Annotated in this window: 57 protein-coding genes and 1 pseudogene (2 of these 58 cut by a window edge); 26 read left to right on the forward strand and 32 right to left on the reverse strand. The window is 45.3% G+C overall.

Going from position 1 to position 57671, the window contains the following annotated elements; genetic code table 11:
- From dnaB to argF, 3 genes are all read left to right on the forward strand, one after another.
- On the forward strand, positions 1-99 hold the end of the coding sequence (gene dnaB, locus ACZ5XY_RS00905) for a replicative DNA helicase (protein WP_464742102.1). It extends 1302 nt beyond the left edge of the window; 99 of the gene's 1401 nt are visible here — the last part of the coding sequence; its start codon lies off the left edge, out of view; it ends in the stop codon at positions 97-99.
- A 105-nt stretch (positions 100-204) separates the two neighbouring features.
- A complete protein-coding gene (gene alr, locus ACZ5XY_RS00910; protein WP_464742104.1) occupies positions 205-1323 on the forward strand; it encodes an alanine racemase in 1119 nt (372 codons plus the stop codon).
- 169 nt (positions 1324-1492) lie between these two features.
- Positions 1493-2413 carry an ornithine carbamoyltransferase gene (gene argF / locus ACZ5XY_RS00915; RefSeq protein WP_464742106.1) on the forward strand — a complete coding sequence of 307 codons (921 nt, stop codon included), beginning with the start codon at positions 1493-1495 and terminating at the stop codon, positions 2411-2413.
- An 89-nt stretch (positions 2414-2502) separates the two neighbouring features.
- Here the strand turns inward: argF and rpiA are convergent, their stop codons facing one another.
- Positions 2503-3162 (reverse strand): ribose-5-phosphate isomerase RpiA, encoded by a 660-nt coding sequence (gene rpiA, locus ACZ5XY_RS00920; protein ID WP_464742108.1) that lies wholly within the window; start codon positions 3160-3162, stop codon positions 2503-2505.
- A 248-nt stretch (positions 3163-3410) separates the two neighbouring features.
- Here rpiA and ilvA point away from each other — a divergent pair, with 248 nt between their 5' ends.
- The 8 genes from ilvA to ACZ5XY_RS00960 all read left to right on the forward strand — a co-directional run bounded on the left by ilvA (position 3411) and on the right by ACZ5XY_RS00960 (position 9763).
- On the forward strand, positions 3411-4964 hold the full coding sequence (ilvA, locus tag ACZ5XY_RS00925) for a threonine ammonia-lyase, biosynthetic (protein WP_464742110.1): 1554 nt from the start codon (positions 3411-3413) through the stop codon (positions 4962-4964).
- Positions 4965-5012: 48 nt separating this feature from the next.
- On the forward strand, positions 5013-5387 hold the full coding sequence (locus tag ACZ5XY_RS00930; RefSeq protein ID WP_464742112.1) for an excalibur calcium-binding domain-containing protein: 375 nt from the start codon (positions 5013-5015) through the stop codon (positions 5385-5387).
- Between the two features lie 91 nt (positions 5388-5478).
- Positions 5479-5904, forward strand: a complete 426-nt coding sequence (locus ACZ5XY_RS00935; RefSeq protein WP_464742114.1) for an RNA-binding S4 domain-containing protein — start codon at positions 5479-5481, stop codon at positions 5902-5904.
- A 144-nt stretch (positions 5905-6048) separates the two neighbouring features.
- Positions 6049-6543 carry a low molecular weight protein-tyrosine-phosphatase gene (locus ACZ5XY_RS00940; protein ID WP_464742116.1) on the forward strand — a complete coding sequence of 165 codons (495 nt, stop codon included), beginning with the start codon at positions 6049-6051 and terminating at the stop codon, positions 6541-6543.
- Positions 6544-6624: 81 nt separating this feature from the next.
- The gene (gene murB / locus ACZ5XY_RS00945) at positions 6625-7767 is read left to right on the forward strand and encodes a UDP-N-acetylmuramate dehydrogenase (RefSeq protein ID WP_464742118.1); all 1143 of its coding nucleotides are present in this window, start codon (positions 6625-6627) and stop codon (positions 7765-7767) included.
- Complete coding sequence (locus tag ACZ5XY_RS00950) at positions 7757-8551, forward strand: YdcF family protein (protein ID WP_464742120.1); 795 nt, start codon at positions 7757-7759, stop codon at positions 8549-8551. Before murB ends, ACZ5XY_RS00950 begins: the two co-directional genes overlap by 11 nt.
- Before the next feature lie 108 nt (positions 8552-8659).
- Positions 8660-8881, forward strand: coding sequence for a cbb3-type cytochrome oxidase assembly protein CcoS (ccoS, locus tag ACZ5XY_RS00955; protein ID WP_464742122.1), 222 nt, complete (start codon positions 8660-8662; stop codon positions 8879-8881).
- 54 nt (positions 8882-8935) lie between these two features.
- Positions 8936-9763, forward strand: a complete 828-nt coding sequence (locus tag ACZ5XY_RS00960) for a sulfite exporter TauE/SafE family protein (RefSeq protein ID WP_464742124.1) — start codon at positions 8936-8938, stop codon at positions 9761-9763.
- Positions 9764-9821: 58 nt separating this feature from the next.
- Here ACZ5XY_RS00960 and ACZ5XY_RS00965 read toward each other — a convergent pair whose 3' ends face one another.
- Together ACZ5XY_RS00965 and ACZ5XY_RS00970 are read right to left on the reverse strand one after the other, a co-directional pair.
- Positions 9822-10973, reverse strand: a complete 1152-nt coding sequence (locus ACZ5XY_RS00965; RefSeq protein WP_464742126.1) for a DEAD/DEAH box helicase — start codon at positions 10971-10973, stop codon at positions 9822-9824.
- A 205-nt stretch (positions 10974-11178) separates the two neighbouring features.
- Complete coding sequence (locus ACZ5XY_RS00970) at positions 11179-11394, reverse strand: cold-shock protein (protein WP_464742128.1); 216 nt, start codon at positions 11392-11394, stop codon at positions 11179-11181.
- A 417-nt stretch (positions 11395-11811) separates the two neighbouring features.
- Between ACZ5XY_RS00970 and aroQ the strand changes: the two genes are divergently transcribed.
- On the forward strand, positions 11812-12321 hold the full coding sequence (gene aroQ, locus ACZ5XY_RS00975; RefSeq protein WP_464742130.1) for a type II 3-dehydroquinate dehydratase: 510 nt from the start codon (positions 11812-11814) through the stop codon (positions 12319-12321).
- 194 nt (positions 12322-12515) lie between these two features.
- The gene (locus ACZ5XY_RS00980) at positions 12516-13829 is read left to right on the forward strand and encodes an ABC1 kinase family protein (RefSeq protein ID WP_464742132.1); all 1314 of its coding nucleotides are present in this window, start codon (positions 12516-12518) and stop codon (positions 13827-13829) included.
- Here ACZ5XY_RS00980 and ACZ5XY_RS00985 read toward each other — a convergent pair.
- Entirely contained in the window at positions 13826-14656 is an 831-nt protein-coding gene (locus ACZ5XY_RS00985; RefSeq protein ID WP_464742134.1) for an ion transporter, read from the reverse strand. The genes ACZ5XY_RS00980 and ACZ5XY_RS00985 overlap by 4 nt on opposite strands.
- 262 nt (positions 14657-14918) lie before the next feature.
- Between ACZ5XY_RS00985 and ACZ5XY_RS00990 the strand changes: the two genes are divergently transcribed.
- Complete coding sequence (locus ACZ5XY_RS00990; RefSeq protein ID WP_464742136.1) at positions 14919-15668, forward strand: YebC/PmpR family DNA-binding transcriptional regulator; 750 nt, start codon at positions 14919-14921, stop codon at positions 15666-15668.
- A gap of 50 nt (positions 15669-15718) precedes the next feature.
- Here the strand turns inward: ACZ5XY_RS00990 and ACZ5XY_RS00995 are convergent, their stop codons facing one another.
- Both ACZ5XY_RS00995 and ftsY read right to left on the reverse strand, forming a co-directional pair.
- Positions 15719-16312, reverse strand: a complete 594-nt coding sequence (locus ACZ5XY_RS00995) for a methylated-DNA--[protein]-cysteine S-methyltransferase (protein ID WP_464742138.1) — start codon at positions 16310-16312, stop codon at positions 15719-15721.
- An 8-nt stretch (positions 16313-16320) separates the two neighbouring features.
- Positions 16321-17673 (reverse strand): signal recognition particle-docking protein FtsY, encoded by a 1353-nt coding sequence (gene ftsY / locus ACZ5XY_RS01000; RefSeq protein ID WP_464742140.1) that lies wholly within the window; start codon positions 17671-17673, stop codon positions 16321-16323.
- 311 nt (positions 17674-17984) lie between these two features.
- On the opposite strand from ftsY, the gene ACZ5XY_RS01005 reads away from it, so the two are divergent.
- From ACZ5XY_RS01005 to ACZ5XY_RS01015, 3 genes are all read left to right on the forward strand, one after another.
- Positions 17985-18116, forward strand: a complete 132-nt coding sequence (locus ACZ5XY_RS01005; protein WP_464742142.1) for a hypothetical protein — start codon at positions 17985-17987, stop codon at positions 18114-18116.
- Between the two features lie 76 nt (positions 18117-18192).
- Entirely contained in the window at positions 18193-19650 is a 1458-nt protein-coding gene (locus tag ACZ5XY_RS01010) for a M16 family metallopeptidase (protein WP_464742144.1), read from the forward strand.
- A gap of 50 nt (positions 19651-19700) precedes the next feature.
- A complete protein-coding gene (locus tag ACZ5XY_RS01015; protein ID WP_464742146.1) occupies positions 19701-21200 on the forward strand; it encodes a M16 family metallopeptidase in 1500 nt (499 codons plus the stop codon).
- A gap of 43 nt (positions 21201-21243) precedes the next feature.
- On the opposite strand, the gene ACZ5XY_RS01020 is transcribed toward ACZ5XY_RS01015, so the two are convergent.
- On the reverse strand, positions 21244-21729 hold the full coding sequence (locus ACZ5XY_RS01020) for a hypothetical protein (RefSeq protein WP_464742148.1): 486 nt from the start codon (positions 21727-21729) through the stop codon (positions 21244-21246).
- Positions 21730-21938: 209 nt separating this feature from the next.
- Positions 21939-22898, reverse strand: coding sequence for a D-Ala-D-Ala carboxypeptidase family metallohydrolase (locus tag ACZ5XY_RS01025; RefSeq protein WP_464742150.1), 960 nt, complete (start codon positions 22896-22898; stop codon positions 21939-21941).
- Positions 22899-23796: 898 nt separating this feature from the next.
- On the opposite strand from ACZ5XY_RS01025, the gene ACZ5XY_RS01030 reads away from it, so the two are divergent.
- Positions 23797-24393 carry a septal ring lytic transglycosylase RlpA family protein gene (locus ACZ5XY_RS01030; protein ID WP_464742152.1) on the forward strand — a complete coding sequence of 199 codons (597 nt, stop codon included), beginning with the start codon at positions 23797-23799 and terminating at the stop codon, positions 24391-24393.
- A gap of 91 nt (positions 24394-24484) precedes the next feature.
- Here ACZ5XY_RS01030 and radA read toward each other — a convergent pair whose 3' ends face one another.
- The 14 genes from radA to ACZ5XY_RS01100 form a co-directional block, all read right to left on the reverse strand.
- Positions 24485-25909, reverse strand: a complete 1425-nt coding sequence (gene radA, locus ACZ5XY_RS01035; protein WP_464742154.1) for a DNA repair protein RadA — start codon at positions 25907-25909, stop codon at positions 24485-24487.
- A 171-nt stretch (positions 25910-26080) separates the two neighbouring features.
- Entirely contained in the window at positions 26081-26824 is a 744-nt protein-coding gene (gene lptB, locus ACZ5XY_RS01040) for an LPS export ABC transporter ATP-binding protein (RefSeq protein WP_464743661.1), read from the reverse strand.
- Between the two features lie 84 nt (positions 26825-26908).
- Complete coding sequence (gene lptA / locus ACZ5XY_RS01045; RefSeq protein WP_464743663.1) at positions 26909-27433, reverse strand: lipopolysaccharide transport periplasmic protein LptA; 525 nt, start codon at positions 27431-27433, stop codon at positions 26909-26911.
- Positions 27434-27537: 104 nt separating this feature from the next.
- Positions 27538-28125 carry an LPS export ABC transporter periplasmic protein LptC gene (gene lptC, locus ACZ5XY_RS01050; RefSeq protein WP_464742156.1) on the reverse strand — a complete coding sequence of 196 codons (588 nt, stop codon included), beginning with the start codon at positions 28123-28125 and terminating at the stop codon, positions 27538-27540.
- Positions 28126-28136: 11 nt separating this feature from the next.
- Positions 28137-28673 (reverse strand): KdsC family phosphatase, encoded by a 537-nt coding sequence (locus ACZ5XY_RS01055; RefSeq protein ID WP_464742158.1) that lies wholly within the window; start codon positions 28671-28673, stop codon positions 28137-28139.
- A gap of 59 nt (positions 28674-28732) precedes the next feature.
- Positions 28733-29842, reverse strand: coding sequence for an RNA-guided endonuclease InsQ/TnpB family protein (locus ACZ5XY_RS01060; protein ID WP_464742160.1), 1110 nt, complete (start codon positions 29840-29842; stop codon positions 28733-28735).
- A 141-nt stretch (positions 29843-29983) separates the two neighbouring features.
- Positions 29984-30976 carry a KpsF/GutQ family sugar-phosphate isomerase gene (locus ACZ5XY_RS01065; protein WP_464742162.1) on the reverse strand — a complete coding sequence of 331 codons (993 nt, stop codon included), beginning with the start codon at positions 30974-30976 and terminating at the stop codon, positions 29984-29986.
- A gap of 198 nt (positions 30977-31174) precedes the next feature.
- On the reverse strand, positions 31175-31702 hold the full coding sequence (gene hfq / locus ACZ5XY_RS01070; protein ID WP_464742164.1) for an RNA chaperone Hfq: 528 nt from the start codon (positions 31700-31702) through the stop codon (positions 31175-31177).
- A 301-nt stretch (positions 31703-32003) separates the two neighbouring features.
- The gene (gene miaA / locus ACZ5XY_RS01075; protein ID WP_464742166.1) at positions 32004-33155 is read right to left on the reverse strand and encodes a tRNA (adenosine(37)-N6)-dimethylallyltransferase MiaA; all 1152 of its coding nucleotides are present in this window, start codon (positions 33153-33155) and stop codon (positions 32004-32006) included.
- 23 nt (positions 33156-33178) lie between these two features.
- The gene (gene mutL / locus ACZ5XY_RS01080; RefSeq protein ID WP_464742168.1) at positions 33179-34771 is read right to left on the reverse strand and encodes a DNA mismatch repair endonuclease MutL; all 1593 of its coding nucleotides are present in this window, start codon (positions 34769-34771) and stop codon (positions 33179-33181) included.
- Between the two features lie 18 nt (positions 34772-34789).
- On the reverse strand, positions 34790-35317 hold the full coding sequence (gene tsaE / locus ACZ5XY_RS01085) for a tRNA (adenosine(37)-N6)-threonylcarbamoyltransferase complex ATPase subunit type 1 TsaE (protein ID WP_464742170.1): 528 nt from the start codon (positions 35315-35317) through the stop codon (positions 34790-34792).
- The gene (locus ACZ5XY_RS01090) at positions 35307-35951 is read right to left on the reverse strand and encodes a 6-pyruvoyl trahydropterin synthase family protein (RefSeq protein WP_464742172.1); all 645 of its coding nucleotides are present in this window, start codon (positions 35949-35951) and stop codon (positions 35307-35309) included. Before ACZ5XY_RS01090 ends, tsaE begins: the two co-directional genes overlap by 11 nt.
- A 122-nt stretch (positions 35952-36073) precedes the next feature.
- Positions 36074-36406 carry a YnfA family protein gene (locus ACZ5XY_RS01095; RefSeq protein ID WP_464742174.1) on the reverse strand — a complete coding sequence of 111 codons (333 nt, stop codon included), beginning with the start codon at positions 36404-36406 and terminating at the stop codon, positions 36074-36076.
- Between the two features lie 11 nt (positions 36407-36417).
- Positions 36418-37242: a PhzF family phenazine biosynthesis protein gene (locus ACZ5XY_RS01100; RefSeq protein WP_464742176.1), complete on the reverse strand. Its 825-nt coding sequence runs from the start codon at positions 37240-37242 to the stop codon at positions 36418-36420.
- A gap of 258 nt (positions 37243-37500) precedes the next feature.
- Between ACZ5XY_RS01100 and ACZ5XY_RS01105 the strand changes: the two genes are divergently transcribed.
- On the forward strand, positions 37501-37932 hold the full coding sequence (locus tag ACZ5XY_RS01105; protein WP_464742178.1) for a DMT family transporter: 432 nt from the start codon (positions 37501-37503) through the stop codon (positions 37930-37932).
- A gap of 26 nt (positions 37933-37958) precedes the next feature.
- Positions 37959-38426, forward strand: coding sequence for a DMT family transporter (locus ACZ5XY_RS01110; RefSeq protein WP_464742180.1), 468 nt, complete (start codon positions 37959-37961; stop codon positions 38424-38426).
- Positions 38427-38440: 14 nt separating this feature from the next.
- On the opposite strand, the gene ACZ5XY_RS01115 is transcribed toward ACZ5XY_RS01110, so the two are convergent.
- From ACZ5XY_RS01115 to ACZ5XY_RS01135, 5 genes and pseudogenes are all read right to left on the reverse strand, one after another.
- Complete coding sequence (locus ACZ5XY_RS01115; protein WP_464742182.1) at positions 38441-39565, reverse strand: BCCT family transporter; 1125 nt, start codon at positions 39563-39565, stop codon at positions 38441-38443.
- Positions 39543-40521, reverse strand: a pseudogene (locus ACZ5XY_RS01120) (BCCT family transporter). Before ACZ5XY_RS01120 ends, ACZ5XY_RS01115 begins: the two are co-directional and overlap by 23 nt.
- A gap of 150 nt (positions 40522-40671) precedes the next feature.
- A complete protein-coding gene (locus ACZ5XY_RS01125) occupies positions 40672-41310 on the reverse strand; it encodes a hypothetical protein (protein ID WP_464742184.1) in 639 nt (212 codons plus the stop codon).
- Between the two features lie 111 nt (positions 41311-41421).
- Positions 41422-42696, reverse strand: coding sequence for a saccharopine dehydrogenase family protein (locus ACZ5XY_RS01130; RefSeq protein ID WP_464742186.1), 1275 nt, complete (start codon positions 42694-42696; stop codon positions 41422-41424).
- Between the two features lie 233 nt (positions 42697-42929).
- A complete protein-coding gene (locus ACZ5XY_RS01135) occupies positions 42930-44153 on the reverse strand; it encodes a carboxynorspermidine decarboxylase (protein ID WP_464742188.1) in 1224 nt (407 codons plus the stop codon).
- 110 nt (positions 44154-44263) lie between these two features.
- On the opposite strand from ACZ5XY_RS01135, the gene ACZ5XY_RS01140 reads away from it, so the two are divergent.
- Together ACZ5XY_RS01140 and ACZ5XY_RS01145 are read left to right on the forward strand one after the other, a co-directional pair.
- On the forward strand, positions 44264-44905 hold the full coding sequence (locus ACZ5XY_RS01140) for a DUF924 family protein (protein WP_464742190.1): 642 nt from the start codon (positions 44264-44266) through the stop codon (positions 44903-44905).
- Positions 44906-44964: 59 nt separating this feature from the next.
- Entirely contained in the window at positions 44965-46341 is a 1377-nt protein-coding gene (locus tag ACZ5XY_RS01145) for a M1 family metallopeptidase (RefSeq protein ID WP_464742192.1), read from the forward strand.
- Positions 46342-46392: 51 nt separating this feature from the next.
- On the opposite strand, the gene ACZ5XY_RS01150 is transcribed toward ACZ5XY_RS01145, so the two are convergent.
- Positions 46393-47187 (reverse strand): ribonuclease HII, encoded by a 795-nt coding sequence (locus tag ACZ5XY_RS01150; protein ID WP_464742194.1) that lies wholly within the window; start codon positions 47185-47187, stop codon positions 46393-46395.
- A gap of 12 nt (positions 47188-47199) precedes the next feature.
- Positions 47200-48444 (reverse strand): lipid-A-disaccharide synthase, encoded by a 1245-nt coding sequence (lpxB, locus tag ACZ5XY_RS01155; protein WP_464742196.1) that lies wholly within the window; start codon positions 48442-48444, stop codon positions 47200-47202.
- Between the two features lie 230 nt (positions 48445-48674).
- Between lpxB and ACZ5XY_RS01160 the strand changes: the two genes are divergently transcribed.
- Positions 48675-49757, forward strand: coding sequence for a 3-deoxy-7-phosphoheptulonate synthase (locus ACZ5XY_RS01160; RefSeq protein WP_464742198.1), 1083 nt, complete (start codon positions 48675-48677; stop codon positions 49755-49757).
- Between the two features lie 86 nt (positions 49758-49843).
- On the opposite strand, the gene pepN is transcribed toward ACZ5XY_RS01160, so the two are convergent.
- Positions 49844-52441: an aminopeptidase N gene (gene pepN / locus ACZ5XY_RS01165; RefSeq protein WP_464743665.1), complete on the reverse strand. Its 2598-nt coding sequence runs from the start codon at positions 52439-52441 to the stop codon at positions 49844-49846.
- 352 nt (positions 52442-52793) lie between these two features.
- On the opposite strand from pepN, the gene pal reads away from it, so the two are divergent.
- Entirely contained in the window at positions 52794-53333 is a 540-nt protein-coding gene (gene pal / locus ACZ5XY_RS01170; RefSeq protein WP_464742200.1) for a peptidoglycan-associated lipoprotein Pal, read from the forward strand.
- A 106-nt stretch (positions 53334-53439) separates the two neighbouring features.
- Entirely contained in the window at positions 53440-54102 is a 663-nt protein-coding gene (locus tag ACZ5XY_RS01175) for a 4'-phosphopantetheinyl transferase family protein (protein ID WP_464742202.1), read from the forward strand.
- A gap of 68 nt (positions 54103-54170) precedes the next feature.
- Here ACZ5XY_RS01175 and ACZ5XY_RS01180 read toward each other — a convergent pair whose 3' ends face one another.
- Positions 54171-55046 (reverse strand): hypothetical protein, encoded by an 876-nt coding sequence (locus ACZ5XY_RS01180; RefSeq protein ID WP_464742204.1) that lies wholly within the window; start codon positions 55044-55046, stop codon positions 54171-54173.
- A 725-nt stretch (positions 55047-55771) separates the two neighbouring features.
- Between ACZ5XY_RS01180 and ACZ5XY_RS01185 the strand changes: the two genes are divergently transcribed.
- Positions 55772-56530, forward strand: a complete 759-nt coding sequence (locus ACZ5XY_RS01185) for an IclR family transcriptional regulator (protein ID WP_464742206.1) — start codon at positions 55772-55774, stop codon at positions 56528-56530.
- 16 nt (positions 56531-56546) lie between these two features.
- Here the strand turns inward: ACZ5XY_RS01185 and ACZ5XY_RS01190 are convergent, their stop codons facing one another.
- A protein-coding gene (locus tag ACZ5XY_RS01190) for an enoyl-CoA hydratase/isomerase family protein (RefSeq protein ID WP_464742208.1) crosses the window boundary here: on the reverse strand, positions 56547-57671 show its 3' portion. The gene runs 66 nt beyond the window's last position; only the last 1125 of its 1191 coding nucleotides appear in the window; its start codon lies beyond the right edge, outside the window — the gene reads right to left on this strand; the stop codon is at positions 56547-56549.

The following is a 57671-nucleotide window of genomic DNA, read 5'->3' on the forward strand; positions in this document are numbered from 1 at the left end:
CCTATCGGAACGGTTCGCTTAGCCTTTGAGGGTCAATTTACCCGCTTTACCAACTTAACCCCTGATTATTATCAAGGGGCAAGCTTTGATGATGAGTAAATTATTACCTTTTTACCAAATTCCTATTCACCCCTAAGCAGGATTGTAAATTGCGCGGATATTTCAGCCTTTGACTCCTGATTGCCAATCGATAAGAAGTAAACTATGCGTACTGCAACCATCACCATTGACCCTGCGGCGATTTCCCATAATTTAGGCGAAGTCAAAAAACTGGCGCCAACGTCGCGTATTTTAGCGATGGTCAAAGCCAATGCTTACGGTCACGGCGTTGCAGCGGCGCTGCCGGCGTTACAAGATGCTGATGGTATCGGGGTTGCCACATTTGCCGAAGCACTTGAGGCGAGGCAGCTTGGCTGGTCAAAAATCATCACGCTAATTGAAGGGGTATTTTGTGTTAACGAGTGGCAACAAGCTATAGATGAGGATTGCTGCTGCGTCATTCATCATCAAGCTCAGCTTGATTGGGCGCTTGATTGTCGCCCAAGACCAGAAAGTGCGTCACGAACGGTTTGGCTTAAATTTAACACCGGAATGAACCGGTTAGGCTTTAATGAAGCTGACATTATTAAGGCGGCAACTCAGCTTCACGAAGCCGGTTATGATTTGGTATTGACCACCCATTTTGCCAATGCCGACAGCGTTCAAAATCATCTTAATTCTCAGCAGCTCAAACGCTTTTGCAAAATACTTAACCATTTAAAAAACAATATCAGTACCAAAATTCAAGGCTCGCTTTGCAATTCTGCGGGGATTATCAACTTTGCGCCGTATCATTTTGATTGGGTTCGCCCCGGAATTATGCTTTATGGCGGCTCACCGGTCACCGACCAAAGCGCAGCTGAGTTGAACTTAAAACCGGCGATGGAATTTAGCGCCAAAATCATGGCATTACGAACCATCCATCAAGGCGAAGGTATCGGCTATGGCGGTCATTTTATCGCCCAAAAAGACACTGAGGTGGCACTGGTCAGCATCGGTTACGGTGACGGCTATCCACGCGGCGTGAGCGATTTGGCGGTGGTTTGTTTGCACAATCATAGCGACAATCAGCGCTATTTTTGTCCGATTGTTGGTCGCGTTGCCATGGACATGATGGTGATTGATGTCAGTCATATTCAATCAGCCATTGCGCTTGACAGCAGGGTGGTACTTTGGGGACAAGCGCCGCACATTGATGAGGTAGCAAGGTTTGCTGATACCATCAGCTATGAGCTGCTTTGTAGGCTTAGCTTGCGACCAACGCGGCAGGCGGTCAGTGCTTAACTTATTGCTTAACTTAGTGCTTAAAAGCCGCAACTGGCTTTTACTAAAATTGGGCGTTTACATTATGATGATTTACGCTATACTAAAAGTTTGTCGTCAACTTTCAAAAGCCTGTGATTAACGCGGTTAGGAGGTGACGTTTTAACAAAGCTTAATTGCTAGGACTGCTATGAGTTTGCGCCACTTTTTAACCTTATCCGATTTATCCAAAACTGAACTGCAAGAGTTAATTAAAAGAGCTTGCGAGCTGCGTAAAATGCAGCACGACGGCGTGATTTATCAGCCGTTTGTTGGTCGAACGCTTGGCATGATTTTTGAAAAATCATCAACCCGAACGCGGATTTCTTTTGAAACGGGCATGGGGCAATTTGGCGGTCATGCGATTTTTTTATCGCCAAAAGATACCCAACTTGGTCGCGGTGAGCCGCTTGAGGATTCCGCGCGGGTGATTTCAAGCATGGTTGACATCATCATGATTCGCACCTTTGAGCATGAAAAAGTCGAAACCTTTGCTAAATACTCAAGCGTTCCTATTATTAACGCCTTAACGGACGACTTTCACCCCTGCCAATTGCTTGCCGATATGCAGACCTTTTATGAGCATCGCGGCAGTATCGAAAATAAAATCGTCACTTGGGTGGGCGATGGCAATAATATGTGCGCCTCCTACATGAATGCAGCAAACTTATTTGGCTTTGAGCTGCGCGTGGCAGCCCCCTACGGCTTTGAGCCTGACCCTGAACTTATGAAGCGCTTTTCGCATTGCGTGAGCTGGGTTGAAAATGTTCAAGACGCGGCAAAGGACTCTAACCTTATCGTTACCGACGTTTGGGCAAGCATGGGTCAAGAGTCTGAGCAGTTGACAAGGGCGCGCCGCTTTGCGCCGTATCAAGTGACGCCGTCCTTACTTGATAAAGCTGCTCCTGACGCGCTATTTATGCACTGCTTGCCAGCCCACCGCGGCGAGGAAATCTCCTTTGATATGCTCGATGACCCACGCTCGGTGGTTTGGGATGAGGCTGAAAACCGCCTGCATGCGCAAAAGGCGCTCATGGAATTTTTATTAAAAGATAAGATTAAGTTGGCTTAGAATTATCATTTATCAACATGATTTCCAATAAAAAAAGCAGCGTTTTAATCCGCTGCTTTTTTGTGTTTAATTTTTTTAGTTAAACAAAACTAGCGTAAAATCGTCTCAACCCCTGCCGCGCTTGCTTTTAACAATACATCAGCTTGATTGGCGGCAAAAATGCCATTACAAACTACGCCAACGATGTTATTTAATTTTGCCTCAAGGGCGATTGGGTCACTAACATCCAAATCATACGTATCCAAAATCAAATTGCCATAATCGGTGACGAAGCCTTCACGGTAAACTGGTTCGCCGCCAAGCTCAACCAACTGCCGAGCGACATACGAGCGCGCTTGCGGCAACACTTCAATGGGCACAGGAAAAGCACGACCAAGCACCTCAACGGATTTACTTTCATCCACCATGCAAACAAATTTTCTTGAGGCAGCGGCGACGATTTTTTCACGGGTCAGCGCCCCGCCGCCACCTTTAATCAGCTGCAAATTATCGTTCACTTCATCGGCGCCATCGATGTACAAATCAAGCGTTCCGGCAAAGTTTAAATCAACAATATCAATCCCAAGCGCTCGCAATTTTTCCTCAGTGACTTTGGAGCTTGCCACCGCGCCTTTAAGTTTTACCTTTGGCAATAACTCAATCAAGCAGTTGACCGTGCTTCCTGTGCCGACCCCTAAAATCATATCGTCTTCGATATAGCTTAAGGCAGCTTCGGCAGCGGCTTGTTTTTGAGCGTGCTGATTACTCATCATTTATCCTTAGCCAGTTTGCGATAAACGGCGTTTGCAAAGTCACAAACCGCCTATTTTATAACTGATGATGTCTGATTGCCAATGCTAATTGTGCAAAAATAAGATTCGTTAACTTGAAAAGTTGCCTAAAAACTGGTAGCAACTTAGAAAAATCCATAACCTAGGGTAAAAACTGCAATTGCGCCTTGCAAGATAACAAAAATGAGCATAGGCTAATCTTTTTGCTTTGATAATGAGGAGCCGATATGTTGTCGCACTGGGTTCGGGCTATTTTGCAAGCCACCGTTTATGATGTTGCCATTCAAACCCCCCTTGACCGCGCGCCAAAACTGACCCAGCGCTTTGGTAACGACATTCGCTTCAAACGTGAAGACTTGCAGCCGGTGTTTTCCTTTAAACTTCGCGGCGCTTACAACCGAATCAGCCAATTAAGCGACGAGCAAAAAGCGCGCGGCGTGATTTGCGCCTCCGCCGGCAACCATGCTCAAGGCGTTGCCTACTCTGCTCGTAAGCTTAATTTGAACAACATCATCGTCATGCCCACCACCACCCCAGATATTAAGGTGAACGCGGTAAAAGCGCTTGGCGGTCACGTGGATTTATTTGGCGACAGCTTTGATGATGCCAACCGCTACGCCATGCAGCGCGCCGAAAACGAAGGCTTAACCTTTATCCCGCCTTACGATGACGAGCTTGTCATTGCCGGTCAAGGGACGATTGCGCTTGAGTTAACCCAGCAGTGGCGCGACATGGATTATGTGTTTGTTGCCGTTGGCGGCGGCGGCTTGATTTCAGGAGTCGCGGCATTTTTGGGCGAAGTTGCCCCGCACGTCAAAGTCATTGCCGTTGAAGCTTCTGAAGCTGCAAGTTTAAAGGCGGCGCTTGAAGCGGACGAACGCGTTCGTTTGCCGCAAGTGGGCTTATTTGCTGATGGCGTGGCGGTGGCACAAATTGGCAAACTGCCATTTGATGTCGTTCGGATGCAAAAAAGCGACGGCTCAGGAACGGTGGTTGACCCTGAAGTGGTCACTTGTACTAACGATGAAGTTTGTGCGGCGGTCAAAGACGTTTTTGAAGAAAATCGCAGCATCGTCGAGCCGGCAGGAGCGCTTGCCATTGCCGGAATGAAAAAATATATCCAAACGCATCATTTAAAAGATAAAAACTGCGTGGGCATCATTTGCGGCGCAAACATGAACTTCGACCGCTTGCGCTATATCGCTGAGCGCACCGAAATTGGCGAGAAAAAAGAAGCCATTTTTGCGGTCACCATTCCCGAAAAAACCGGCGCGTTTTTGAATTTTTGCCGAAGTTTGCAGGGTCGAAACATCACCGAATTTAACTACCGCGCGGACAATAACCTATCGCCTGATTCCATGGAACCTGCCGCCATTTTTGTTGGTATTGCGCTAAAAGACGGTGAAAACGAGCGCCAAACCATCAGCAATCAGCTTGCCACTGACGGCTACACCGCTTATGACTTGACCGATGATGACATCGCCAAATCGCACATCCGCCACTTAATCGGCGGTCATGCCCACGTTGACAATGAGCAACTGCTTAAAATCACGTTCCCTGAACGCCCCGGAGCGCTGCTCAGCTTTTTAGAAAAACTGGGCAATGACTTCAACATCACTTTATTTCACTACCGCAATCACGGCGCAGCAGAAGGTCGAGTGTTAGTTGGCTTGCAAGCCTCGCCTAGCAACTCAAGGCAGCTTCAAGACGCGCTTCTTGATATCGGCTATCAATGCACCGTCATCAGCGACAATATCGGCTATCAGTTGTTTTTAAAGTAGTATAATAAGCAGTTTGTTAGCCGTATCGAGTGATGCTGTTGAGGAAATATGAAAAATATTTTAATGATTGTTGTGGTGTTAGCGGTTGCAATTTTTGGTTATCAAAAATTTCGCAACAAAACCGAAGTTCATACTACCCCTGCTGACGTTTCAAGCACCCCTCAATTGTCAGAAATGATGCTTGAGGAAGTTGATAATATTCCGCACAGCTATAATGACAACAGCACCGCTGAAAACGCCGCAATTAATACCAAAGCGGCATCGGCTAACTCAGCAACCTCCCAATTTAGCTGCGATGGTCGCAAACACTGCTCGCAAATGACCTCTTGCGCGGAGGCGACCTATTTTTTACAGCATTGCCCAAACACGCAAATGGATGGCAACGGCGACGGTGTTCCTTGTGAAAAGCAGTGGTGTAAATAACCTTTTTAATGCCTTTTAGCCTTAGGCGCTCTTTTAATTTGCAAATAAAACCTCATTATTATTCAAGATGATTTTTAATACTGAGGTTTAAATGACCAATCAGCGCCATAAAAATAGTGACACCCTACCTGCCAAAGTTCGTTTGGACAAATGGCTTTGGGCAGCGCGCTTTTTTCGAACCCGAACCCTTGCTAAAGAAGCCATTGACAGCGGTCGCGTTCATTTTGGCGGCAGTCGCGTTAAAAGCAGCAAAGAGATTGCCGTTGGTGATGAGTTAACCATTCGTCAAGGTTCGGCCACCGCGATGACTGAAAAAGTGGTCATCGTTGAGGCATTATCTGTTCAGCGCGGCAATGCCACCGCCGCCCAAGTGCTGTATTCTGAAACCGAAGAAAGCATCGAGCGGCGCGCCTATTACAGCGAGCAGCGCAAACTTGCCAACCTTGCCCGCCCTGACAACCGCCCAAATAAAAAACAGCGCCGAGACTTGCAGCGCTTTAAAGACAGCCACGATTAAGTCGAAATTATGGCAATAATTCAGAAGAAACTTGCCATTTTTTGGATTAATCGGTAGGCTAATAGCCCAACGATAGCATGCAAAGCGGTTGATATTTTTTAACCTATTTTTGCATGTTTTTTTATTAAAAAATTTAGGTGAGTTATGCCCATTAAGACCTCAACGCCCTCCTCCGTCCTTTTGGTTTGCCTTGGTAATATCTGCAGGTCGCCGACTGCCGAAGAGGTGCTGCGACAACAAGCGGCAATTGCAGGGATTAACTTAAAAGTGGATTCCGCAGGGACTGGCGATTGGCACATTGGTCATGCCCCCGATGAGCGCTCGCAGCGCCATGCCAAAGCTCACGGTTACAACTTAAGTAAACTGGTGGCAAGGCAGGTCACGCCCAATGATTTTTATGACTTTGATTTGATTTTGGCGATGGATGAGCAAAATTTAAAAGACTTGCAAGCGATTAAAGATACCCTGAGCGAGGACAAACCGCTTGCTAAACTGGCAATGTTTAGCGAAGAAGACCCAACCTTTGGCGGCGCTGACGTTCCTGACCCGTATCACGGCGATGGCGACGACTTTGAAGCGGTCATTGAGCGCGTTGAGTCTGGCGCTAAAGCTTGGATTGACAGCTGGCTGATTCATTAGTTTTTCAGCCCAGTGGTTAAAGATAGTAGTTATAAAGCAAAACAGCGTTTATGATTTGATAGTGGTTTTATAGGTCGGTTTATGACTCAAGCTTTGTGTTCTCATGACAGTATTTCCCCCACTTTTTGCGCCTCTGTTCTGAGCGCTCAGCAAAAAACGGCGGCAACTGAAAACGATTTATCTAAGCTCAATACCATGGCGCTGTCTTGTCAAGCGGCGCAAGTAGTCACGCTTACTTCTGAAGCCGCACTTGCAGATTTTTTTGCGACTTTTGATGACAAAACGCCGCTGTTTGTCTTATCTGGCGGCAGCAATGTGTTGTTGCCAAACTACCTTGACGCGGTAGTTTTGCGACCTTTAATAAAGGGGATTAATACCCTTAGCCAATCAGCTAAGACTATAGAAATCGAAGTCATGGCGGGTGAAAACTGGCATGAGTTGGTAAAATTTACCGTTAACCAAGGTTGGTTTGGTCTTGAAAATCTGGCGCTCATTCCAGGGCTTACAGGGGCAGCTCCGGTGCAAAATATTGGCGCTTATGGCGTTCAGCTTGAGGACTGCCTAACCCACGTTCACGCCTTTCACCTGCCAAGCCGCTCTTGGAAAACCTTGTCAAAAGCTGATTGCCAATTTGGCTACCGTGATAGCATTTTTAAACGCGAGCCAAACACGTGGATTATCACCAAAGTTGGCTTTAAGCTGCATAAAGACCCAAGCCAAGTGCTGACCAATTATGGCGATGTGGCGACAGTTGCCCAAAGTTTGGCAGAAAAAAACGACAGAAATGCTCCTACGCCTATTGATGTGATGAACGCCATCATTGATATTCGCCAGCAAAAACTTCCTGACCCCAAAGTTTTGGCAAATTGTGGCAGTTTTTTTCAAAATCCGGTGATTCCGCAAGCGCAATTTGACAAGTTAACCGTCCAATTTCCAAACTTGCCGTCGTACCCGATGCCAAACCATCAAGTTAAGATTGCAGCAGGTTGGCTGATTGAGCAATCAGGGCTTAAAGGCAGCGGTATTGCGCCGATTTTAACCCATGCAAAACAGGCGCTGGTGCTGACCAATCACGCGCCATTTTGCGCAACCCAAAACGAGGTTGCCGCCGCCCAAGATTTTATTATCCGTCAAGTTTTTGATAACTTTGGCATTACGCTATCTCGTGAACCGGTTTGGGTCAATAGTGATGGCAGTTTAGGGCAACAAGGTCATGCGCTTTAATTCACAAAAACCGCAGGTTAAAGCAACGCCATTTTTATCCAAGCGGCTTTGGCGCTATTATTTGCGCTCTGCGGAACGGGCGATTAAAGTTTTTAAGATTATTCACGTGGTTTTTGTGGTGGGAACGACCAGCATTATTTTAATCATTGCAAGCTTATTTACCCCGTTATTTTCAAAATCGGTACTGTTTATTCTCAATCATTTGCCAGTCCCCAAAATGACGGGCGCTGCCATCAGTTCGCCCCCAAGCGCTTATTTGGTTCTTGGCGGTGGTTTGACCAATGACCATGCCAATCAAGTCATCCTCAATAGCTTTACCTTAAATCGCGCCCGAACCGCCGCCGCAGCTTATCATAAGTTACCGCTCCCTGTGGTCATTAGTGGTGCTGAAGCGCCTTGGATTGAAAAATGGCTGCTAGAAAATGGGGTGACGGGAATTATCAGCGAAAATGCCAGTATGAACACTTGCGAAAACGCCCGATTTACTGCCAAACGCATTCCTTTGCATCATATTTACCTCATTACTGACGCTTATCATATGGCACGGGCTCGAAGGCAATTTGCCCTAAATAATATTAACATCACACCAATGGTCGCCCCCTTGCCAAATGCCCTTGATTGGCGCGAGCCTGCCCAAAATTTAAGCCACTCGCGGCGCGCCGTTTATGAGCTTGCCGCCTACCTTCGCGATGTCTTAAAACCGCAAGCAGACTGCCGCAGCGCTGATGAGGTGAGCTTCAATGAGCTTAAAACCCCGCGAACTCAAGGCGTCAAAACTTTTTAATTGTTCTGCAATTGCCCAACTAAGACGGTCACGTCAACTTCAGGATAATTCTGATTTTCCTATTAAATCGGCGTATAATAGGGGTAACTGCCAGTTAGGGAGTTTTGTATGCTTAGTATATTTTTATTAATTCCGCTTAGCCTGATGCTGTTTGTGGTGGCAATTTGGGCGGTGCGCTTTGCGGTAAAATCCAATCAGTTTGAGGATTTAGATAATGCCTCGCAGCGGGTCATTTTAGATGACCGCCAAGAACGTCGGCAAACCTTACAAGCCTTTGAGGCGGTTCAAGACCACACCTCAGCAAAAACTGATGACCAAAAGCCCCAATAACCTTCTTTCAATGGTGGTTACTCGCCAAGTCTGTTAACTCTTAGGAGTGTAGTGATGACGTTAGCATTAGTTTTTGCCGCGGTATTGATGGGCTTTTTTGGCTCACCGCATTGCCTTGGCATGTGCGGTGGTCTGGTGAGCGCCTTTGGGCTATCCATGCAGGGCGTATCGCCTGCCAAGCGCCGAGCGTTGGTGGCAACTTATCATTTCGGGCGACTGCTTAGCTATGCAAGCCTTGGCTTAATTGCAGGATTGGTTGGCACGACGGTATTAGCGCCATTGATTGCAGATAATAATTTGCCAAGAATTTTATTGGGATTGGTACTGGTTTTTGTTGGTTTGGTGATGCTAGGGGCGCCTTTTTTAACCAAGCTTGAGCGGTTAGGAATGAAGTTTTGGCAGCTGCTTGCGCCGATTCGCCAAAGGGTTTTCCCACTGAATACTTACCCAAGAGCGCTTGGCGCAGGACTGCTTTGGGGCTTTTTGCCTTGTGGTTTGGTTTATGGCGCGCTTTTAATTGCTGTCGTTGGTCATAGCCCATTAACCGGCGCGGCGCTTATGTTTGCCTTTGGTCTTGGCACCGTTCCAATGCTCGTGGCTACCCATGAAACGGTCGGTTGGCTTCGCGGTCACATCGGGCGCTTGCGGCTTCGGCAAATGAACGGCGCCATCATGATGCTCTCAGGCGTTGCGGTCATTGCCGTTCCAATTGCGATGAGTAATCTGCATGGCGGTCATGGGGCCCACACTGATCATTCTCAGCATTTACCCGCCATGACTTCTGATGGGGCGCCTTCTTCTCACTCAAATATGAGTGACATGGATATGAGTCATGACGACCAGAGCCATCATCACGATATGCCCATGGAACATCACCATTAAACCGATTTAAAAGAGCAGTTAATAAAAAAGCCTTCAAATATCGAAGGCTTTTTTTGGCTTACGGCTGCCACTGCTCAAGCACAAGTTTCATTTTTAAATGTGCCTCAAGCTGCGGCAAATTAAAGGCATCATCTTCGCTTACAAAGCTAATGCTTACCCCCGTTTGTCCCGCGCGACCCGTCCTGCCAATGCGGTGAACGTAATCGTCCGGCTGGTCGGGCAAGGTAAAGTTGACCACATGACTGACATCATCCACATGAATACCGCGGCCAGCAACATCGGTTGCCACCAAAATTTTGGCTTTGCCGTCTTTAAAGCGCTGCAAGTATTTTTCGCGTTTTTGCTGAATCACATCGCCTGAGAGCATCACCACGTTATGATGATTGAGCTTTTGATATAAGCGCTTTACTTGGTCTTTGCGATTGGCAAACACAATCATTTTTTGCATGCCCGAATCATTAATAATGCGCTCAAGCGCCGCCAGTTTTTGCTTTTCGGTCAATAAATAAAAGTGCTGCTCAACCAACTCACTGGTTTTATGTTCAGGCTCAATTTCAACAAATTGCGGCTCAAACAGCCAGCGATAGGCAAGGTTCATCACATCTTGATTAAAGGTTGCCGAAAACAATAAGCTTTGCCGGTCGGTATTGGGCGGCATCCGATTGACCAGTCGCTTAATATCGGGAATGAATCCCATATCAAGCATTCTATCGGCCTCATCAAGAACCAAAACCTCAACGCGGTCTAAAAACACCAATCCTTTTTGCGTTAAATCAATCAATCGACCCGGCGTTGCCACCAAAATATCCACAAAATCGCGCTCAAGCTCTTGCTGCTGAACATCATACGTCGTACCGCCCATCACGCAAACGCTATGCAGCTTGGTATATTTGGTCAACGCTTGGCAGTCTTCAAAGATTTGCAGCGCAAGCTCGCGCGTTGGTGCCATCACGACCGCTCGCGGCTCACCCAAATAGCGCGGCTCATCCGCTAGAAATGGGCGCTTTAGCAATGCTTCAATGATGGTGATTAAAAAAGTGGCGGTTTTTCCAGTTCCGGTTTGCGCCTGCCCAATCGCGTCTTGATGAGCAAGGGTAAAGGGCAAAATTTGTGCTTGAATGGGCGTAAGACGCGCAAACCCTAAGTCTGCCACCGCTTTTAATGATGGCTCAGACAGCGGCAAATCAGTAAATGTGCTAAATTGATTCAAAAAGTTATCCTTCTACGTTGACCACGCCCTAGCAATCTATACCAATCAGCTTTACAAAGTATGGTCATAAAAAAAGCCAAGTCTCACTATTTTTTAGCCTAAAAGGTTAAAAAAGTAATGGACTTGACTTAGTATAACAGCAGTTAGGACTTTTGGTTGATGACTTACGTCACCATGGGATAAAAACCCTAAATTTATTATTATTTTAGTCTTCGATTTTTCTAACCTCTTCAGCCTGCAGACCTTTTTGACCTTCAACTACGGTAAATTCAACCTTTTCGCCGTCTTTTAGTGAGCGGTAGCCGTCACCTTGGATTGCGCGAAAATGGACAAAAATGTCTTCACCGCTGTCGCGTTGGATAAATCCAAAACCTTTAGAATCATTGAACCACTTAACCGTACCTTGTTCACGAGCTGACATAATATAACTTCCTAAAAAATATGCTTAGTCCTAACTTCCTTTGCGGTTGCATGTTAGGGCGCTGAGGTCATGAAATCAGCATTTAAGACAGTGCATCTTATCTATTAAATATACGCTAAAGCCTATCTCAATACCAAAACACAAAAGCTTAAATACTCAGTGCCAGTTCACCAAAGCTGTGACCGAAAGTCGGTCAGTAACAAACTTGTGATGTTTATGGCTTAAAAAATATCATAGCATGGGAATTTAGTAACATAAAGCCTTTTCACACAATTTTTAAGCAAAAAGTCATTTTTCATCACCTTTTTAGCCATTTTTGCAACCAATTTGCTATGATATCCTTAATAAAGTTTAACTTTCATTGACCCCTTTGTTACTTTATTGTTTCTTAATTTCTTTTTTATCGTTGAGTTTTTTATGACTTCCCACCAAACTTCCGCTAACGCTAATTCACTTGTATCTCACAAACGCTTATTGTTAATCAATGGCGTTAATCTAAATCTTCTTGGTAAGCGTGAGCCGCATATTTATGGTCATACCACCCTTGCTGATATTGAAGCCGCGCTGATTGCCCGCGCCGCCCAATTTGGCGTTGAAATTATTTGCTGTCAGTCCAATCATGAGGGCACCTTGATTGATGATATTCAGCATTTTGGGCTGCTTGGCGATACTCAAGTTGATGCGGTGATTATTAACCCTGGTGCGTTTACTCATACTTCAGTCGCCCTTCGCGATGCGCTGCTTGCGACCCAAAAGCCGTTTATTGAGGTGCATTTGTCCAATGTTCACGCCCGCGAAAGCTTCCGGCATGTGTCTTATTTAAGCGATGTGGCAACTGGGGTGATTTGCGGATTGGGGCAACTTGGCTATCAGATGGCGCTTGATTACTGGTTAAGCGAGCTTTACGGTGCAGATTTAACGGCTTAATTTGTTGATACTTAACTTTTTGATATTGTAAGCTTTCTAGTCGTAATTTTTAGTATACTTCCCCCTTTATTTTAAAAATAACGATGTTTTAACCGAAGCATAATGGAATATCCAGCAGCGCTTGATTACAATAAGTGCAATTTTTGAGCTACTTTTAATTTACCAACCTTGCGCTAATTTTTAAGGTGATATGAATGGCAAAATCGTCCGGAAAACGCTTTATAAAATTGGCGGGAATGACGGCAAGCATTGCTGGCAAAGCGGCAAAAAACTCTTTAAAGCATCTGTCGAGTGATGAAGAAAAGCGCTTACAAGCGCGCTCTGAATTGCTTCAAGACGTAGGAGTGCAAATCGCCGATACGCTTGGCGAGATGAAAGGCGCAGTGATGAAAGTCGGGCAAATCGCTTCGCAATATAAAGACGTGTTTCCGGCAGAGGTGGCAACTGCGCTTGAAAAACTGCAAAAAGATGCGCCGCCGATGCCATTTTTACAAATCAAAGCCCAAGTTGAGCGTGAGCTTAGCGCGCCGCTTACCGAGCTATTTTTGGATTTTGAAGAAACGCCTTTTGCTGCCGCCTCCATCGGTCAAGTTCACAAGGCAACCTTGTTGTCCGGTCAAAAAGTGGTGGTGAAAGTTCAATACCCCAACGTGGATAAAAACTGCGACAGTGATTTAAAGCAAGTTCGCATGGCGCTTAAAATCGCCGGCGTGTTAAACATGAGTCGCGAGCTTCAAGAGCAGCTGTTTCATGAGATTCGTCAAAGCCTTGAAGATGAGCTTGACTATATTAAAGAAGCGCAAAATATTCGGGTATTTGGTGCGTTTCACTCCCGCGATGAGGGCATTATTATCCCGCGGGTGATTAGCAGCCACTCGTCCAAACGCGTTCTGACCTTAACGGAGGAGCGCGGCGAAAGCCTTGCGGTTGCCGCTACTTGGGACAATGCCATCAAACAAAAAATCGCCCGGCACTTATTTCACTTTACCGCAGGGCAGCTGTTTGGTTTATACCGCGTCCATTGTGATCCGCATCCGGGCAACTTTGCCTTTAAAGAAGACGGTAGCGTGATTGCTTATGATTTTGGCGGCATTAAAAGCTATAGTGACCGCGAGATTCAGCTGTTTTTACGCTTTGTTCGCCATGCCGTGAACCGTGATGTGACGGCGCTTGAGCAGGACTTGCGGGCGCTTGGGATTCGCCGTGAGGACGACAGCCATATTCCGGCAGAGTTTTATGACACGTGGCTGGATATTGGTATGAAGCCGCTATCCATTCCCCCTGCAGGAAGTGGTGAATTTAATTTTGCTAAAAGCCAAGTCCACCATGAGTTTATCGCTCAAATGCGTAGCGCCTTAAAATATTTTAACCAATTTCAGCCCTCACCCATGACCATGATGATGGACAGAACGGTTTCTGGACAATATTGGAACTTGGTTAATTTGGGTGTAACTATAGATTTATCGCCCCTTGTTTATGAGTATTTGAACCGTCATAAGATTGATTAAACGTGAAGCGCGTGACCACAACGGTCGCAAAATACCGCATTGACAGCGTGACCAAATTTTCCGCAGTTCGGGCACGCAATGGGGTCAAGCTGAGGTCGCATATTTCGCGCCAGCTCTGAGGTGAAAATCCCTGTGGGTACGGCAATAATGGAATAACCGGTAATCATCACCATCGTTGCAATCGCCTGCCCAATCGGGGTTTTTGGTGACATATCACCATATCCCGTCGTCGTCACGGTCACCACCGCCCAATAAATCGACACCGGAATACTGGTAAAGCCATTTTCAGGACCTTCAACAACATAAATGACCGCACCGAAAATGGTGACCAGCAGCACCAATGATAAAAAGAACACGGTGATTTTTTGTTGACTGGTTTTTAACGCTGCGGCTAAAAATCCGGCTTGCTGCATGTAGGCTTTAAGCTTAAGCACCCGAAACACGCGCAAAATCCGCAAAATCCGAACGACAAGCAGATATTGAACACCCACAAACATGAGGCTTAAGTAACTTGGCAGCACCGATAACAAATCAACGATGCCAAAAAAGCTGAACATATAGCGCAAGCGATTTGGCGCAGAAAACAGCCGAAGCACATATTCAAAGGTAAATAAAATGGTAAAAAACCATTCGGCATAAAAAAATATCGTGCCAAATTGCAGCCGCATGATGAGCACGCTATCGAGCATGACGACCGCAACACTGGCTAAGATTGCAATAAGCAATATGATATCAAACAGCTTGCCAAGCCTTGTGTCCGTACCCTCGATAATAATATGAATGCGCTTACGCAACTGGGTGATACTATCAGCCTTGGACTGCTTCATAAATGTCAATGCTTCATCAAAGATGGCGGCAGTTTGATAAAAAAAGACAACCTTAAAGATAACTTGGTTGCCTTTATTTAATCCGCCCAAAAGTGGTTTATAATATCAAGCCTTGCATTGCCTAAAGCGTTATTTGGACAATAGCAATTGGCAATTATTTAGAAAATATAGTGTAGCAAACTTCAGCTTTTAACAACACTCCTTCATTCAAAGTTGCAGCGTCGCACGTTATTTTATTTTAGTTATCGATTAAGGATAAGTTATGGCAGGTCACTCCAAATGGGCGAACATCAAACATCGCAAAGCGCGTCAAGATGCGGTTAAAGGTAAGATTTTTACCAAAATTATTCGCGAAATTGTTTCCGCTGCTAAGCAAGGTGACCCTGACCCTGATAAAAACCCGCGCCTGCGTGCCGCTGTTGAAAAAGCGCTGTCGGTCAACATGACCAAAGACACCATCAAGCGCGCCGTTGAGCGCGGTGCGGGCGGCGGTGAGAATGACAATATGGAAGAGGTCAGCTACGAAGGCTATGGTATCGGCGGCGTTGCGGTTTTGGTTGAAACCATGACCGACAACCTCAACCGAACCGTGAGCGAAGTGCGCCACGCCTTTACCAAGCATGACGGCAACCTTGGAACGTCAGGCTCAGTGGCGTATTTATTTAACAAGCGCGGTGAAATCAGCTTTAGCGATTTGTCCCTTGAAGACGAGTTGATGATGACCGCCCTTGACGCCGGCGCAACTGACATCGAAAATGACGGCGAAACGCTCACCGTCATCACTGAAGTCGATAACTTCGGTCAAGTCAAAGATGCGCTTAACGCTGCAGGGCTTATTTCTGATAATGCCGAAGTCACCATGTCACCATCAACAAGCGCCGTGATTGACAACATCGATGACGCGCAAAAAGTCATGAAGATGATTGATATGCTAGAGGACTTAGATGACGTTCAAGACGTTTATACCAACGTAACCTTTTCTGATGAGGTCATGGCGCAGCTTGAGCAATAATTAACAACCAACCAGTCAATAAAAAAGCCTGAGAATTTTTCAGGCTTTTTTTAGGTTTTACAAAAATTACCTTCAAGATTTAACAAATAGCGCTTTTTATCAACGCCGCCCGTATAACCGCCAATGCTGCCGTCATGAGCAATGACGCGGTGGCATGGAATAATAATACTGAGCGGATTTTTACCATTAGCGTTGGCGGCGGCGCGATACGCTTTGGGGTTGCCGATTAAATGGGCGAGATGAGTGTAACTTATCGTTTGCCCAAACGCAATCGATTGCAGCGCTTGCCAAACGCGCTTTTGAAATGCCGTTCCAAAGCTGATATCTATCGGTAAATCAAACGCTTGCCTGCGCCCAAAAAAATAATCCTTTAATTGCGCCGTTGCCATTAACAAGAGGTCTTGATTAGCCTCATTTTTTGTTAGCTTGTCAAAGGCTATGAAGCTTTTATCCGTATTTTGATAAGCTTTCGCCAAATTAACTTTTGTAATAGCGGTTTGCTGCGATATATTGTCCGCCCAATCGCAAATTACCAAACGACTGCTATTACTGCCCTGCTTTGCCGCCAAAATCAGCGCCGTATCAGCAAGCGGCTGATTTTTTGGGGCAAGGTTTGCCAAACTAACCGCGGTGACGGTAATCATAAGCACTGTTACTTCTCATCGGTTTCAAACAAGGCTTCAACAAATTGTTTGGGACTAAAGGCGCGCAAATCATCAATCGACTCGCCAACGCCGATAAAGCGAATCGGAATATCGGTCGTTTCAGCAATGTTAAAGACCACGCCGCCTTTTGCCGTGCCATCAAGTTTGGTGATGGTAATTCCGGTTAACGGTACGGCTTGGTTAAAGATTTCAACTTGGTTAATCGCGTTTTGACCGGTTCCGGCATCAAGAACAATCATGCCTTCGTGCGGCGCAGTCGGGTCAGCTTTTTTCATCACGCGGACGACTTTTTCAAGCTCCGCCATCAAGTAGGATTTATTTTGCAGTCGCCCTGCCGTATCGGCAATTAGTACATCGATATTTTTAGCTTTTGCCGATTGCATGGCATCAAAAATGACCGAGGCGCTGTCTGAGCCGTGACCTTGAGCAACCACCGGAATGTCATTGCGCTCGCCCCAAATTTGTAGCTGCTCGGTGGCGGCGGCGCGGAAAGTGTCCCCTGCGGCAAGCATGACCGATTTGCCTTCGCTTTGCAGCCGGCGGGCAAGCTTACCAATGGTGGTGGTTTTGCCAACGCCATTGACCCCAACCACCAAAATCACAAACGGTTTTTTACTGCTGTCAATCTCAAGGGGTGCTACTTTTGGGGTCAAAATGTCGACCAATTCACTTTGCAGCGCTTTATAAAGCGAATGCGAGTAAATCAAATCGCCGCGAGCGGTTTGCTCGGTTAAGCTTTTGATGATGCGGTTGGTGGCGCTAACCCCAATGTCCGCCACAAGCAGTTGGTCTTCGACCTCCTCAAGCAGTTCATCATCGATTTCTTTACCACCGATTAAGATATTGACCATGCCTTCAGCAAGGTTTTTTCGTGATTTGGTCAGCCCTGATTTCATGCGGTTAAACCAACTGCCGCTGTCTTTTTCTTTTTTAGCGGCAGCTTGCGACTCTTTTAACTGCTCACGAGCAGCTTCCAAGTTTTGGTTTGGCTGAGCGGCAGCTGAACCCTCTTGAGCGGGTTTTTGCGTGGTCTTTTGAGTATCACCCAGCTGAGCTTGCAATGGCATTTTTGGAATGACGGGCGCAGGTTTGGCAGGCGCGATTTGAGTTTCCGCAGCGCTATTTTCGGCGGGGGTTTGTGCGGCAACAATAGGCGTTCCTAACGCAAGCGGCTCACTGCTGTCATCTAGCCCCTCTTTTTTATCATCATTTGTTTGCTCATCAATTATCGCAACCGATTGCACCGGCAAGCTTGGTAGGGTAATATCATCGTCATCATTATCATCAAGGTTGCCATCTAAATTGATGACGACGCGATTGGGGTTGTTGACATTATTCATAAGCCTGCCCTAAAAAATAATTTTACAAAAAAAGTTATTATAAGTGTTTTGACTTGACGGTGTTATTTTGATAACTGGCGTTAAAGCTCAGCTACATTTAGGTAGTTTAGCACACATCTTTGGCGATATTTTTCAACCAACCGCTTTTTAGTGCTCATAAAATATCATTAAAGTAAGCTTTCTTTAAGATTTGGTGACAAAACAATGACCTTTATCATATAAAATTTCGTTAAAGTCATCTAGCCTTTTATTTTTTATTGGCAATTTACTTTCAAAATTTTAACCAAAGCGCTTTTTAGAGGACTTAAGTTATGCTTAAAAAATTCGTCGCTGCTCAAGCTATCTTTGTGATGTCAGCTGCCTTACTTATCACGGGTTGTAGCACCACTCAAGAATTTCGCCCGACCGCAAGCGTTATGGTTGGCGCTCACAAATCGTTATAGTTGTTAATTATTATCATTGAAAAGTCTAATACTTAAGAGCCTAATTTGTCTTTTAGTCAGCATTTAAGAGAATCATATGCCGTTATCTGTTTCATCTCGAGGGGGCGCTGTGATTAGCATCGCGCTGTTATTAAGTGCTTGCCAGACCACACCAATCGCAACGCCACCTGCGCCAACACCTTTGCCCAAGATAGAAACCGCTCATTCCAAACCCAGCGCTGAAATACCTACTAAGAAAGAAGCGGCGACCGATTTGGGGGCAGCGCTTGTTAACGACTTGTCCAACCGCCATGAGTACCAATTAGAAAACGGCTTAAAGGTCATCATTAAAGAAGACCACCGCGCCCCTGTCGTGATGACGCAAGTTTGGTATAAGGTGGGGTCAACCGATGAGCCAGTGGATAAAGGCGGCATCTCGCACCTACTTGAACATATGATGTTTAAAGGCACCAAAAATGTCTCAAGCGCAGACTTTGAGCGCTTGATTGCCAAATTTGGTGGGGTCAATAACGCTTTTACCAGTTATGACTATACCGGCTATTATGAGCTGTTTCCGGCAAATCGCTTGGGGCTAGCCTTGGAGCTTGAAGCCGACCGAATGACCAACCTATTATTTGATGCCGCAGAATTTAAAAAAGAGCACCAAGTGGTCATGGAGGAGCGCCGGCAACGCACCGATGACAACCCGCTAGCAAAAGCTTATGAAGACTTTCGCTTAAAAGCATTGCCCGACAGCCCCAAAGGCGAATCGGTCATTGGTCCTATGAAAGAGCTTGAAAGCATCACCTTAAATGAGCTTAAAGACTGGTACAAATTGTGGTATGCGCCCAATAACGCCACCATCGTTATCGTTGGTGATGTCAAACCAGAAGCCGCTTTAGCCGAGGTTAAGCGCTATTTTGGCGGCATTGTAAAGCAAGCACTGCCCAAGCGCCCAAGCGTGTTGCAGCGTGGATTTCGCGGTTATCAGCATATCGAATCCAAGCAAGCGGTCGAAGTTCCGGTGCTGCTGATGGGCTTTAACGTGCCAAGCTTTGTAACCAATAAAGACAAAAAAGAAATCCTTGCGCTATCACTTGCCCAAGACGTTCTTGATGGCGGACTGTCAGCAAGGCTTGAAAAACGCTTGGTTCGCGACCAAGGCTTACTGACTTCGGTTGGCACGTCTTATGATTTGTTCGACCGTGGCGATGGCTTATTTTTGGTTCAGGCAACGCCGCGCGAGGGGGTCAGTTTAAAACAAGCCCAAGAGGCGATTTTAAGCGAAATTGACAACTTAATTGCGGAGCCTATCCGTCCTGAGGAAATCAGCCGCGCCAAAACCAGTACGCTAACCTCACTGATTTACGCCCAAGACAGTGTTCAAGGGCAAGCGCAAATGATTGGCTCACTTCAAGCCATTGGTATTGATGACAAAATTCTTACTCGCTTACCTGCCATGCTCGATGAGGTTAGCACGCAAGATATCAAGCAAGCGGCGCAAAAATATTTGGTAGAAAACAACCTCACGGTGATGGATATTATTCCCAAATAAGCCAAAAACTTACTATTTAAGCCCCTTTTGATAAAAAAAAGACTGCTGCCATGCCAAAAATGATGAAAAAACAATTTGTTATCAAAGTAATTGCTCTAAGCTTGCTTTTAGCGGTAAGCGCTGCCGCGACTGCTGAAGATGGTCGCGGCGTTCAAAGCAGTGCGATTGATAAATCAGCCCCCATTCAGGCGCTTGACACCTTATCAAGTATCAAAAATGCTCAGCCGCTGAGTGTGACGGTGCCAAAAATTGACGAGTTTACCACCAAGTCAGGGATTAAAGTGCTGCTTGTGCAAACGCCTACCCTGCCCATTGTTGATGTGGCGCTACGCTTTAACGCCGGAAGCGCTCGTGATGGTGACATTCGCCCTAACGGCTTTGGCATTGCCGGAATGACGGCTGCCATGCTGACTCAAGGCACCAAAAGCTTAACTGAGGACGACTTTACCAAAGCTGCTGAAACGTTGGGAATTAATTTAAGCAGTATGGCATATCAAGATATGTTTATCGTGTCGCTGCGAAGCTTATCCGATGACGAGCATCTGCTTCCTGCAGCTGACTTAATGGCGCAAATGCTGACCGAGCCTAACTTTGACAGCACCATTTTAGAGCGCAACAAGTCGCGGCAACTGGTCGGGCTCAAACAGCAAAAACAAGACCCAGCTTATTTAGCGGCGATTGCCTTTAGCGACGCGCTTTATGGTGACCACCCCTACGCGCACCCAGCTGCCGGAACGCTTGAGACGGTTCCGACGATTAAGCGCGAGGACTTAACCCAATTTTGGCAGCGTTATTTGGTTGCCAATAACGCCTCAATGGCAATCACCGGCAATGTCACGCGCGCCGAGGCTGAAGCGCTTGCCAACCGCCTCACCAAAAACTTGCCCCAAGGTCAAGCCGCAAGCGCGCTTCCTGAACCAAAGCCGCTCACTGAACCTAAGCGCATTCATATCCCGTTTGACAGCACCCAAACCACCGTGCTTATGGGTCAACTGGGCAACAAACGCGCCACCAACCCCAAAGCGCAACAAGAGCAAACCAATTTTGCCGTAGGAAACGACGTTCTTGCCGGCGGCGATTTTAACGCAAGGCTGATGACCGAAGTTCGACAAAATTTAGGCTACACGTATGGCATTTCAGGCGGCATGAGTCCGATGCTCACGCGCGGACCTTATCAAATTAGCTTTTCAACCCGCAACGACAAAGCGCGAGCGGCGATTGATGCCAGCTTAAAAGTCATTAATGACACCTTAAAGGACGGCATCACCCAATCTGAGATGCAACTGACCAAAGATGGTCTTAAAAACAGCTTTCCAATGAGCTTTTCAAGCAACGCTGCGATTAACGGTCAGCTTGGTATGATGAATTTTTATCAGCTGCCAAACGACTATCTGGCGAACTTTGAGCAGCGAATTAACGCTGTGACGTTGACTTCTGTCAACCAAAGTTTAAGAAACAACCTGCAACCTGATAAATTTTTAATCGTCACGGTCGGTAAAAACAACCCTTGGGAAAATAAAACTATTCCTAAAAAGAAAAGCAAACGATAATTGTCTTTTTATCTGGATATTAATAGGCAGCTGATTATTGGCGTTAATTCTTAACGCTAATTTTGACGTCATACTGCAGCCGCTCAGGCTTATAAGTTGCGCCATTATAAGACAAGCGCAGCACGTGCTTATCGTAAGAGGTTACGTGATAAGCACCATTGGCAAAATCATAGTACTTAGGCGTCACCAAAAGTGCTTCGATTCGGTCATCGTTGACTTCAACCGTCAGCGTTTGACCGCTTTGAGGGTATAAATAATAATCGCAATAATCATCAACCATCACCTCAGCACTGCGCTTGATGCTTTGCCGACCCACTTCTTTTTCTAAAAGTTTAGGGCAAACATCATCACGCTCCGAGGCTATTCTTGCATGAGAATTATTGATATTGTCTTCAATCGCCGCAATATCTTTTTGCCGTTGTTCGTTCGTATCAAGCTCAGTATTTTTTTGGGATTTTGATAGGGGCGACTCACAAGCAATCAACAACAATATCAACACGCCAACTGCTATTGGCAAATGTTTTTTCATAACCATCACTCATAACTCTAGCGACAACGCCTATTGCAGCTTGCCGTTAACGTATAGCATTTAAAATGAATCATCTTATATCGTCATTACAACATATTTTTTGGCAAGATGCTTATCTTAAATGAAAATAGTTGGGAAATGCTCAGCAGCTTTATAAAATACCTGATAAAAGTTTATAAGAAAATCAAGATCATGTTATTAAGATCATATTAATAGCGGCAAAAGTTACTGATCGAATGCTCAAATCCCCATTTGCGATAGCCTTGGGTATCTAAATGGATAGCTCCGGTTGCGTAAAGTCCTAAACCAAAATCGTAGCTCACCCCTTGATATTGCCAAAATTGGCAAAGCTTTTCTTGCAAACTGGTTAGCTGCCACAAATCACCCTCCGATTCTGGCACCCAAATATCAATGGCGCCTGCGGTCAAATGCTTACTTCCTGCCGCCCCGCCTGCACAGCTGTTTAGCGCTGGACTGCGATACACTGAGCGAATTTCAGTGCTAGCGGGCAAGATGCCTTGCCGTTTTAAGTCAGCATACAACTTTAAGGTAGGAACCACATTTGCCCAAAGATATTCCGGCGGCAATTGAAACGGCTCATAACCGCATTTTTCCCAACTTCTTGCTGTCGTCAACAGCTGATGCAGCGGCGGTACATTATTAGCTCCCAACTGTTGCGCCAAATAGCGCTGATAACTGCCCACTTGCTGCGCTCGGTAACGATCACTATTAAGCCAACTGTTAAATTCCGCCGTTGCTTGATTGTGATGATAGCTCGTTTCATAAGATTGGCTTTTAATTACAGCAGCGCGACCTTGACTTACCGAACTTGGGACAGGCTTTGGGGAGATGCGTTTTCGCTCTTCGATGGCGATGTTTTCCTGTGAAGCATAGTCACGCTGCTTTTGTTCAATCAATGCTTGCAAACTGTCTGTACTCATCGCGGAGACTTTTGGCAGACTGCTGCGAACCTTAAGCCGCTGCTCAGAGCTGTCGCTTAAAATTACAGCTTGGGCAGGCAATATGACCCCACTTAGCCCTGCCATCATTAGCCCCAAGCCATAACGCTGCCATTTAGAAATACTTATTAAAGCGACATTTTTTGCCAGCTTAACCCCAGTTACAACCTTCAGATCAGGACAAATGCTGTTTAAAGAAAGAATACTCATCACGAATTACTGCTTAGTAAAATTGCTAGAATAGTAGCAAATTTTCTTGTCAGGAGTAGAATTATCCTAGAAAATTCGGCAAAGGCTGAGTTTTTATAACAATATTCTAAAGATCATTAATGATTTAGCAATGATCCTCAGTAAATGTTACTTAATTATAATTAAGGTTAATTTTTCCATTGTGATATTTACTATCACTAAATTGCTGATAACTACGGTTAGCTAGTCATAGCTAATGCTGATGCCCAATCGTTTTTACAACATGATCTTATAATTTCCAAATAAAGAAATTAAATAAATTTTTTAACGCAGTTTTTAAGCTAAGTTATTATTATACAAGCCTTTATTGGTAAGGCAACCGCTCAATATCCCAAAAAATTCAATTGTTTTAGCACCTAATCAAGCCAGTTTTAAGACTTGTTTTTTACAAAAAATTGCGTTAATCTCTTTTCTAAGTAATTTTAGTACACAAAATATACAGTTCTAACCCTTAACTTTTCAATTAATAATATTCAAGTCAGAACCCAATTGTATAGTGAGTTCCTAGATTTCAAAGACACAACTTAATTAACGCTTTTTTACAAAGATCTTTTAAAAAGTAATTCGTTACTCCGTTGATTAAGGCTAAAGCTTTGAAAATAACCATCTAACTTTATAGCATTTTTTTATTGGGCTTATCGCTACGAACAGAAAACTTTAAGCTGTTTTTAGCGATAATGACATGAAAAACTTAACCACACTTAAGCGTTTAGCCGAGCTTACTTTAGATCGGAATTCAAATGAAAAGCTTTAACCGTTAATAAAGCCCAGCATTTGAATAGTAGCTATGATGATCAGATTTTTTGTTTTGGTGTCATTGACTGCTTTTAAACGTTTAAGTTCAAGTGACGAGGTATTTATGAGTAAGCGTCTATCTGGATTAATGGCTCTATCGATGTGTGTTATGCTTGGCACGACTGCTAATGCTGCCGAATCAAGAATCACATTGAGCGGGTCGCAAGATAACGCCCATATCGATCGGGTCTTAAATGAATTGACCCGCCAACATGATAATGCGTCAAGTTTGGTCAAGTCGGCACGAAAACCCACATCGTTAGCCCTTAACAGCACACTTTTGGCAAGCGATACCAGTCAAGTTAGCAATGATACTGATGTTCTTGAGCGCTTAACCGCTGTGGCGTCAAACTCGGTCAGTAAGTTTAAACAAACAGGGCTTGCCTCTTGGTACGGTCGCCAATTCCACGGCCGTAAAACCGCAAGCGGCGATGTATTTGACATGAACGGCTTAACCGCTGCTCACCGCTCGCTACCTTTAAACTGCTACGTAAAAGTCACCAACAAAGACAACGGCAAAAGCGTGGTAGTCAAAGTTAATGACCGTGGTCCTTTCCATGGCAACCGCGTGATGGACTTGTCCTACGGTGCTGCCAAACAGCTTGGAATTACCAGTAAAGGGGTTGGTAACGTCTCTATCGAGCGCGTTTCAGGACCTTAATTGATCCAAAACCATTCAGAATATTAAAAAAGCGCCTAAAGTTTGGGCGCTTTTTTTGGTTTAAAGTAATTAAGTTAAATCAAATCAAATATTAACCGTCAATTTCAAACGCGCTTTGAATCGCGTCATCAAGGCGGTCAACGGCAATAATATTGATTTTGTTAAATGGCGCTGTATTTTTACTTGGGGCATTGGCTTTAGGAACAATGGCATGGGTAAAGCCATGTTTAATGGCTTCTTTAAGGCGCTCTTGACCATTGGGAACCGGTCGAATTTCCCCTGAAAGCCCAACCTCACCGAATACCGCTAAGGATGACGGTAGTGCTTTTTCTTTAATACTTGAAGCACAAGCCAGCAGTACCGCCAAATCTGAGCCGGTCTCCAATACTTTAACGCCGCCGACCACGTTGACATAAACGTCCTGACCACTGGTGTGAATACCGCCGTGACGATGCATGACCGCAAGCAGCATTGATAGCCTTTGATAATCAAGACCAAGTGCCATCCGCCGTGGCTGAGCTTGACTGTCGTCAACCAAAGCTTGAACCTCCACCAAAAGCGGTCTTGTACCCTCGCGGCTCACCATAACAATCGAGCCTGCAACCGGCTTATCATAGCGGCTTAAAAAAATCGCCGAGGGGTTGGCAACTTCTTTGAGTCCCATATCAGTCATACCAAAAATGCCCAGCTCGTTGACCGCGCCAAAGCGATTTTTGACGGCGCGGATCATTCGAAATCGTGAGTCCGATTGACCTTCAAAATAAAGCACCGTATCGACCATGTGCTCAAGGACTCGCGGTCCTGCAAGCGTGCCCTCTTTGGTCACGTGACCGACCAAAAACAGCGCCGTTCCGGTTTGTTTGGCGTAGCGGGTCAACATCGCGGCTGACTCACGAATCTGGCTGACGCCGCCGGGTGCGGATTGAATGGCATCAGTATAAATGGTTTGAATGGAATCAATGATGGCTATCGCTGGCTGCTCTTGAGTGAGCGCGGCGCAAATGGTCTCAACGTTGGTTTCTGCCAAAACGCGCAGCCTGTCAGCGGGTAAGTCCAAACGCTTAGCACGCATGGCAACTTGCGATAGCGACTCCTCACCGGTCACATAAAGCGCGCTTCCGGCTAACGAGTCGGCGCGAGCCATATTGGTTGCCGTTTGCAGTAAAATCGTCGATTTGCCGATGCCAGGGTCGCCGCCGATCAGCACCACCGACCCTGCCACCAAACCGCCGCCAAGAACACGGTCAAACTCGCTAATGCCAGTTGGCAGTCTGGTATCTAAGGTGACGCTGACGGCGTTCAGCGGCATCACCGCGCTTTGGGTTCCTGAATAGTTCTGATTGCGAGCGCCGCCTGCGGCTTTTGGTTTGCCCGCGCTTTTATTGTGATGCGGTAAGCTCACGTTTGGGGCTTCCACCAAACTGTTCCACTCGCCGCAGTCAGTACACTGACCTGACCATTTGCCAAAATGCGCCCCGCAGCTTTGACAAACGTAACTGCTCTTATTTTTTGCCATAATTTGATGCCTGATGCTATTAACTGACAAAACGCCCAAACCTTAACTCGGCTGAGCGTTTTTTCGTTGAAAAGAATACCAATATTAAGGATTGAGATGGGGGCGAAAAAGGTAAAAATCTAGCAAAAGCGTAATAAAAGCCCTGATTTAAAAACTAAAAATAACTTATTATTAAGCCTGAAAATCCTTGCCCAAATAAACGCTTTTGACCAGCTCGTTATTTAAAATATCGTCCGCTGAGCCTTCAGCAATAATGGCGCCTTCAGAAACAATATAGGCAGTCTCGCAAATATCGAGGGTTTCACGGACATTATGATCGGTGATTAACACCCCAATGCCGCGATCTTTTAAGGTCAAAATGACCTCTTTAATATCGCCCACTGAAATCGGGTCAACGCCTGCAAATGGCTCATCAAGTAAAATAAACTTAGGGTCAGCGGCTAAGGCGCGGGCAATTTCGCAGCGGCGACGCTCGCCGCCCGATACACTCATCCCAAGCGACTTTCGCACGTGGTTTAAATGAAACTCGCCGATTAATTTTTCAAGCTCGGCTTTTTGGGCGGCGACATTTAAGTCTTTTCGAGTTTGCAAAATGGCTAAAATATTATCTTCGATGCTCAGTTTTCGAAAAATTGACGCCTCTTGCGGCAAGTAGCCAATGCCCGCACGCGCCCGCTCATGCATCGCGTATTTTGACAAATCCGTTTTGCCAAGCGTCACCTGACCCTTATCCATGTTAACCAATCCGACGACCATATAAAAACTGGTGGTTTTTCCGGCGCCATTAGGTCCTAACAGCCCGACCACTTGACCTTGCTCAACGGAAAAAGAAACGTCTTTGACCACCCAACGCTTACCGTAGCGCTTACCAAGATGACGCATGGTCAGCTTTCCTGCAATCTGTGGCTCTGCCATCGATGGCACTTGAGAGGTCAAAACTTGGTCACTCATCATTTTTTTACTCTATTGTTTTTGCTTTACTGTTTTTACTCTTTTATCCTAACGGACGCCGCGCTGATTGGTGCTGTTATTGGGCGGAAAAACAAGCTCAACGCGCTGACTGTTGCCGGCGGTAGCTTCAACGTCACCGGCTTTTAAGCTGTAACGAATCACGTTGCCGGCGAAGCTTGCGCCATTTTGCACAAGGTGCGCATTTCCGGTTAGGGTGACAATGCCGGTAACCGCATTATAATCTATGCGATTGGCTTGACCTTTTGCTAAGCCTTTTTCTTGAGTAATCACCTGCTGCATGGTCGCAGGGCGACCGGTGGCAACGGCAGAATCAATGCTGCGATTTTTTGATAAGTCGACCGTGATGTTGTCGGCGGTCAATTTCAGCGTCCCTTGGGTGATGATGACGTTTCCTGAATAACTGGTGACCCCTGTGCGCTCGCTATAGGTGGCTTTATCGGCAAGCAGTTTAATCGGCTGATTGGCATCCGACGGTAACGCGTGGCTCACTACCGGCAAACTTAATATCAATACCATCGGTAACGCTTTGGTCAGTTGCAGCATAACTGGCAAGTTGCGATTGGCAAAAGTAGAATATAAGGTCATTAATGGCGTCTCAACTTAAAAATAAAGGCGAAGCATTTTGATTATCATAACAGCAAATCAGCTCAGCTGAGTTAAAATAACGCTTTATCTTTGCGATTTGGGGGTGAAAAAGTGACGGCAATATTGCCAAATTCATAATCGCCCGTTTCCAAATTGGCAGTCATGCTTGCCGCTTCAAATCGGTTCATGCCCTGCTCGACTTTGACGGGCTTATCGCTGAACACTTGGCGCGATTTGGTATTGCCTTTTAGCTCTGATCCGGTCACTTTGATTGGCTCGCTATTGCCTTGACCGGATTTGTCTTGACTGGTCAAGGTAAAGCCGCCGGACAATTTTAAATCGCCGGATTGCTGATTAATTGCTGCAGTTCCTGCCTGAATTTGGTAACGCTGAGTGGCGGAGGGCTCCCAATTCATGGTGATTCCCGACATCTCATCTTGATTGGTTTGCGGGTTGTGCGAGATAGAATCTGCATTGACTTCGTATTCCGTTTCCCCTTGCTCATTGGTTTGAACTGCTTTGATATCAGTCGCCTCATAATCGACCTCAGAGGGTTCAATATTGACCGGCGGCGCAATTTCGCCATGCTGATGGAAAAACCAGCCGGCAATTGCTGCAATAATGAGCGCCAAAATGATTAAGATTCGAGTATTATTCACAAAACGTCATCCTAAACGCGCGACTTTAAAATAAAGTTAGCAATAAATTCCTCGTAATGACCGTGACCTTTTAAAATCAAATCACAAACTTCACGAACGGCACCAAAACCGCCGGCTTTGGTCGTCACCATATCGCAGCGGTTAATCACTTCTTGATGAGCGTTTGGAACGGTGGGCGCAAAGCCAACCGATTGCATGGCTTTGATATCCGGTAAATCATCGCCCATATAAGCGCAGTCGGCTAAAGTCAAATCTAGGCTTGCCAAAAGTTCGGTTAGCGCCATAAGCTTATCGTCACGACCTTGAACGACAAAATCAATGCCAAGCTCTTCGGCGCGCTTTTTAACCATTGGGCTATGACGACCGGTAATAATGGCAGTTAAAATCCCAAACTGAGCTAATGCCTTAATCCCAACGCCATCTTGAACAAAAAAGGCTTTGGTTTCAATACCATGGCTGTCATAAATAATCTGACCATCCGCCAAAATACCATCGACATCTAAGGCAAGCAATTTTACCTTTCCGGCTTTTTTTATTAAATCTTGCATAAAACTCTCGTTATCATGAAAACTTTAGTTATCATCTTTATGTTGACTTCCTCCCCTCCCTAAAGTGAGGGGATTCCTTCTGCAAGACGGTCAAGCCCGACCGCAAGAATGTTCCTTGCCGCGTTAACATCGCGGTCATGAGTGACACCGCACCCACAAGTCCATTTTCTTATTCCAAGCGCCTGACGCCCCTTAGGGCTACTGTCACCGATTTGGTGACAGCTGGAACAGGTTTGGGTGGTGTAGCTTTCATTCACAATCTCAAAATGGCAACCTGCATGCTTGCATTTATAGTCCAATTGCCGTTTCAATTCAAACCAACTGGCATCGTAAGTTGATTTAGCAAGATTGGTTTTCTTATTTGTGAATGATTTTGATTTTACGTCACCGGCCACAATCAGCGCATTGTCTTTAACCAATTGCGTGGTGAATTTATGAATGATGTCTTTACGGGTATTTTTAATCTTGGCGTGAATGGCGGTTACGCGTTGTTTATTCTTGACACGTTGAGCCGTTGCTAATTTTGCCGCCCATTTTTGAGTTTGTTTAATGGTCAGCTTATCGCCATTTGAGGTAGTTGCCGCTTCTTTAAGCCCTAAATCAATGCCAACTTTACCGCTACCGCTTTGGATTTTGGCGTCAGCTTTGGCTTTAACCGTGATGCAAGCGTACCATCGACCTCTTGCGTCTTGAACTAATTCAAGGGTGTTTAGGTCATACAATGCTAAATTATAGCTATCCCAAAGCTCAATAATCAGCTTTTGGCCTTTGGCTAGTGATAACTGAATGGTTGATTTCAGCGCTTTCTTACCGCTTTGGCGTGTGGCGAGGTGTTTGATGGCACTCTTTTTAAACGGAATCCAACCCAAGCTTTTTTTGTCTGATTTAGGATTATTGGTTCGCCATCTTGATTTGGCTTTTTTAAACTGCTTTCGGCTTTTGGCGTGGGTTTCACTAACCGCTTGAATGGTTTGCGAGTGCAATCCTAAAAATTCGCCTGAGCCTTTGGTATATTCAGCCAAATCGTAAGCGCTAAAAAACTTGCCAGTTCGTTGTAAGTGCTTAAAGCTTAACTCATTGACGTAGTTCCAAACAAAGTTGACCGTGCCGCTTAATTGAGTAAGCGGCAGTGCGTGTTTGTCTTTAAGCCGAAGTTTAAGGGTTTTCATGGTTTGATTTTGCTAGGTTTGGTGAATTTTAGCAAGCTTAAAGCCGCTTTAAACGTCAACCGCTGTCGCCTTATATCCATGCTTAGAGAGGCATGGATATAAGGCGAGTTTGGATAAAAACTGCTAGAAAGCACAAGCCCGTTAAGTCACGCCGGCTTTTAATAAATCATGAACCGTAATAATCGCCTCAAGCTTGCCCTCAGCGTCCATAATCAACAACTGACTGATGCCATTTTCATTCATCAGGCTCAGCGCATCGGAGGCGCGCATGGTTTTGTCAATAGCTCGTGGATTTTTGGTCATCACTTCAATCATCGGGGTAGCAAGCGTGACGCCGCGCTCAAGGCTACGGCGCAAATCACCATCGGTAAATACGCCGACCACTTTATCCTGATCATCAATGACCACCGTCATGCCAAGCCTACCGTGAGTCATGGTAAAAAGCGCATCATGAAGCGGCGCCACCTCAGCCACTTTAGGTAAGTCATCGCTTTTTGAGTGCATCAAATCTGCCACACGGGTCAAAAGCTTGCGACCAAGTGCCCCTGCCGGATGCGATAAGGCAAAATCTTCTGAGGTAAAATTGCGAGCATGAACCAAAGCAACGGCTAAAGCGTCCCCTAAAGCCAGCGTTGCCGTTGTGCTTGAAGTTGGCGCAAGGTTTAACGGACAGGCTTCTTGAAAGTTGCCAAGCGTTAAGGCAATATCAGCCGATTTTGGGAGCATGCCGCGCTTATCACGGCTGATGCTAATGAGCGGGATTTGTAAGCGCTTGATGACCGGAATTAATGTTTTAATTTCGTTAGACTCGCCTGAGTTTGAAATCGCGAGCAGAACATCGCCTTGAACGAGCATTCCTAAGTCACCGTGACCCGCCTCTCCTGGATGCATAAAAAACGAGGGCGTTCCCGTTGAGGCAAAAGTTGCCGCAATTTTCCGACCCACCAGCCCTGACTTTCCCATTCCTGTCACCACCACCCGACCTTGGCATGCCAGAATGATATTGCAAGCCTTGGCAAAGCGCTCATCAATTTGATCCATTAATAAATCAAGGGCGCGCTTTTCGGTGGTGATGGCTTCAATGGCCGCTGAAACATACTGCTCAGCGCTCAGCTTAATAGGGTCTTGGGTCATGGGTTAGACTCACTTAAAGGTGCTGTTAAAAATCGGTTAACCTAAGATAGTCTTGATAAAAACTATTTTTCTCGACAAAAAAAACCCACTTATCAGCAGGTCCTTTGTGAATTGCATCATTTTTTATGATCTTACAATAGCATAGTCAGCTGTCACTACTGTGAGGCTTTGTTTAACTTTTATCAATAAACAAAGCGCTTAGCTGTTATTGTTGTTATCAAAACCATTGTCAAAGTCGTTGCTGCCGGATTGATTGAATCCTGAATCGTCCGAACCTTCAAAATTGCGATCACTACCGCCGAAGCCGCCGCGATCAAAACCGCGATCACCGCCAAAGCCGCCGCGATCAAAACCACGATCATTGCTACCAAAGCCACTGCGATTAAAGCCACTTCGGCTTGAGGAGAAACTGCGGTCTTCAAAGCCTTGTGAGCGATTGTCAAAACCGCCACCCATGCCACTTTGATAACCACCGCTGATACTTTGAGCGGTCATTCCACTGGCGCCCGCGCCGCTACCACGAGGGTTTCTTGCAGGGACTACCGTTGAAATCGCATGTTTATAAACCATCTGACTGACGGTATTTTTTAGTAGTACTACATACTGATCAAACGATTCAATCTGACCCTGAAGCTTTATGCCATTAACCAAAAAAATAGAAACCGGAATTCGATCTTTTCGTAATGAGTTCAAAAAGGGGTCTTGTAGGGTTTGTCCTTTTGACATGAGAGCGCTCCTAAATAGAATATCGTTATATTTTAATGATTATTTATTATAAGTAAAATTAAAGTATCATGGCGTTGATAAATTGGCGCTGATATCAATAACAAGAATTTCATAAATGACCCATGTACCCTTATCAAATTTTTTATTATCGCAAGGACTTAATTATAAGATAAGTACATGTTTTTATAGTTATTATTTGAAAATACTCATTATATCATCTGCTATTTTTATCGTTTGCCATACTCATAATATCGTAATCTATCATCATAATTGCAATGTAAGTTTGTGGTCATTATTGTTATTATTTCTTAAGCTGGCTTTCTCTAGACCTTAGCAACTCTTGCTTGGCTTCCGTCATCGTTGAAAAGGTTTTTATGCTACTGCCAAGCTTTGGCAGCGAAGTTAACTTACGCAGCCATGTAAATTGCCGTTTTGCTAACTGCCTTGTGGCATATAATGCCTTATTTTGCATTTGATGACAAGCAACGGCGTTTTGAAGGTCTTTTTTGGGCAATAGCGCTTGATCTTTTTGAAAAAGCTTTGAATGGCTTTTTTCTAAATCAAAATCAAAATTTTGGGCGGCAAATGCTTGATAAAATTGCGCTTTATCCAAATGCGGCAAGTCAAAAATAGAATGATTGGTGACGACTAAATATTCAAGAACCTGCCGATAGCCGACGGCGCGCATTGACGGCATGTTTGGGGTTAAAGGGTATCGGCGCAGCAGCTCAAGCACCTCATCGATAAAACCATCTTGCCACATGATGTCAAGGCGCAGTTGAATGCGCTCATGAAGCCAAGCGCGGTCTGGCATAATGGCAAAAATATGCCAATCTTGGTTAGGATGATTTGCCAATGCTGATTTTGGTTGCTGCTGCCAAGTGCTCATCGGCGTTTTGGTTTGTAAATAAACCTCAACAGCGCGGGTAATGCGCTGAGTGTCGTTGGGTTTAAGCCGTTGATGGGTAATTGGGTCAACCTGTGCTAGATAGTTATAAAGCGCCCCGATACCCTCGCTTTGCCGCCAAGCCTCAACGCGATTGCGAATGGCATCATCACTGTCGGGAACGGCAGAAATCCCATCAATCAGCGCCATAAAATACATCATCGTGCCGCCAACTAACAGCGGAATTTTGCCGTTTTTATGAACTTGGTCAATTAAAAGGCTGACATCTTGAACAAACTGCGCCACGCTATAGCTTTGGGTGGGGTCAATGATATCAACCAAATGATGCGGATAGCGCTTAAGCTCATCAGCGGTCGGTTTTGCGGTACCGATATTCATATCGCGATAAATCAGCGCTGAGTCCACCGAAATCAGCTCAAAATTGTCGGTATCATAAAGCTCATAAGCCAGCGCCGTTTTTCCGCTTGCGGTTGGCGCTATCAAGCAGACGACGCTATTTTCACTAAGGCTGCTGTTATTAAGGCGGCTAAGCAGATTTTTATTCATAAGACTCAATTAGTTTTATTCTGTTAATTTATCGAAATACTGTCAAGCGGCGCGGCTAACATTAAACCAATTAATTCATCCGTAGTCAGCGCTAAAAATGATTGCTTTAATAAATCTTTAGTTAGCTGTTGCAAATTGGCTTGGTCAAGTTGTTGATTGATACTTAGCAAACTATTGTTATGAAAAATACTATTGGCGTTAGCACTAATTAATAAAAACTGCTCGCCGGCTTGAATGAGAAACCAAGGCAATGGCGCGCTAATTTTTGAGCTGTCTAAGTTTTCAGGCTTTTTTTGAATAATGGCTAAACATTTTAGCGCGGTTAAATTTTGGTAATTTTTAGCATTTTGATTGCTATAAAAGCTATTTGCTAGCGGCGGGGCTACTGAACCTGCTTGATATTGCTGCCTTGGCGCTTGAACTTGACGCGAATTTATAGCCGTAGGCGAAATTCGGCGCTCATAACTTTGATAAGTGGTTGCCGTTTTATTGTTACCCAAACTTTTAAAATTATCTGAGTAATCTTGCTCGTCTTTTTTCACTTCTTGAGCCTGAATTGGCTTTAAAATCAGCTCAACATTGTGCCGTAAATGCGCCAAAATATTGGCAAGCGGGCTGATTTTGATGCGCTGCTTTGCCGGATGAACGTTGATATTTATCCAGTCACTTGGCAAGGTAAAATACAGCGCAAACCCTAGCCCTGATGGCAGCAGGCGCTGAGCAATTTTTTGCAGCTCGCTGCTAATCACTTGGTCTTTAATTAAGCGACCATTAACATAAATCAGCTTTGGTAGCGTTTCGTTTGGTAGCTGCGGCAATAACCAACCTTCAATGCTTGCGTTATTAGGCAAAGCGTCTAGGTCACTGGCAAAGCTATTTTGCGTTAAATTGGCTAAATCAACAAAAATAGGCTTGGCAATTGGTTCAAGATTAACCCCAAGCGCTTGCTCAAGTCGCGATAACGGCAGTTTTTGACTGTTCTCACCCACCGCCGGCAAGCTTAAGCGCAGTTTTTGCTCATGGCTCAAAGTCAGCTGAACGTCCGCGGCTGCCAGTGCCACATCACGAACGATGGCTTCAATATAAGAAAATTCGGTCGCAATAGATTTTAAGTTGCCACGGCGTGCAGGAACGTTAAAATATAAATCTTTAACACTAACGCAAGTACCTTTGGGATGAACGATGGGCGTTAAAACTGGTGAGTCATTGAGCACGCCTGCCACGCTAATTTTGCGACCAACGCCGCTGTCATCTGCCGAGCTGGTTAACTCAAGCCGTGATACCGCAGCGATTGCCGCTAAAGCTTCCCCGCGAAATCCTAAAGTATTAATACCTTGCAAATTGGCAACGTCGGCAACTTTACTGGTTGCATGGCGGGTGATTGCCATGACCATATCCTCAGGCAGAATTCCTGAACCGTTGTCCGCCACCGAAATCATGCCCATGCCGCCTTGGGTGATACTCACGTCAATCTTAGTCGCGCCGGCGTCAATGGCATTTTCAAGCAATTCCTTGACCACGGCAGCAGGTCGCGTGACCACCTCCCCTGCGGCTAATTGGTTAATCAGCAGCGGCGATAGTTTCTTAATTCGCGGTAGGCTTTTAGAATTTACCATAGCTTAAGTTATCAAAGCTTAACCGTTTAAGGTCGTCAAATCATAGCCAAAAGCTTGACCAACTTTGGACAATCGCAAGAGCGCTTGGCGCGATTCTTTATTTGCTAAATTGTCACCTTTAACAAGGTCAATAAATAACACCGGCGGCGGCAAATAGCTGTCGGCTCGGTTTGCCCATTCGATGATAATCAGCGCATTTGGCTCATCAAGATACTCATCAAAGCCAATAAATGACAGCTCCTCAGGGTCTTGCAAGCGGTACAAATCAGCATGATAAACCGGCAATTTTGAGCCGTCACTTTGCTTAATTTGGTAAGGCTCAACCAAGGTATAGGTTGGGCTTTTAATCGCGCCTTGATGACCCAAAGCTTGCAGCCAATAGCGCGTGAGCGTCGTTTTTCCTGCGCCCAAATCACCGGACAGCCAAACGCTGCCTTCAAGTCCCATGGCGGCTAACTTTTCGGCTAAGCGTTTGGTATCTGCTTCAGAATTTAGCGTAATCGCTTGAAAATTAGCGCTGTTGGCAACATTGTCATTATTTGCCATCAAGCGCCCCTTTTTCATCAATATCGTTATCAGGAGCATCAACAGCAACTTGAATGCTCACGGTTGGATTGATAAAGCGCTCGCCTTTGATCAATTTTTGGTAAAGCTCAGGGTCGCCCCATTCAGCGCAAACTTGCGAGCTAAATTCAAAATCCTCTAAATTAAGCTTGCCCATTTGCGCGTTGTCAACGTCTTCATTAAAGCACTGAGCGTAGCCGGTTGCCGTTTCGTGAGCGATGACCGAGTAAACGTTAACGTCCGCCTCGCCGTTTTGCATTTGCGTTTGCTTTAAAATCTCGCGCGCCCAAAAAAAGATAACTCGCGAAAACTGCTCGGCTGATGGCGATACCGGCAGCGAAATCCAGCGCGCGCTAAATTTTTTACAAGCGGCAATGTACTCTGAGTCGTCTTGATTCCAAAAGCAAATGGCATGGTCAAAGCTGTCAATCAAGTCTTTGATTGAAGATTTAAGCAAGCCAAAATCATAAACCATCTGACCGTGGTCTAAGCGGTGCGCCTCCAAAATTAGCTCAATCTGATAGCTGTGACCATGAATGGAGTGCTTGCAGCGCTCAGAGCTACAGTTGCGGACGATATGGGCGTTTTCAAATTTAAAAAGTTTACGTATTCGCATAATAATGTTAATTGAACCAAAAAGTAGGCGCTGAAATCTTGCAAAATCATTCATCTTTCAGCCAATTTTTTATTATAGCAAATCAAAGGCGCTTCGTAAGCAAGTAGTTATGACCGCGAGTGTTAAGCAGCTCGCGGCGCAAACATAATGATTGCCATGCCAAGCAGCGCCACCCCTGCGCCAATCATATCCCAAGACGTTGGGCGGATGCCGTCAACTGCCCAAAGCCAAACTATCGCCATCAAAACATAAACGCCGCCGTAAGCTGCGTAAACCCTGCCCGCTGCTGTTGGGTGCAGGGTCAACAGCCAAACAAACGCCATTAAGCTTAAGATACTAGGAATCAGTAGCCAAGCCGATTTGCCCTCGCGCAGCCAAAGATACGGTAAATAGCAACCGATAATTTCGGCAAGTGCCGTTAGCGCAAACAGTCCAACCGTTTTTAATTCCGTCAAGAGTGCTGCTCCTAAATGCTGATTGTACCGGCTAAATACTGAACGGCGCGACCAGAAATAAGAACGCGCTTACCGACCACAATGCATTCTAAGATGCCACCGCGAGATGACGCTTGATACGCGATTAAGTTATTTTTCCCAAGGCGATTTGCCCAAAACGGCGCAAGTCCGGTATGAATCGAGCCCGTTACCGCATCCTCATCACCGCCATTTGCCGGCCAAAAATAACGTGACATAAAGTCGTAGCCGTTTGGCTTATCACGATTATCAGATGTTGATGGACAAGTGACCACGACATCTCTTGGCGCAAGCGCTTTTAGCTGCTCATTATCACGGCGCACCGATAACACATCGGCTTCATTTTCATAAATGACAAAATAAGCTTGATTGTTGACATAAACCTCAACGGGCGGAATTGATAATCCTGCTCGCAGTTCCGCCGGAATCTCATCGACTTTTTGGGGACAATTATTGGGAAAATCCATTTGAATTTTGCCATTATTGAGTCGAACAACGATAAACGTCCCCACGGCTTTGGCGCTAAATTTAATTTTCGTTAATTCAAGATTTTTGTTAAATAAAACAAAAGCCGCAGCTAAGGTAGCATGACCACAAAAATCAATTTCAGTGAGCGGTGAAAACCAACGAATTTGATAACTATGGTTATCGCCTGATTTATCTTTCACCAAAAATGCCGTTTCTGATAAGTTATTTTCCAAAGCTATGGACTGCATTAGCTCATCGGTCAGCCAATCTTCAGTGATGATGACCGCTGCCGGATTGCCTTTAAAAACGGTATCGGTAAAAGCATCTACGACATTTATTGCAAGCTGCATTATTCACCCCTTAATCAGCCTTCATTAACCGTTAAAATTATTGAGTTTAGTAGCTGTGACATTATAGCTGTTTTAAGCTAAAAATTTTCGCTGAAACACAGCTGATGGCATTTTAAAGGTCAACAAATTTTATTTTCAAAATGGCTTAAAAAACAGATAAGTTGAGAGATTTTGCTAGAGCGCCTACAATAGCGGCGGCAATAACGCGGCTGCTTTTAAAATAACAGGTAAAGAGGAAGTTAAGGTGATTGGGACGCTATGAAACAACTGGCAATGCTTATATTTGTGGTGCTGGGCGGCATGGCGCTGGCGCTTGAGGCGGCGATTTTGGGACCGCTTGGCGAGCGTATTGGCAAGCTGTCGGCGTCATTGTCCATTTTTCTGATTGGTATTTTGGTGTTCAGTATCGCCATGGTTATTCAACGGCGCAGCTATATTTTAAAGCTTGCTAAATTGCCGCCGTGGCTACTTTCAGGCGGCTTGGTTGGGTTTGCTTACACCCTTGTTTTGGTGGTGGCGACGCCGCTTGTGGGCGTTGGCGCAACGATGGTTGGGATTTTATGCGGTCAAATTACCGCAAGCCTTGCCATTGACCACTTTGGCATTTTGGGAACAGAAAAGCGCAAGGTGGACAGTTACCGAATCATCGCGCTTGGGCTGATTTTAGCAGCACTTTGGCTGATTTATTAGGCAAATGCTTTTAAGGATAATGTTAAATGTTGGACTCTTTGGCGATTTTTACCTTTCCTTTATTGCTTCTTGGCGGCTCGGCAATCGCGGCGCAATCGGCAATCAACGGCGCGCTCAGCTTAAAAACCGATTTGGTCACCACCGCTTGGCTTGCCAATGTTATTGCTGCCATTGTTTTATTTTTTTTGGTGATATTTTTTGAGCCACCACAAGCGGAAACCATGTTTACCGTACCAATTTGGCAATTGTCCGGCGCGTTATTTGGCTGCTTTTCGATGGCAGCGATCGTGGTTGCTGTTCCAAAGATTGGCACGGCAGCAACCATTGTGTCCATTATTACCGGTCAAATTGTAATGGGGCTATTGGTGGATCATTTTGGTTGGTTTGGCAATCCGCAAATTCCGCTTGGCGGTAAGCGCCTTGCTGCCGTTGGACTGTTAGCGGCGGCGCTGTATTTTATTTATTTGAGTAATACCAAAAAGATAAAGAGCTAATTATCTTACTCTTTTCATTCTTTCACCAATCCGTCTTCCTCAACGCCGCCACTTAAATACGCCAAATACGCCTCATACTGCTCAAGAACATCATCAATCACTTGCTGACGGCTTAGCCCCATCAAATCATAGCCACCCGACCCAGTTTGGGTGGTGACCTCAAGGCGATAATAAACATCAGTATCGGACGCCATTTTGCCGCTAAAGGTCGGCGCCGGCTTTGGTACCATCGCCACTTGATAATAAAAATCGTGGATACTGTCGGCGGCGACCCGAAGCAGCGGTCCTGAAGGGCGATTGGGGTCGATGGTTGAGACGCTTTGGTCGTGGTCGGCATTTTGGCGCTCGGCATCGTAGCCTTGACCGCGAAACTCTGCCGCCACGTCATCAAGCGCCGGTCGAACCACGCGCTCTAAAAACTGAACGGCTTCGCGTTTGGACGGATAAGTAAGCATCTGCCCCAAGCGCTGCTTCCATGAGCGTTCAGGAATATGACCACCGCTTGGGGTAATGGTTGCGCGCCGAAGCACCGTGCCTTCTTGTTCAGCACGTTCAATCCGCAGCGCCTTATAAAATGAAATCATCACCAAATACGCAATAATCGTTACCGGCAACGCAAAAATCAGCGTGGCATACTCCATCGTAATGACGCCGCCGGCAAGCAGCATTGAAATGGTCAGCACCGCCGTCAACACCGCCCAAAATATCCGCAGCCATTTAGGACCATCTTCGCTTGGGTCAGGGGTTGACGCGGAAAAATTGGACATCACCATCGCTCCTGAGTTGGCACTGGTGATATAAAACAAGAGTCCTGAAAAGGTCGCAAGGGCAATCAAAAACGTGGCTGCCGGAAACATTCCTAACAGTGCATACCAACCATGCTCGGGGCTTTGAATGGCAAGCTCAGCAAATTCGCTATTGCCTTGTAAGACTTGATAAAGCGCTGAATTACCAAAAAAGGACACGATAATAAAATCACAAAGCACCGGAACGGTAATCGCGGCGATAACAAACTCGCGAAGCGTTCGACCGCGCGAAATCCGCGCCAAAAACACCCCAACAAACGGTCCCCAAGCCAGCCAAAATGCCCAAAAAAAACAGCGTCCAACTGCCCATTCATTCGCTACTATCCGGAACATAAACAAAGGTTTTCAGCATTCGCGACGGCAACGTCACCAAAAAATGACCGATATTTTCCACCAAACCATTGAGCAAAAATGCCGTTTGCCCTGCAATGAGGATAAACGCCATCATGGCAACGGCGCTCCAAAGGTTCAACTCTGAAATCCAGCGGATACCGCGGTCAACGCCGGACGTCGTTGCCGCAATGGTTAAAATTACCGCGCCAACTACCAGTGCAATTTGCAGCGTTAAGCCTTCGCTAAAGCCAAAGAGCGTTGCAAATCCTACGTTTAGCAGCACCACGCCAATTCCCATTGTGGTTGCCACCCCAAACACCGTTCCTACAAGGGCGATAATGCTAATGCCATGACCAAGCGAACCTTTAACGCGCCTGCCAAATAGCGGATAAAGCGCGGCAGCGGTTTCAGGCTCACCCGATGGCGGCATCAAATACTGAACCACAGGTCCCGTGACCGAAAAAAACAGCAAATCAATGCCAACGCCTGCCGCAAATAGCATCGCCCCACGTTGCCAGGCCATATTGCGGCCGTGAATCATCAGGACCTAAGCGAACGCTGCCGGCTTTTGACAGCGCCACCCAAACCACAAAAAAGATGACCAGCGCCATGGTCAGCACATAATACCAACCCAAATTGCTCGCAATCCAATTGACCACCAGCTCCATCGTTGCGCTTGCTTGAGCTGGCATGACCATCGCCCAAACCGAAAACGCCGCAATAATCACCGATGATACAATCAAAACGCTCCAGTTAACCTGCGTCGTTTTGGTCAGCGACAACTCCCCTGCGCCTTTTCCCAAATCGCTTTTGGAAACCGGAACTTCATCTTCAAGCGTTTTGTGCGGTCGCGTCGTCCCGCCAAATCGGCTGCGCTCAAAAGGGGTTTTTGGCGGCGTGGTTTTTGGAATGTCGTTATCAAGGTTGTCATTATTGGGTGGCTGACTCATGGGCATCGTCCTTTGTCTTTAACTTTGATTTGACCTTAGTTTAGCGCAAGGCGGTCGGTCAAGTTCAGACCGCAACTGTTGCGACTGTGTTGCGCAATGTATAGAAGTATTGAGGGCGGCAGGTTGAAGTTAAATTTATTAAGGCGCTCATTTTATTTAAGGTAAAAAATTTTTTGCAATTTGGTCAATAATCGAAATTTGATTAATCCTTACTTCCCAATCGCTTTGGGTTGGGTGCGGTAGCGGGTCAAGAATTCTAAAATCCTGCTGCTTGCTATTTTCTTGAAACTTACTTTTAAACAATTCGATAAAATTGGTCGCGGTAAAGCCGCAAGGAATAATGATTAAAGGATTATCTCGCGGCGTTTGAATCACCGCATTAAGCCTTGTTGCAAAATCTGCAAACATTTCTGTTTGACTAAGCTTAACCAGCCAATCCTCACTTGCCAAATTTTGACCTAAATTATTTCGAAAACTTGCCAACTTCTCCGCTTTTTGTTTGTCATCAGCGCTCAAACCACAAGGATAAAACGCCAAATTCATTGGAAAATGGGCGCAGTTCATAATGCCAAGTTCAACGTACTTTTTTTGCTCGATATTGCAGCCAATTGGCAAGTGATTGTCAAACGCTGCCAAATAACCTTGCTTGGTAAAAAACTGCGTCAACTCACAAGCTGCCTCCCCTGCTGCCGGATGCTTGTGAATAAACTCATTGATATGCGGCGATTCTAAAATTAATAAGACGTTTAGTTTGTTGGCATTAATAATCAAATCACCAACTTTATATTTTTCCATTTTATTGTCCTTTTTTGAACTGTTTTTCCCTTAAAACTGCCCTAATAAAAAGCTTGCAATACCGATTGATATTGCAAGCTTTAACAGTGAACCAAACTTTAAATCAGCGGTTTAGTTTGCCGGAAACTCAAGCAAGCGGTCGCCATCTTTGTCTTGGATTCGAGTTGGCATGCCGATGTTATTGAGCAAGTTGATAAACGGTTTGGGGTCAAGCTCTTCAACGTTGACCATTCGACCGGCATCCCACTCGCCCGTGGCAATCAGCATCGCTGCAGCAACGGGCGGCAAGCCTGCGGTGTATGAGATGCCTTGGCTTCCCATCGCTGCAAACGCTTCCTCATGGTCAGAGATGTTGTAAATAAACACCTCGCTGTCCTCGCCATTGATTTTGCCTTTGACTTTATCGCCGATGCAGGTTTTGCCGGTGTAATCAGGGGCAAGCGAGCTTGGGTCAGGAAGCACGGCTTTAACGACTTTTAATGGCACAACTTCCAAGCCCTCAGCGGTGGTAACTGGCTGCTCGGACAATAGCCCTAAGCTTTGCAGTACCGTAAAGACGTTGATGTAATGGTCGCCAAATCCCATCCAAAAGCGGATGTTGGGAACGTCCAAATTTGCCGATAACGAGTGAATCTCGTCATGACCGCTTAAATAGCTGTTTTGAACGCCAACGACCGGCAAATCATCGGTACGCTTAACTTCAAACATTTTGTTTGATTGCCACTGGCTGTTTTGCCAAGAATAAACCGTTCCGGTAAACTCACGAAAGTTAATTTCAGGGTCAAAGTTGGTGGCAAAATAGCGACCGTGGCTTCCGGCATTGATATCGATAATGTCAATGTCCGTCACCGAACCCTTATCCATCATATCATAGCCAATCTTAGCATAAGCGTTAACCATTCCAGGGTCAAATCCTGCCCCCAAAATCGCCGTGACGTTATTGTCCGCGCAAAGCTTGCGACGCTGCCACTCATAGTTGCCATACCAAGGCGGCGTTTCACAAATCTTGCGCGGGTCTTCGTGAATGGCGGTGTCAATATAAGCCACTTTGGTGTCAATACACGCCTCAAGAACGCTCATATTTAAAAACGGCGAGCCGACGTTAATGACGATTTGAACGCCGGTATCTTGGATTAATGCTCGCAGGGCTTCGCCATCTAGGGCATCAATTTGATGAACGTTCAAAGTTGCCGGCTGCTTAAAGCTGCATTTATCGGCAACGCTTTTGGCAATGGCTTCACATTTTTCAAGCGTTCTTGAGGCGATATGAATCTCGCCTAATACGTCATTATGCATGGCGCATTTGTGAGCAACCACTTGCGCAACACCGCCTGCGCCGATGATTAGGACATTTTTTTTATTGAAATTGGTTGGTTGAGTGCTCAAGGCAACAATCCTCCTTTGTGTTTTTGCCACCCGCCAGAATTGCGGAAAAGTTAAGCAAAAACGTGTGAATAATATGCGTGAATTAAAAAGGAAGACCGAGGAAAACCCACGCACCCGTGACGACAGCTTCGCTGACCGGCGCAATTATAGCAGTTTGCGCGGCGGTTGATAATTGGTTTCACAAAAAATCATCACCGCCGCTTGAATCATTAACTTGGAAAAATCTTCATTAACTAAGACAAACTGGCTTTGTAATCTTGATAGTCAAATTGCCGTTGAATATCAATGCTGCCATCAAGTCGTTTAATGACGATCGCTGGCATGTTGACGCCATTGAACCAATTTTTCTTGACCATGGTGTAGCCTGCGGCATTGCCAAAGGCGATTTTATCACCGATGTTTAACGCTTCAGGAAGTTGATATTCGCCAAAGATATCCCCTGCTAGGCATGAGCGACCGTAAATGATGGTGTTATTTGAGTTTTCTTGGTCGTCTTTTCTTACCGCATTAATATCGACCGCTTTACCATTTATCGCGGCAATCGGCGCAGATTCACGGTAAATCAGCAAATCAAGCATATGTGCTTCAATCGAGGCATCAACGACCGCGAGATTTTTCTCATTGGTCATGGTGTCTAAAACGGTAGTCACTAAACATCCTGCACCGTGAATACTTGCCTCACCGGGTTCAAGATAAACCTGAACGCCAAATTTTTCGCTAAAGTCTTTTAAGCGTTTGGCTAACTTTTCAAGCGGATAATCAGGTGCAATAAAGTGGATTCCGCCGCCAAGGCTTACCCAATCAAGCTTTGCTAAAACATCGCCAAAGCGCACCTCAATATCATCAAGGCTTTTACTAAAGGCCTCAAAACTGTCATTTTCGCAGTTGTTATGAATCATTACGCCGCTGATATTGCCCAAAACCGCGCTAATTTTATCTTTATCATGCTCACCCAAGCGGCTAAACGGTCTTGCAGGGTCGGCAATGATAAAGGATGAATTGCTCGTTTTTGGATTTAGTCGTAAGCCGACCGGAATATTCTTGGCTTGAGCTTTGTCTTTAAAGGCATTCAATTGAGAAATGGAGTTAAAAATGATTTTGTCGGCGTAAGCTAAAACTTCGTCAATTTCATTTGCACTGTAAGCCACGCTATAAGCATGAGTTTCTTTTTTGCTTAGGCTAGTTTTGCTGTTATCTTTTAAATTGTTGCCAAAGGTTTCAAATCCCAAGCGAACCTCATTTAACGACGATGAGGTCGTGCCGTGCAAATACGGCGCCATCGCCTCAAAAACGCCCCAAGTGGCAAAGCATTTAAGCGCAAGCAGCGCTTTTGCCCCCGACAACTCGCAAAGCTTGGCAATGATTTTCATATTTTCCACAATCAGCGCTTCATCAAGTAAGTAGTAAGGCGTAGCAATTGTAGAAATATCGACGTTAAGGGAAGTTTTTTGAGTCATAATAGGCTCTCGATGATTGCAAAAAGTAACAGTTTTGGCGACCGATTGGGCAATGACGGCAGCGCTAAGTTGCGCTATAGTAGTCGAAATCCTTAACAATTAGAATAGCTATGACCACCGCTTTTAACGATTTTGATGGTTTAAATCAGTCTGTTTTTGCCAATCTTGAAGCGGATGCTCGCGCCGTTCTTGAGTTTTGGTTTGATAAGGATCATCAGCCGCTCTGGTTTGTGCAAAATGACGACTTTGATAGCCAAATTCAAGAACGATTTGGCGACCTTTGGCAAAAAGCCTGCCTTGCAGAATGCGCTAATTGGCGGCGGCATGAGGATATTAAGGCAAGTCCAGAAGAATTAGCATTACTTAATCTTGCCGGACGCTTGGCGGAAATCTTAGTTCTTGACCAGTTTTCACGAAACCTAAATCGCAACCAAGCCGCCGCTTTTGCTCAAGACCCAATGGCGCTTATTCTTGCTCAAGAAGCCGTTTGCCAAAAGGGTTTTGCCACCCTTCCCATGCAGTGGCGCAAATTTATGATTTTGCCGATGATGCATTCCGAATCTTTGCTCATTCATAAAAACTATTTGCACTTATTTGAACAGCTAAACGACCCTGAAACGCTTGATTTTGAGCATCGTCACGCCGCAATTTTAAAGCAGTTTGGTCGTTATCCACACCGAAATGCGGCGCTCGGTCGTAAGTCAAGTGAGGCTGAACTTGAGTTTCTACAACAGCCTGATTCATCTTTTTAATGAGATTTCAAAAGTTAGGGCTAAAAAATCGCGCTTTGGCTCAATGTGTTGCTGTTTTTTTGTCTTTTGCGCTTATTGGTTGTTCGGAAAATGTATCGCCAAAAGTTACCAACGATACCTATTCGGCAAATGAACTTGCCACAGATGCTATCCACTACGCCCCAACTGCGCCAAACTATAAGATTAATGCCAACTATAATGAGACTGACCACAGCATCAGCGGTAATTTAACCGTTAGCTTTACCAACAATCTTGGCAAACCAATGGATAAGGTGTTATTTAACGTTTGGGCAAATGCGCCTATTTTTGGTAGTAGTACGACAATTAAAAACGTTCCGGTAAATGGCAAGCCTACCAAAGCTTCGCTTCAAAATACCGTTCTCACAATTCACGATATTGCTATCAACAATGGCGAAACGGCGACGGTTGACTTTACTTTCAACATTAACATTCCAAAACGAAAAGACCGCTTTGGCTGGGATGCTCGGCAGGTTTCGCTTGGCAATTGGCTACCGATATTAGCCGTTCATGACAATCACGGTTGGAACACGCCGCCTTATATTGATTTTGGCGAGTCGTTTTATTCGGTGACGGGCAATTTTGACGTAACGATTACCGCGCCTGCCGATTTAGAAGTTTTAGCAACCGGAAAGCAAATTTCTAAAAGCAAATTGGAAAATTGGCAAACGATTCATTTTTTAGCGCCAAAGGTTCGTGATTTTTTTGTACTATTAAACACGCCTTTTAAAAAAATGACGGCAAAAATTGGCGATGTGAGTGTCACGGTTGCCTACCGACAAGGTGAAGAAGAAGCTGCGGCTAAGATGCTGACCACCGCAAAGCAAGTGCTGCCGAAGTTTGAGGCTTGGTTTGGCAATTATCCGTGGCAGACGCTGATCATTGCCAGCGCTGATTATTCAAGTAACTTCGATGGTGGCATGGAATATCCGACTTTGGTCACGATTAATACGCCGCAATTACCCGATGATGAAGCGCTTGGGGTCACGGTCGCTCATGAAATTGCCCATCAGTGGTTTTATAGTTTGGTCGGAAGCAATGCTTACCGCGAGCCGTGGCTTGATGAAGCGCTGACCACGTTTGCTTCTTATGTAGCCGTTTATGATACGACGGATTTTGCTTGGATTAAAGATAGCAATTCCGGCTTTTCAATCACTGCCTCTATCGATGAGTTTACGAAAAACGAGGACAGTTACGGTCAAGTCATTTACGATGATGGCGCAAAGATGCTGAGCCAACTGCATGATAAAGTTGGCGATAAAGTATTTTGGCAAGCTTTGCGGTGCTATTTTGATAAAAATCGTTTTAGCATTGCAACCACGGCTGACTTTATCCGCATTTTTCAAGAAGAATCCAAGCAAAACTTAAAGCCATTTTTTGAAAATCAGGGCGTGATTTTAGAAGAAACGCGAGAATGATTTGACGTAATTTAGTTTAAATAAATACTTAGGCTGTTTTAAACTAAACCGTTAACTTAAAGACTGCTCAATGGCTAACCGAACGGGGCGATAACTACGCCGATGCTCCGGCAAGACGCCAAATTGTTCAATGGCTTGTAGGTGCGCTTTGGTTGGGTAGCCTTTGTGTTTTTCGATAAGATAATTTGGGTGCTTTTGAGCAAGCGCAATCATCGTTTGGTCACGGTAAACTTTTGCCAAAACACTTGCCGCCGCGATACTGGTTTGGCGAGCGTCACCTTTTACCCAAGCTTGAGACTCAAGGGTTAAGCGCGGATTTTTTAATAAATTTTCATTTAAATCAGGGCAACGGTTGCCGTCAAATAGCGCTTGAAGGTTAATTGGCTTGCTAGTTTGATGAAGCAGCTCATCTATTATCGCCTCAACTACCAGCGCCATTCCACTCATCGTAGCTTGCAAAATATTGATTTGGTCGATAACGGCTGCCGGAATATTCGCGATAACAAAACCTACGGCTTCATTTTGAATCAGTGGATAAAGCTGTTCGCGCTTTTTTTCGCTCAATTTTTTAGAATCGGTCAGCGTGGCAAGTGATGTGTTTTTTAAGGGCGCCTCTTCAATCAGTCCTGACCAAGCAGACGGCAATATTGCAGCGGCAACGGTGACGCTGCCAAGTAGGGGCCCCCGACCCGCTTCGTCAACGCCGATTTGCCAGTGATGTTGTGATTGAGCCAATTTTTCAGGGTTCATTCTGCCAAAAATGCTAATAGGCGCTGCTAGCGTTACACGCGTGCCTTTAATAGCAATATGTTCATACTGCTGATTGATAGAACTCATCGCGGTCATAGAATGCCTTAATTATTTGTTGTAAAACCAAGCCTCAATGACGCTTGTTGCAGGGCTTTGGCTGCTTAGCTGTTCAAGATTGCGTTTGGTTTCTCGTAACGCTTGCTGCTGCTGATTATAGTTTTCAGGCAAGAGTAATTGGCTAATTTCTTGGCTAATTGCGGCGGCGGTCGCTTGCTCTTGAATCAGTTCGGTGACGATAAACTGTCCTGCTAATATATTAGGCAATGCAACAAAGGGCACTTTGATTAGTCTCTTGGCAATTTGATAAGTGAGCGCATTTAATTGGTAAACCACCACCATTGGGCGCTCAAGCAGCATCGCCTCAAGCGTTGCTGTTCCTGACGCTAACAAAACAATGTCGGACGCTGCCATGATTTGTTGGCTCAGCGTTGGCGTTTTATCATCAAAAATAACGGCAATCAGCGCTTGCAATTGCGGTGCTTGTTCTTGAATAAGGTGCTCAATCAGCGCCTGATGGCTTTCATCAACGGTTGGAATGACAAATTGCAGCTTGGGATGAGTTGCAATCAATTTTACCATTCCCGCCAGCATTAACGGCAAAATCGCGGTAATCTCGCCGCGACGCGACCCTGGCATGACGCAAATCAGTTGAGTCAACGGGTCAAATTGTGCCTCTAAGCCATATTTTTTACCATGACTTTGCCAAGTCAGTTGGGATTGCTGTTCACTTTTTGATGAGGGCAATAATTTTGGCTCAATATTATGCAACAGTGGATGACCGACGCAAACTGCCGGATGACCGTGGCGCTCATATACCGGAAGCTCAAACGGAAACAAGCACAACACCAAATCGGTGGCTTTTTTTATGCCATGAATCCGCGACTCACGCCACGCCCAAACCGAGGGGCTGACGTATTGAACGCAGAATACGCCTTTGGGTTTTAATTTTTTGGCAACGCGCAAATTAAAATCGGGGGCATCAATACCAATAAACCAATCAATTTTGGCGCTATCAAAAGCAGCTAACAGCTCGCGGCGCGCTTTAAATAAATCGTTTAACTGACCGGCAATCTCAACCAATCCCATCACCGCAAGCCTTGAGAGTGGAAACAGACTGTTTAGCCCCTGAGCTTGCATTTTTGTGCCGCCAACGCCCACCCAAATGATATCGCTACAAAGGTTGTTCATTTGCGCCATAAAGTCTGCGCCCAAGCTGTCGCCTGACACCTCTCCTGCCACAATACCGATGACTAACGGTGAAAAATACGCCGGCGTAGTTATCTTATTCGTCACCTTGTTTATTAAGCCCGATTTAGTTAGCGCTTGCGTCATTGCAACATCTCAATTTTAAACGGCATTTTTTAACCAACTCTTGTTTAAGCCCACAAATGGGGCAATAAGTATAACAAATTATTGCAGGCTGCATTCCAGTTATCAGTCAATTATCCTCACTGCGCCCTTGTCAATCCTTGCAATTCGCCGCATAATGATTGTTCCTATAACTTAGCTAGACGATATAAATCATGACGATACCAGCGATGAACAATGCAGAAATTGATGACGTGAACATTGAACAATTCATCCCCCTAATTACCCCCGCCGCGCTCAAAGCGGAGCTGCCGCTGTCCGAAGCGGCTTACGATACGGTACTCAATGGTCGCAAAACCATTCAAAATATTTTGGACGGTAAAGACAAACGTATATTTGTCGTGATTGGCCCATGCTCAATTCATGACCTTAAAGCCGCTCACGAATACGCCGACCGCTTGGCGGTTTTGGCAAAAGAAATTGAAGATACCATTTTTGTGGTGATGCGGGTTTATTTTGAAAAACCACGAACGACCGTTGGCTGGAAAGGCTTAATCAACGACCCAGATATGAATGACAGCTTTGACATTGAAAAAGGGCTGCGCCTTGCTCGAAAATTGCTGTTGGATTTGAACGAAAAAGGGCTGCCCTGTGCCACTGAAGCACTCGACCCCAATACGCCGCAGTACATTCAAGATTTAATTAGCTGGTCTGCCATTGGCGCTCGCACCACCGAAAGCCAAACCCACCGCGAAATGAGCTCGGGGCTGTCCTGCCCTGTTGGCTTTAAAAACGGTACGGACGGCGGCATGACCGTTGCCGTTAACGCCATGCAAGCGGTCAAAGCCGGTCATAGCTTTTTGGGACTGTCCGCTGACGGTCAAGTCTCCATTATCAAGTCTAAAGGCAACCCTTATGCCCACGTTGTCCTGCGCGGCGGCAATGGTAAGCCAAACTACGATGAAACGGCTGTTGCAGCCGCTGAAAATGAGCTTGAAAAAGGCAAAACCAGCACCAAAATTATGATTGACTCAAGCCACGCCAACTCGGGCAAAGACCCGTATTTGCAGCCGATGGTCATTCAAAACGTCGCCGAGCAAATCCAAAACGGCAACAAATCCATCATTGGCATGATGATTGAAAGCCATCTAAAAGGTGGTCGCCAAGATTTAACGGCTGACTTATCCGCCCTTGAATATGGCAAATCAATCACTGATGGCTGCTTGGATTGGGAAAGTACCGTTGAGGCGTTACACAACCTTCGCAATACCATTAAAGACGTGTTGCCAAACCGTTAATTCATTGTGATTTTCTTAAATCTATAAAAAAAGCCCATTTTTATTAAGATGGGCTTTTTGTTTGCAATGTTAAATAGTTATAATTTTCAATCGTTTGATTTTAGAACACTTTCCAAGCTTTCAATCACGTTTTTGGATTTCACTTTAGATTGCAGCGCCTCAAGCTGCGCTTTAGCAACTTGCTTATAATCGTCTTTTAACGTGTTCCAACGCGCCAGCACCTGAAGGAGTCTTGCTGCTAAAACCGGATTGCTCTCATCAAGGCGTGCAATGACGTTGGTGTAAATTGCCAAGCCCTCTTTTGACCATAAAATCGTTGGCTGACCCGTCATCGCGCCGATGACCGCGCGGATGCGGTTTGGCGTTCCCCAATCAAAATCTGCATGCGAAAGCAAGCGCTCAATATCAGAAGTGGTCGCAAAGTCACTTGCCGCTTGAACGCTAAACCACAAATCAATGACCAAGGCATCATCAGCAAAACGCTGATAAAAATCACTTAAATAATCATTTGCGCCACCAACGTGATGATTGACCATCGCTTTGAGCGCGCCAAAACGCTCGGTCATGCAGCTTGCGGTTTCAAACTGATGTTTTGCCCAATCACTGGCGTCTTTAATATTTGCTTGCAGCGCCAAATCAAGAATGACGTTGCGTAGTGCCCGAGCGCCCATTGCTTCAGGACTGTCCGAATACTCAGTAATCGGCAACGCTTGATAAAGCTTGCTCAAATACGGCTTGAGCATATCGGCAACTTGCTGATAAAGCCCATCACGAAGCTGCTTGACCGCTTTTGGGTCATAATCTTGGGTGATGGCAGCGGCAAGCTCTTGCGCCGATGGAATGTCCAAAAGCCTTGCGGTCAGCATAGCATCCTCTGCCGCAAGCTTTGGAATGGTATTTTCAAGCGCGGTTAAATAAACCTTTGGGTCATGATTTTGCAATAAAATCCGATTGACCAGCATCTGGGTGACTTGCCAGCGATTAAAGCCATTGGTTTCATAAGTCAACAAAAACGCCAAATCGTCATCTTGATAATCAAAATCCAAAATAACCGGCGCACTAAAATCACGAAGCAGCGACACAATCGGCGCGCTATCGATATTGTCAAAGGTAAACGTTTGGCTTAAATCCTCTAACAATAACATCCGCTCAGCGATGATTTTTCCGGTATCTTTGTCAAACAGCGCGGTAGCAACGGGAATCGGCAGCGGCTTTGGCGCATTAAATCCTGAAACGTGGCGCGTGTTTTGGCTTAAGGTGATGGTCAGCGTTTTACTATTGTCATCAAAGCTTTGCGTTCCTGATACCACCGGCGTTCCGGGTTGGCGATACCAGTCGATAAACTGCTCAATCTTGGGATTGTTAATACTGAGCGCCGATAAAAAATCCTCAACGGTCACCGCTTGACCATCATAACGGCGGAAATACTCATCCGTTCCGGCACGAAAATTGGCTTTACCAAGGGTATTGGCAATCATTCGCACGATTTCAGCGCCCTTTTCATAAATGGTAGTGGTATAAAAGTTGTTGATTTCAACAAAGCTTTCAGGTCGCACCGGATGCGCAAGCGGTCCTGCATCCTCGCTAAATTGATGCGCTCGCAGCATTGCCACATCGTCAATACGCTGAACGGCGCTTGATTGTTGGTCGGCAGAAAACGACTGGTCGCGAAAGACGGTAAAGCCTTCTTTTAAACACAGCTGAAACCAGTCGCGGCAGGTGATTCGGTTGCCTGTCCAATTGTGAAAATACTCATGAGCAATCACCGCTTTCACATTAAAGCTTCGGCTGTCGGTTGTCGTCTCGGGGCTTGAGAGCACGCAAGCGGTATTAAAAATATTTAAGCCCTTATTTTCCATCGCCCCCATGTTAAATTGGCTCACCGCCACAATCATATAACGGTCCAAATCGTAAGCGCGACCGTAATTGACCTCGTCCCAAAGCATCGCATCTTTCAGCGCCTGCATGCCAACATGACATTTATCAATGTCCGAGGCTCTAGCAAACAGTTCAAGCTTAACTTTGCGACCTTCGCTCGTGGTAAAGCTGTCGGTCAAGACGTCCAAATCTGCAATCACGCAAGCAAATAAATAGCTGGGCTTTTTGGTGGGGTCATGCCAAACCGCAAAATGGCGGCTGCTATCGCCATCAACTTTTCCTTCCTCAATCAAGTTGCCATTAGCAAGCAACGTTTTAAAGCGCTTATCGGCTTCAAGGCGCGTGGTAAATACCGCCAAAACGTCCGGACGGTCAGGATAATAGGTAATCTTGCGAAACCCTTCCGGCTCACACTGGGTGACAAACATGGTCTCATCGCCGCTTCCTGCAATATAAAGCCCTTCAAGCTCGGTATTGGTTTGCGGGACGATTTTGACCAAAATATCAAGCTGAACCTTATCAGGGGCGTTGTTAATCACCAGCTTTCCGGCGGACAATTGATAATCATCATTTGATAATTCTTTACCGTTCATGGCTATGCTTTGAAGTTCAAGCGCCTCGCCAAGCAGCACCAAATCACCTTGATAAGCGCGGGTCATCTTAAGCTGACTTGCAACCGTTGCAAAATCATCAAACAGCTTAATGTCCAAAGCTACCGTTTCCACCGTAAAGCTTGGCGGCTGATAATCTTTTAAATAAATCTTTTGATTGATTGGCGTTGGCGCGTGCGGCGGGACGTCCGGCATTTCAACATCAACAATGGGCGCGTCATTTTCGGCGATGGACATGAGTGTTCCTTAACTGATTATTTAATGGCGGTTATTTTGCAAAATTGGTAAAGAAAATGCTTATCTTGTTAAACGCAGTAACAAGTTTTGTTCTATTATCCCTGAAAATGCTCAAAAAAGGCAAAGAAACTACCAAATCGTAACGAAGGTTGCCAATTGCATATTGTAATTATCGGCAAACTTTGACATCATTCACAGTAATGCTACTTACACAACGTAACATTGATTTTCCTATGGGCAATTATTGCCCAATTGTTTATTATAAGCGGTTCTACAACAACAAAACGAAGTTAATTTTTAGGAGTGTTCCATGTCACTAATTGCTGCATTGTCAAACCATGCGATTACCAAAATCGCTGCTCTTGCTGTGTTATCAAGTGCCGTTGTTTTGACCACCGGCTGTCAAACCAAACGCGCAACCTCTGAAGTCGTCGTTGCTCCGCTTGGCATTCCAGGCGGTCAAGTTGGCTATACCGGCGCGGTCGTCGTTGACAACACGGCAGGTGTTTTAAACGCTGCCAACAACTTGCAAGCTGTGGTTTATTTTGCCTTTGATAGCAGCGAAATCACCTCGGATTCGGCAAGTGTCTTAAGCCAACATGCCAGCTTGTTAAACTCAAACCCAGCCGCAAGCGTATTAATCGCAGGTCACACTGATGAGCGCGGTAGCCGTGAGTACAACATGGCACTCGGTGAGCGCCGCGCCCAAGCAGTCAGCAGCTATCTTGCCGCCCAAGGCGTCAACCCTGCCAATATTAACGTCATCAGCTATGGTGAAGAGCGTCCTGCGGTTAACGGTACCACCGAAGAAGCTTATGCGCAAAACCGCCGCGCTGAGTTGTCTTATTAATTGCTAAGTTGTCAATCATAAGTTGCCACAACTTTATGGCTCAGCAGTTTAACCATTGCTGAGCTTTTTATTATCCGTTAAAAACTCTACAACCCTGAATTTTATCATGAATAATTCTATTCAAAATAAAGCAATGATAACTTTAGAACAAACTAAATTTTATCAGCTAAATGAAAAGGCTTGGTGCGCGGTCGCTACGTTGCCAGATAGCCATGAAAGATTGACAAAAACCCTCTCACCTAGTCAGCAAAAAAAGCAGGCGCGACAACAGCAACGACTTGGGACGCGCAAGCTGTTAAGATTACTGCTTAACCATCTTCATATCAAAGATGAATTGGTAGAAACGAGCTTCCCCTACCGCTTAAAAAATATAGGAGCGTTTGTTTGCTTTAGTCATTCAGAAAATCAAGTTGCCGTAGCCATGAGCCATCAAAGACCTATTGGGCTCGATATAGAAGCTCAAAATATCTCGCAGCAAGTGGCTAAGCGCTATTACCATCCAAACGAGATTGCGCAGCTTTCGAAGCTTGATGATTGTTATAAACAAACTATCAGTCGGTTGCTGTGGCAGATCAAAGAAAGCATCATTAAAATTGAACAACTCACCCTTGCTCAAGGCTTAGGAAAAGACTACTCCGCTTTAATCCCTCCTATTCAAGTTGCACTTTCAAGCAATCTTCAATCGTTTACTTTACCTATGACTTTAATGAATTTTCATGCTTATGAAGTTTGCATTAAATTAGATAGAAACTTAACTATTATCTATTAGCTTATTTTACCACCAAAAAAAAACGACCCCGAAGGATCGTTTTTTATTACTAAGCTAAATGATAGTGATTAGAAACGGTAAGTTGCGCCAAGTTTAACGATTGGCAACCACTCAAGTAAAGATTTATCTTCTAAGGCATCCTTAATTTCTTTAACAGCAGCTGGGTTATCAGCTTTAACATTTGCAGTGGTTTTTCCCATATAAGCTGCACCTAACTCACCAAAAACACCAAAGTTATTAGTAATATTTGGGCGGAAACCGATTGTCGCATAAGGCGCTAGTTTGTTACGATGCTCTAATTCAGCCGATACACTACCGACTCCAACTAAATCGCCACGAGCAGGATCATAATCAGCGTCTGATCCAGTTGGCGTCCCAACAAAGTATTTTTTGCCATCTACAGGATAATAAGCATTGTCGCCAGCATCTTTGGCATTAGCTGTTGCTGTAATGTCGTTATCAGGAACGATGATGCCTGCACCCACAGTAAACCAGTTCGCAGCGGGGCGCAATTGAACACCTAAGTACGGGTTGCTAAAATCTGTATCGACGTCATAATTTACGCCTTTCGCGTCAAAGTCGCCGCCGAAAAGGTCAGCAACATCGCCACCTGCCCAACCGGCTTGAAGTTCAGTTTTTTCGTTTAGACCCCAACCGATGTTTGCGCCATAACCAAGCGAGCCCACTTCAGCACTGATAGCTGCTGGATGCGTTACCGTTTGGAAGAAAGTTTTAGTACCGCCAACGACAGCAGCAGGCGTGCTACGGATTACGCCAGCGTCAGTAGTTTGGTAAGCGGCAACTGGCTCTACTTGATAGGCAACAGGCTCAACTTCATAAACAACAGCGTCGTTGTCATCAACAACCACTACTGGCTCAGCAGCCAATGCCGCCGATGAGGCTAAAACTGCTGCTGCAATAGCAGATAATTGAATAGCTTTCATATTACTCTCCTAAAATATAAATGATCAGAACCACAATAAAACGATTATCAAAGTTATCATAAACAATCATTTTGTTGAGCAAATTAAAACAAGTTTGGCGCTAAAAGTCATCCCTAAAGCTAAGGTTTTTATTTGCCATTGTGTAAAGATTACGGGAATATTGTAATAATTACTTCTTAATTAACGATATTAGCACATTTTTTGTTACAAATAAGCAATCTTTAAAGATTTTTGACTAAGCAGGGTTACAAAGTCATAAATATCTGCAACTCTTTCGCAGAATAATCTAAAATCGCTAGAAATTCTAGAGAAGTGATAATAATTACTCTTTTCAAATTATACCTTTACTCAAGCCTTTATAAGCCGTAAATGCGCTCTTATTGTTATCCGCTATAAAAAACAAATACTGTTTTCGTTGCTTATATTACTATTATGTTACTCAAACGTAAGGTTAATTTACCTTATATTTAGTTATATTCTTTAACCCTTAAGAATAAACGACTATCCAAACCCAGTAACATCAGCTATTATCTAATTTGATGATGCAGTTTCTCTCGATTTAAGCCTCAGTGCTGCTCTCATCGGCACATTTTATGCCGGTGTTTTATAATAATTGTTGACGAATGACCGTTGTTTGTTTTATATCTGTCTTGAATTTTGTTGATCTGATAGCTGAGCCTGTCGTAAATTTTGAGCTTTAATTGGTTAGCCAAGCGAGTATTATTATGCCAAAAGTGTCTTCCATTACCCGTGTGCTAGAGATTATCGAGGCAGTCTCGTACTCTCAAACCCCACTGTCACCACTTGAATTGTCGCAAGCGCTGAATATTCCAAAACCAACGGTGCATCGCTTGATTCAAAATTTGGTCGAAGAAGGGTTTGTGAAAGTAGATATTGGCGGCGGCATCACTCCTGGCAGACGCGTTCGTAATTTGAGTGTCGAGCTTTGGCAGCAGCGGCAATTTTTTAATGAGCGTCAAGCGGTATTACAAAAGTTGGTTGATGATATTAAAGAGTCTTGCGGTATCGCTATTCCTTATCAAATGTCGATGACCTATACCAACCGAATTCAAACTGAGCTGCCCTTACAGATTTATTTGCCGATTGGCACTAAGTCGCCAATGTGGTGCACCTCAAGCGGTAAGTTATATCTAAGCCAGCTTCCTGCTGCCCGTCGCCGTAAAACGCTGAACAATTTAGGCTTAAACAAATTTACCAAAAACACCATCGTTGATATCAATGAGTTAAATGCTGAACTTGACCGGATTGCAAAAACGAAAGTCGGTGTGGATAATGAAGAATTTATCTCGGAAATGATTTCGGTATCCGTGCCCATTGTTGACAAAAAATCGCGCTATTTGGCGTCACTTTATGCCCACGCGCCGACCATTCGGGTTAGCCTTGAAGATATGCTCAGCTTTGTTCCAAGGCTTCGTGAGGCGGCAGCGGACATTCAAGATTTAATTTATGAAATGCAAGACTAAATAAATTGCAAAACGGTTAGCATCCTGAAATTGGGTGCTCGCCTGCCGGATAAGGGTCGGTAAAATGACGGTTAACATAGCAGCGACCTTCAAAGGTTAAGCAGTCTTTGAGCGTTCGCGACCAGTTGGGGCGTTTGTCTTTATCAATTAATAGCGCGCGAACGCCTTCTTTAAAGTCCGGATTTGCCGAGCAGTGCAGCGCCACATTGGTTTCTAAATGTAAAATCTGCTTAAAAGACAGCATGGGAACTTTATAATATATTTCAAACGCGAGCGCCTTGGTGACCGGACAGCCGCGGCGATAGCTATTAAGCGCCTGCTTTGTCCAGTCATCTTGAGCAAAGTCGCTTGAGATGGCAGCAATTTTATCATCATCTTGTAAAATCGCATCGATATCGGCAAGGCTACCGCTGTTCATAATTTGTGAAATAGCTTGCCAATATCGCGCAAGTTTACTTTCGATAAGGGCGGCTTTAGGTAGTTGGCTGAGCGCTTGGCTGACCAAACCGTGAGCGGTATCGGTACTTTTTGGGTTGGTAGCGCTTTGCCAGTTGGTTGCAACAAGCTTTTGAATGACCGTATCATAATCGCAAGCCAGCGCAAACTCTGCTAGATTTCCCAAAATCAAATCGGCAGCCGTTCCGCGAGCGCCCGTTAATCCCAAAAACAATCCCGTTTTTGCCGGAAATTTTTGCAAAAACCAACTTCCAGAGGCGTCAGGAAATAATCCGATGGTCACTTCGGGCATGGCAAATTGCGTTTTTGCGGTAACAATTCGGTGACTGCAAGACGCAAGCAGTCCCATGCCGCCGCCCATGACAATGCCATCACCCCACAAAATAATTGGCTTGGTAAAGCCGTGCATTTGCTGAAGCAACTTATATTCATTACCAAAAAAACTGGTGGCGTATGGATTTGGCAACAGCGACTTATCTTTCATGCTGTCATAAAGCTTTCGGATATCACCACCTGCACAAAATGCTTTGTCGCCACTGCCCCTTAACACCACCGCAACCAAGCGCTCATCTTGCTGCCAATCGCTTAGCGCAGCGGTCAGTAAATGACACATCTCAACGCTCAAAGCATTCAGTGATTTGGGCGAATTGAGCGTCATTATTCCCAATATATGACCACAATCGGT

The organism is Psychrobacter sp. GTC18467, assembly GCF_055397455.1.

Coding starts and splice junctions, on each gene's coding strand:
- tsaE (WP_464742170.1), bottom strand. CDS start 35,317: ATGGCAAATAATGACAATGTTGCCAACAGCGCTAATTTTCAAGCGATT.
- radA (WP_464742154.1), bottom strand. CDS start 25,909: ATGGCAAAAAATAAGAGCAGTTACGTTTGTCAAAGCTGCGGGGCGCAT.
- ACZ5XY_RS01125 (WP_464742184.1), bottom strand. CDS start 41,310: ATGGAAAAATATAAAGTTGGTGATTTGATTATTAATGCCAACAAACTA.
- ilvA (WP_464742110.1), top strand. CDS start 3,411: ATGTTGTCGCACTGGGTTCGGGCTATTTTGCAAGCCACCGTTTATGAT.
- ACZ5XY_RS00940 (WP_464742116.1), top strand. CDS start 6,049: ATGCCCATTAAGACCTCAACGCCCTCCTCCGTCCTTTTGGTTTGCCTT.
- ACZ5XY_RS01005 (WP_464742142.1), top strand. CDS start 17,985: ATGCTTAAAAAATTCGTCGCTGCTCAAGCTATCTTTGTGATGTCAGCT.
- ACZ5XY_RS01100 (WP_464742176.1), bottom strand. CDS start 37,242: ATGCAGCTTGCAATAAATGTCGTAGATGCTTTTACCGATACCGTTTTT.
- ACZ5XY_RS01180 (WP_464742204.1), bottom strand. CDS start 55,046: ATGAAAGCTATTCAATTATCTGCTATTGCAGCAGCAGTTTTAGCCTCA.
- pal (WP_464742200.1), top strand. CDS start 52,794: ATGTCACTAATTGCTGCATTGTCAAACCATGCGATTACCAAAATCGCT.
- ACZ5XY_RS00950 (WP_464742120.1), top strand. CDS start 7,757: ATGCGCTTTAATTCACAAAAACCGCAGGTTAAAGCAACGCCATTTTTA.
- argF (WP_464742106.1), top strand. CDS start 1,493: ATGAGTTTGCGCCACTTTTTAACCTTATCCGATTTATCCAAAACTGAA.
- ACZ5XY_RS00980 (WP_464742132.1), top strand. CDS start 12,516: ATGGCAAAATCGTCCGGAAAACGCTTTATAAAATTGGCGGGAATGACG.
- ACZ5XY_RS00990 (WP_464742136.1), top strand. CDS start 14,919: ATGGCAGGTCACTCCAAATGGGCGAACATCAAACATCGCAAAGCGCGT.
- ACZ5XY_RS01160 (WP_464742198.1), top strand. CDS start 48,675: ATGACGATACCAGCGATGAACAATGCAGAAATTGATGACGTGAACATT.
- ACZ5XY_RS01090 (WP_464742172.1), bottom strand. CDS start 35,951: ATGCGAATACGTAAACTTTTTAAATTTGAAAACGCCCATATCGTCCGC.
- ACZ5XY_RS00930 (WP_464742112.1), top strand. CDS start 5,013: ATGAAAAATATTTTAATGATTGTTGTGGTGTTAGCGGTTGCAATTTTT.
- ACZ5XY_RS00970 (WP_464742128.1), bottom strand. CDS start 11,394: ATGTCAGCTCGTGAACAAGGTACGGTTAAGTGGTTCAATGATTCTAAA.
- alr (WP_464742104.1), top strand. CDS start 205: ATGCGTACTGCAACCATCACCATTGACCCTGCGGCGATTTCCCATAAT.
- ftsY (WP_464742140.1), bottom strand. CDS start 17,673: ATGAATAATGTCAACAACCCCAATCGCGTCGTCATCAATTTAGATGGC.
- murB (WP_464742118.1), top strand. CDS start 6,625: ATGACTCAAGCTTTGTGTTCTCATGACAGTATTTCCCCCACTTTTTGC.
- ACZ5XY_RS01030 (WP_464742152.1), top strand. CDS start 23,797: ATGAGTAAGCGTCTATCTGGATTAATGGCTCTATCGATGTGTGTTATG.
- ACZ5XY_RS01105 (WP_464742178.1), top strand. CDS start 37,501: ATGAAACAACTGGCAATGCTTATATTTGTGGTGCTGGGCGGCATGGCG.
- ccoS (WP_464742122.1), top strand. CDS start 8,660: ATGCTTAGTATATTTTTATTAATTCCGCTTAGCCTGATGCTGTTTGTG.
- hfq (WP_464742164.1), bottom strand. CDS start 31,702: ATGTCAAAAGGACAAACCCTACAAGACCCCTTTTTGAACTCATTACGA.
- ACZ5XY_RS01060 (WP_464742160.1), bottom strand. CDS start 29,842: ATGAAAACCCTTAAACTTCGGCTTAAAGACAAACACGCACTGCCGCTT.
- ACZ5XY_RS01185 (WP_464742206.1), top strand. CDS start 55,772: ATGCCAAAAGTGTCTTCCATTACCCGTGTGCTAGAGATTATCGAGGCA.
- pepN (WP_464743665.1), bottom strand. CDS start 52,441: ATGCCGGACGTCCCGCCGCACGCGCCAACGCCAATCAATCAAAAGATT.
- ACZ5XY_RS01055 (WP_464742158.1), bottom strand. CDS start 28,673: ATGCAAGATTTAATAAAAAAAGCCGGAAAGGTAAAATTGCTTGCCTTA.
- ACZ5XY_RS01135 (WP_464742188.1), bottom strand. CDS start 44,153: ATGACTCAAAAAACTTCCCTTAACGTCGATATTTCTACAATTGCTACG.
- ACZ5XY_RS01115 (WP_464742182.1), bottom strand. CDS start 39,565: ATGTTCCGGATAGTAGCGAATGAATGGGCAGTTGGACGCTGTTTTTTT.
- ACZ5XY_RS01150 (WP_464742194.1), bottom strand. CDS start 47,187: ATGACCGCGATGAGTTCTATCAATCAGCAGTATGAACATATTGCTATT.
- ACZ5XY_RS01140 (WP_464742190.1), top strand. CDS start 44,264: ATGACCACCGCTTTTAACGATTTTGATGGTTTAAATCAGTCTGTTTTT.
- mutL (WP_464742168.1), bottom strand. CDS start 34,771: ATGGTAAATTCTAAAAGCCTACCGCGAATTAAGAAACTATCGCCGCTG.
- ACZ5XY_RS01025 (WP_464742150.1), bottom strand. CDS start 22,898: ATGAGTATTCTTTCTTTAAACAGCATTTGTCCTGATCTGAAGGTTGTA.
- miaA (WP_464742166.1), bottom strand. CDS start 33,155: ATGAATAAAAATCTGCTTAGCCGCCTTAATAACAGCAGCCTTAGTGAA.
- lptB (WP_464743661.1), bottom strand. CDS start 26,824: ATGGCAGAGCCACAGATTGCAGGAAAGCTGACCATGCGTCATCTTGGT.
- ACZ5XY_RS01175 (WP_464742202.1), top strand. CDS start 53,440: ATGAATAATTCTATTCAAAATAAAGCAATGATAACTTTAGAACAAACT.
- ACZ5XY_RS00995 (WP_464742138.1), bottom strand. CDS start 16,312: ATGATTACCGTCACCGCGGTTAGTTTGGCAAACCTTGCCCCAAAAAAT.
- aroQ (WP_464742130.1), top strand. CDS start 11,812: ATGACTTCCCACCAAACTTCCGCTAACGCTAATTCACTTGTATCTCAC.
- ACZ5XY_RS00960 (WP_464742124.1), top strand. CDS start 8,936: ATGACGTTAGCATTAGTTTTTGCCGCGGTATTGATGGGCTTTTTTGGC.
- ACZ5XY_RS00935 (WP_464742114.1), top strand. CDS start 5,479: ATGACCAATCAGCGCCATAAAAATAGTGACACCCTACCTGCCAAAGTT.
- ACZ5XY_RS01020 (WP_464742148.1), bottom strand. CDS start 21,729: ATGAAAAAACATTTGCCAATAGCAGTTGGCGTGTTGATATTGTTGTTG.
- ACZ5XY_RS01110 (WP_464742180.1), top strand. CDS start 37,959: ATGTTGGACTCTTTGGCGATTTTTACCTTTCCTTTATTGCTTCTTGGC.
- ACZ5XY_RS01010 (WP_464742144.1), top strand. CDS start 18,193: ATGCCGTTATCTGTTTCATCTCGAGGGGGCGCTGTGATTAGCATCGCG.
- ACZ5XY_RS01015 (WP_464742146.1), top strand. CDS start 19,701: ATGCCAAAAATGATGAAAAAACAATTTGTTATCAAAGTAATTGCTCTA.
- ACZ5XY_RS01065 (WP_464742162.1), bottom strand. CDS start 30,976: ATGACCCAAGACCCTATTAAGCTGAGCGCTGAGCAGTATGTTTCAGCG.
- ACZ5XY_RS00985 (WP_464742134.1), bottom strand. CDS start 14,656: ATGAAGCAGTCCAAGGCTGATAGTATCACCCAGTTGCGTAAGCGCATT.
- rpiA (WP_464742108.1), bottom strand. CDS start 3,162: ATGAGTAATCAGCACGCTCAAAAACAAGCCGCTGCCGAAGCTGCCTTA.